General features: G+C 62.2%; 46 protein-coding genes (1 of these 46 running past the window's edge). 26 read left to right on the plus strand and 20 right to left on the minus strand.

The window, feature by feature from the left end; genetic code table 11:
• Positions 1-113 precede the first annotated feature (113 nt).
• The 5 genes from I6F20_RS32575 to I6F20_RS32595 all read left to right on the plus strand — a co-directional run bounded on the left by I6F20_RS32575 (position 114) and on the right by I6F20_RS32595 (position 7,224).
• Complete coding sequence (locus tag I6F20_RS32575; protein WP_036014718.1) at positions 114-1,370, plus strand: aspartate kinase; 1,257 nt, start codon at positions 114-116, stop codon at positions 1,368-1,370.
• A 336-nt stretch (positions 1,371-1,706) separates the two neighbouring features.
• Positions 1,707-3,974: a phosphoenolpyruvate--protein phosphotransferase gene (ptsP, locus tag I6F20_RS32580; RefSeq protein WP_036014720.1), complete on the plus strand. Its 2,268-nt coding sequence runs from the start codon at positions 1,707-1,709 to the stop codon at positions 3,972-3,974.
• Between the two features lie 59 nt (positions 3,975-4,033).
• The gene (gene prfA / locus I6F20_RS32585) at positions 4,034-5,119 is read left to right on the plus strand and encodes a peptide chain release factor 1 (RefSeq protein WP_036026209.1); all 1,086 of its coding nucleotides are present in this window, start codon (positions 4,034-4,036) and stop codon (positions 5,117-5,119) included.
• A gap of 3 nt (positions 5,120-5,122) precedes the next feature.
• Positions 5,123-6,004 carry a peptide chain release factor N(5)-glutamine methyltransferase gene (gene prmC, locus I6F20_RS32590; RefSeq protein WP_036026207.1) on the plus strand — a complete coding sequence of 294 codons (882 nt, stop codon included), beginning with the start codon at positions 5,123-5,125 and terminating at the stop codon, positions 6,002-6,004.
• Positions 6,005-6,465: 461 nt separating this feature from the next.
• Positions 6,466-7,224 (plus strand): DUF4167 domain-containing protein, encoded by a 759-nt coding sequence (locus tag I6F20_RS32595; RefSeq protein ID WP_036042629.1) that lies wholly within the window; start codon positions 6,466-6,468, stop codon positions 7,222-7,224.
• Positions 7,225-7,334: 110 nt separating this feature from the next.
• Here the strand turns inward: I6F20_RS32595 and I6F20_RS32600 are convergent, their stop codons facing one another.
• Complete coding sequence (locus tag I6F20_RS32600; protein WP_036014737.1) at positions 7,335-8,081, minus strand: methyltransferase domain-containing protein; 747 nt, start codon at positions 8,079-8,081, stop codon at positions 7,335-7,337.
• A 108-nt stretch (positions 8,082-8,189) separates the two neighbouring features.
• Here I6F20_RS32600 and gloB point away from each other — a divergent pair, with 108 nt between their 5' ends.
• Together gloB and I6F20_RS32610 are read left to right on the plus strand one after the other, a co-directional pair.
• Positions 8,190-8,957: a hydroxyacylglutathione hydrolase gene (gloB, locus tag I6F20_RS32605; RefSeq protein WP_225129835.1), complete on the plus strand. Its 768-nt coding sequence runs from the start codon at positions 8,190-8,192 to the stop codon at positions 8,955-8,957.
• 36 nt (positions 8,958-8,993) lie between these two features.
• A complete protein-coding gene (locus I6F20_RS32610; RefSeq protein ID WP_225129837.1) occupies positions 8,994-9,416 on the plus strand; it encodes a cupin domain-containing protein in 423 nt (140 codons plus the stop codon).
• Between the two features lie 11 nt (positions 9,417-9,427).
• Here I6F20_RS32610 and yddG read toward each other — a convergent pair whose 3' ends face one another.
• The 3 genes from yddG to I6F20_RS32625 form a co-directional block, all read right to left on the minus strand.
• Positions 9,428-10,297 carry an aromatic amino acid exporter YddG gene (yddG, locus tag I6F20_RS32615; protein ID WP_157287489.1) on the minus strand — a complete coding sequence of 290 codons (870 nt, stop codon included), beginning with the start codon at positions 10,295-10,297 and terminating at the stop codon, positions 9,428-9,430.
• Positions 10,298-10,439: 142 nt separating this feature from the next.
• Entirely contained in the window at positions 10,440-11,165 is a 726-nt protein-coding gene (gene phbB, locus I6F20_RS32620; protein ID WP_036014745.1) for an acetoacetyl-CoA reductase, read from the minus strand.
• Positions 11,166-11,408: 243 nt separating this feature from the next.
• On the minus strand, positions 11,409-12,587 hold the full coding sequence (locus I6F20_RS32625; RefSeq protein ID WP_036026194.1) for an acetyl-CoA C-acetyltransferase: 1,179 nt from the start codon (positions 12,585-12,587) through the stop codon (positions 11,409-11,411).
• Between the two features lie 312 nt (positions 12,588-12,899).
• Here I6F20_RS32625 and phaR point away from each other — a divergent pair, with 312 nt between their 5' ends.
• Both phaR and I6F20_RS32635 read left to right on the plus strand, forming a co-directional pair.
• A complete protein-coding gene (gene phaR / locus I6F20_RS32630; protein ID WP_027577426.1) occupies positions 12,900-13,490 on the plus strand; it encodes a polyhydroxyalkanoate synthesis repressor PhaR in 591 nt (196 codons plus the stop codon).
• A 136-nt stretch (positions 13,491-13,626) separates the two neighbouring features.
• On the plus strand, positions 13,627-14,148 hold the full coding sequence (locus I6F20_RS32635; protein ID WP_225129838.1) for a class I SAM-dependent methyltransferase: 522 nt from the start codon (positions 13,627-13,629) through the stop codon (positions 14,146-14,148).
• Between the two features lie 104 nt (positions 14,149-14,252).
• Here the strand turns inward: I6F20_RS32635 and I6F20_RS32640 are convergent, their stop codons facing one another.
• Complete coding sequence (locus I6F20_RS32640) at positions 14,253-15,140, minus strand: branched-chain amino acid aminotransferase (protein ID WP_225113763.1); 888 nt, start codon at positions 15,138-15,140, stop codon at positions 14,253-14,255.
• A gap of 220 nt (positions 15,141-15,360) precedes the next feature.
• Between I6F20_RS32640 and I6F20_RS32645 the strand changes: the two genes are divergently transcribed.
• Positions 15,361-16,296 carry an alpha/beta hydrolase gene (locus I6F20_RS32645; RefSeq protein WP_225129840.1) on the plus strand — a complete coding sequence of 312 codons (936 nt, stop codon included), beginning with the start codon at positions 15,361-15,363 and terminating at the stop codon, positions 16,294-16,296.
• A 9-nt stretch (positions 16,297-16,305) separates the two neighbouring features.
• Here the strand turns inward: I6F20_RS32645 and I6F20_RS32650 are convergent, their stop codons facing one another.
• Positions 16,306-16,554 (minus strand): hypothetical protein, encoded by a 249-nt coding sequence (locus I6F20_RS32650; protein WP_036026186.1) that lies wholly within the window; start codon positions 16,552-16,554, stop codon positions 16,306-16,308.
• Between the two features lie 210 nt (positions 16,555-16,764).
• Between I6F20_RS32650 and I6F20_RS32655 the strand changes: the two genes are divergently transcribed.
• The gene (locus tag I6F20_RS32655; protein WP_036026185.1) at positions 16,765-17,628 is read left to right on the plus strand and encodes a hypothetical protein; all 864 of its coding nucleotides are present in this window, start codon (positions 16,765-16,767) and stop codon (positions 17,626-17,628) included.
• Here the strand turns inward: I6F20_RS32655 and I6F20_RS32660 are convergent.
• The 3 genes from I6F20_RS32660 to I6F20_RS32670 form a co-directional block, all read right to left on the minus strand.
• A complete protein-coding gene (locus tag I6F20_RS32660; RefSeq protein WP_036014759.1) occupies positions 17,625-18,185 on the minus strand; it encodes a carboxymuconolactone decarboxylase family protein in 561 nt (186 codons plus the stop codon). The two genes, I6F20_RS32655 and I6F20_RS32660, sit on opposite strands and share 4 nt — an antisense overlap.
• Positions 18,186-18,294: 109 nt before the next feature.
• Positions 18,295-19,458, minus strand: a complete 1,164-nt coding sequence (locus tag I6F20_RS32665) for a PLP-dependent cysteine synthase family protein (RefSeq protein WP_225129842.1) — start codon at positions 19,456-19,458, stop codon at positions 18,295-18,297.
• A 44-nt stretch (positions 19,459-19,502) separates the two neighbouring features.
• On the minus strand, positions 19,503-19,967 hold the full coding sequence (locus tag I6F20_RS32670; RefSeq protein WP_225129844.1) for an Lrp/AsnC family transcriptional regulator: 465 nt from the start codon (positions 19,965-19,967) through the stop codon (positions 19,503-19,505).
• A gap of 157 nt (positions 19,968-20,124) precedes the next feature.
• Between I6F20_RS32670 and I6F20_RS32675 the strand changes: the two genes are divergently transcribed.
• Entirely contained in the window at positions 20,125-21,138 is a 1,014-nt protein-coding gene (locus I6F20_RS32675; protein ID WP_225129846.1) for a 1-aminocyclopropane-1-carboxylate deaminase, read from the plus strand.
• A 128-nt stretch (positions 21,139-21,266) separates the two neighbouring features.
• Here I6F20_RS32675 and recQ read toward each other — a convergent pair whose 3' ends face one another.
• From recQ to I6F20_RS32710, 7 genes are all read right to left on the minus strand, one after another.
• Positions 21,267-23,132, minus strand: a complete 1,866-nt coding sequence (recQ, locus tag I6F20_RS32680) for a DNA helicase RecQ (protein ID WP_225129848.1) — start codon at positions 23,130-23,132, stop codon at positions 21,267-21,269.
• 246 nt (positions 23,133-23,378) lie between these two features.
• Positions 23,379-24,122 carry a polysaccharide deacetylase family protein gene (locus tag I6F20_RS32685; protein ID WP_036016102.1) on the minus strand — a complete coding sequence of 248 codons (744 nt, stop codon included), beginning with the start codon at positions 24,120-24,122 and terminating at the stop codon, positions 23,379-23,381.
• A 106-nt stretch (positions 24,123-24,228) separates the two neighbouring features.
• On the minus strand, positions 24,229-25,227 hold the full coding sequence (metA, locus tag I6F20_RS32690) for a homoserine O-succinyltransferase MetA (protein WP_225129853.1): 999 nt from the start codon (positions 25,225-25,227) through the stop codon (positions 24,229-24,231).
• 12 nt (positions 25,228-25,239) lie between these two features.
• Positions 25,240-26,541, minus strand: coding sequence for an O-acetylhomoserine aminocarboxypropyltransferase/cysteine synthase family protein (locus I6F20_RS32695; protein WP_225129854.1), 1,302 nt, complete (start codon positions 26,539-26,541; stop codon positions 25,240-25,242).
• A gap of 353 nt (positions 26,542-26,894) precedes the next feature.
• Entirely contained in the window at positions 26,895-28,454 is a 1,560-nt protein-coding gene (locus I6F20_RS32700) for an amidase family protein (protein ID WP_225129856.1), read from the minus strand.
• A gap of 123 nt (positions 28,455-28,577) precedes the next feature.
• Complete coding sequence (locus I6F20_RS32705; protein WP_225129858.1) at positions 28,578-29,612, minus strand: aldo/keto reductase; 1,035 nt, start codon at positions 29,610-29,612, stop codon at positions 28,578-28,580.
• A 10-nt stretch (positions 29,613-29,622) separates the two neighbouring features.
• A complete protein-coding gene (locus I6F20_RS32710) occupies positions 29,623-30,804 on the minus strand; it encodes an MFS transporter (protein ID WP_225129859.1) in 1,182 nt (393 codons plus the stop codon).
• Positions 30,805-30,902: 98 nt separating this feature from the next.
• On the opposite strand from I6F20_RS32710, the gene I6F20_RS32715 reads away from it, so the two are divergent.
• Both I6F20_RS32715 and I6F20_RS32720 read left to right on the plus strand, forming a co-directional pair.
• Positions 30,903-31,856: a LysR family transcriptional regulator gene (locus tag I6F20_RS32715; RefSeq protein ID WP_225129861.1), complete on the plus strand. Its 954-nt coding sequence runs from the start codon at positions 30,903-30,905 to the stop codon at positions 31,854-31,856.
• 277 nt (positions 31,857-32,133) lie between these two features.
• Entirely contained in the window at positions 32,134-33,093 is a 960-nt protein-coding gene (locus I6F20_RS32720; protein ID WP_225129863.1) for a fatty acid desaturase, read from the plus strand.
• 8 nt (positions 33,094-33,101) lie between these two features.
• Here the strand turns inward: I6F20_RS32720 and I6F20_RS32725 are convergent, their stop codons facing one another.
• Positions 33,102-33,257 carry a hypothetical protein gene (locus I6F20_RS32725; RefSeq protein WP_225129865.1) on the minus strand — a complete coding sequence of 52 codons (156 nt, stop codon included), beginning with the start codon at positions 33,255-33,257 and terminating at the stop codon, positions 33,102-33,104.
• Between the two features lie 72 nt (positions 33,258-33,329).
• Between I6F20_RS32725 and I6F20_RS32730 the strand changes: the two genes are divergently transcribed.
• The 4 genes from I6F20_RS32730 (at position 33,330) to I6F20_RS32745 (ending at position 36,755) form a co-directional block, all read left to right on the plus strand.
• Positions 33,330-34,328, plus strand: coding sequence for an ABC transporter substrate-binding protein (locus I6F20_RS32730; protein WP_225129866.1), 999 nt, complete (start codon positions 33,330-33,332; stop codon positions 34,326-34,328).
• A gap of 107 nt (positions 34,329-34,435) precedes the next feature.
• Positions 34,436-35,098 carry an ABC transporter permease gene (locus I6F20_RS32735; protein ID WP_225129868.1) on the plus strand — a complete coding sequence of 221 codons (663 nt, stop codon included), beginning with the start codon at positions 34,436-34,438 and terminating at the stop codon, positions 35,096-35,098.
• Positions 35,086-35,961, plus strand: coding sequence for an ABC transporter ATP-binding protein (locus I6F20_RS32740; RefSeq protein WP_225129869.1), 876 nt, complete (start codon positions 35,086-35,088; stop codon positions 35,959-35,961). The genes I6F20_RS32735 and I6F20_RS32740 overlap by 13 nt, the downstream gene beginning before the upstream one ends.
• 104 nt (positions 35,962-36,065) lie before the next feature.
• Complete coding sequence (locus tag I6F20_RS32745; RefSeq protein WP_225129871.1) at positions 36,066-36,755, plus strand: Crp/Fnr family transcriptional regulator; 690 nt, start codon at positions 36,066-36,068, stop codon at positions 36,753-36,755.
• Here the strand turns inward: I6F20_RS32745 and atzF are convergent.
• Entirely contained in the window at positions 36,752-38,134 is a 1,383-nt protein-coding gene (gene atzF, locus I6F20_RS32750; RefSeq protein WP_225129872.1) for an allophanate hydrolase, read from the minus strand. The genes I6F20_RS32745 and atzF overlap by 4 nt on opposite strands.
• Positions 38,135-38,379: 245 nt before the next feature.
• On the opposite strand from atzF, the gene I6F20_RS32755 reads away from it, so the two are divergent.
• Positions 38,380-39,426: an SMI1/KNR4 family protein gene (locus I6F20_RS32755; RefSeq protein ID WP_225129874.1), complete on the plus strand. Its 1,047-nt coding sequence runs from the start codon at positions 38,380-38,382 to the stop codon at positions 39,424-39,426.
• A 1,745-nt stretch (positions 39,427-41,171) separates the two neighbouring features.
• Here the strand turns inward: I6F20_RS32755 and I6F20_RS32760 are convergent.
• Positions 41,172-41,999, minus strand: coding sequence for an outer membrane protein (locus tag I6F20_RS32760; protein WP_225129877.1), 828 nt, complete (start codon positions 41,997-41,999; stop codon positions 41,172-41,174).
• Positions 42,000-42,521: 522 nt separating this feature from the next.
• Between I6F20_RS32760 and I6F20_RS32765 the strand changes: the two genes are divergently transcribed.
• From I6F20_RS32765 to I6F20_RS32795, 7 genes are all read left to right on the plus strand, one after another.
• Positions 42,522-43,151, plus strand: coding sequence for a recombinase family protein (locus tag I6F20_RS32765; protein ID WP_225129879.1), 630 nt, complete (start codon positions 42,522-42,524; stop codon positions 43,149-43,151).
• 1,088 nt (positions 43,152-44,239) lie between these two features.
• Positions 44,240-45,829 carry a recombinase family protein gene (locus I6F20_RS32770; protein WP_225129881.1) on the plus strand — a complete coding sequence of 530 codons (1,590 nt, stop codon included), beginning with the start codon at positions 44,240-44,242 and terminating at the stop codon, positions 45,827-45,829.
• Positions 45,807-46,685: a ParB/RepB/Spo0J family partition protein gene (locus tag I6F20_RS32775; protein ID WP_225129883.1), complete on the plus strand. Its 879-nt coding sequence runs from the start codon at positions 45,807-45,809 to the stop codon at positions 46,683-46,685. The genes I6F20_RS32770 and I6F20_RS32775 overlap by 23 nt, the downstream gene beginning before the upstream one ends.
• A gap of 3 nt (positions 46,686-46,688) precedes the next feature.
• Positions 46,689-47,585 carry a plasmid partitioning protein RepB C-terminal domain-containing protein gene (locus I6F20_RS32780; RefSeq protein ID WP_225129885.1) on the plus strand — a complete coding sequence of 299 codons (897 nt, stop codon included), beginning with the start codon at positions 46,689-46,691 and terminating at the stop codon, positions 47,583-47,585.
• Positions 47,586-47,939: 354 nt separating this feature from the next.
• Complete coding sequence (locus tag I6F20_RS32785) at positions 47,940-51,968, plus strand: AAA family ATPase (protein ID WP_225129887.1); 4,029 nt, start codon at positions 47,940-47,942, stop codon at positions 51,966-51,968.
• A 27-nt stretch (positions 51,969-51,995) separates the two neighbouring features.
• Positions 51,996-54,197 (plus strand): NAD(P)-binding protein, encoded by a 2,202-nt coding sequence (locus I6F20_RS32790; RefSeq protein WP_225129889.1) that lies wholly within the window; start codon positions 51,996-51,998, stop codon positions 54,195-54,197.
• 11 nt (positions 54,198-54,208) lie between these two features.
• Positions 54,209-57,148, plus strand: a complete 2,940-nt coding sequence (locus tag I6F20_RS32795) for an NAD(P)/FAD-dependent oxidoreductase (protein ID WP_225129891.1) — start codon at positions 54,209-54,211, stop codon at positions 57,146-57,148.
• 174 nt (positions 57,149-57,322) lie between these two features.
• Here the strand turns inward: I6F20_RS32795 and I6F20_RS32800 are convergent, their stop codons facing one another.
• A protein-coding gene (locus I6F20_RS32800) for a TM0106 family RecB-like putative nuclease (protein WP_225129892.1) crosses the window boundary here: on the minus strand, positions 57,323-57,671 show its final stretch. Its footprint extends 3,050 nt past the window's final position; only the last 349 of its 3,399 coding nucleotides appear in the window; its start codon lies off the right edge, out of view; it ends in the stop codon at positions 57,323-57,325.

The raw sequence follows: 57,671 nt of genomic DNA on the forward strand, positions 1-57,671 counted from the left end.
GAACCCGCTTGCCCCCGGCCCCGCCGCTCTGTATACGCGCGGTCGGTGTCCCCGAGGCACCCGTCCAGTGCGGGCCACCATACTGATCCTTATGAAGGAATGCACGCGTCGTCATGAGCCGCCTCGTGATGAAATTCGGCGGCACGTCCGTCGCCAACATCGAACGTATCCGCAACGTCGCACGCCATGTGAAGCGTGAGGTCGATGCCGGCCACGAAGTGGCCGTGGTCGTCTCGGCGATGGCCGGCAAGACCAACGAGTTGGTCGCCTGGTGCACCGAGGCCTCGCCGATGCACGACGCGCGCGAATATGACGCCGTGGTCGCCTCGGGCGAACAGGTGACGTCCGGCCTTCTTGCCATCGTGCTCCAGGGCATGGGCATCCAAGCCCGCTCGTGGCAGGGCTGGCAGATCCCGATCAAGACCAGCGACGCCCATGCCTCGGCCCGGATCGAGGACATCGACGGCAGCGAGATCATCAAGCGCTTCAAGGACCGAAAGGAGGTCGCGGTCATCGCCGGCTTCCAGGGCATCAACCCCGAGACGGGTCGCATCACCACGCTCGGCCGTGGCGGCTCCGACACCTCGGCCGTGGCGATCGCCGCCGCCGTCAAGGCCGACCGCTGCGACATCTACACCGACGTCGACGGCGTCTACACCACCGACCCGCGAATCGTGCCGAAGGCCAAGAGGCTCGACAAGATCGCATTCGAAGACATGCTGGAACTGGCCTCGCAGGGCGCCAAGGTGCTCCAGGTCCGCTCGGTGGAACTCGGCATGGTCCACAACATGCCGATCTTCGTCCGCTCGAGCTTCGATAAGCCCGAGGATATCGACCCGCATGCCAACCAGCCGCCCGGCACGCTGATCTGCAGCGAGGAGGAGATCATGGAAAGCCACGTCGTCACCGGTATCGCCTTCTCCAAGGACGAGGCTCAGATCTCGGTGCGCCAGATCGAGGACAAGCCCGGCGTTGCGGCCTCGATCTTCGGCCCGCTGGCTGATGCCAATATCAACGTCGACATGATCGTGCAGAATGTGTCCGAGGACGGCAAGACCACCGACCTCACCTTCACCGTGCCGGCCGCCGACTTCACCCGCGCCAAGGATACGATTACCGCAGCCAAGGCCAAGATCGGCTATGCGCGGCTCGATACCGCCACCGATGTCGCCAAGATCTCGGTGATCGGCAGCGGCATGCGCAGCCATGCCGGCGTCGCCGCCCAGGCGTTCTCGGCGCTCGCCGGGCGGAACATCAACATTCGGGCCATTACAACCTCCGAGATCAAATTTTCGGTCTTGATCGATACCGCCTATACCGAGCTTGCGGTGCGCACCTTGCATACGCTCTACGGTCTCGATCAGACCTGACGGTCTTTCCGGAAAACCGCTTCGCACTTTTCCGGACAGTGCCAAAAGGCTAATTTTCTCTTAGCGGTCGCAGCAAACGCGAAGGTGTACACACCTTCGCGTTTGGCAGGCGTTTTGCTTGGCAAAACAAGCCTCAATTCGCTATACGGCGGACAGGGTGGGCTGCCGCAGACTGTGTCCCAGTTCAGGCGGCGCTGATTCGGTACGAGCACTCAATCTCCCGTGGATTTGGGCTTGTGCCTGCGCCGGACAAACAATTTGATTGTTTTTCTGGAATTTTGGTCCAGCCGCCGGCCGATATCGCCGGGCCCGGCCGATGGAGGAGATTGACGGTTCATGCGGAGCGCGTCGGGAGGTCCCCGCGTCTTGTTGAGACGGCTCCGCGAGACCATGGCGGAGCAGGTCTCGGCCCAGGAGCGGCTGGACAAGATCGTGGTGCTGATCGCCGCCAACATGGTGGCCGAGGTGTGCTCGGTCTATGTGCTGCGCATCGACAATACGCTCGAGCTCTACGCCACCGAAGGTCTCAACCGCGAGGCGGTGCACCACACCGTGCTCAGCGCCCATGAGGGCCTGGTCGGCCTCGTCGCCAGCGAGGCGACGCCGCTCAATTTGAGCGACGCGCAGAGCCACCCGGCGTTCTCGTTCCGGCCCGAGACCGGCGAAGAAATCTACCATTCCTTCCTCGGCGTGCCGATCCTGCGCGCCGGCAACACGCTCGGCGTGCTGGTGGTGCAGAATCGCGCCAAGCGCAATTATGTCGAGGAGGAGCTCGAGGCGCTCCAGACCACCGCGATGGTGCTGGCCGAGCTGATCGCCTCCGGCGAACTCTCCGCGCTGGCGCAGCCGGGCCAGGAGCCGGCGGCGCGCCATTCGGCGCAGAAAGTCGGTGCCATCCTGTCGGAGGGCATCGCGCTCGGCCATGTCGTGCTGCACGAGCCGCGCGTCGTCATCAAGGACTACATCGCCGAAGACCTGCCGAAGGAGATCAAGCGGCTCGATACTGCGCTCGCCAAGCTGCGTGCCGATCTCGACCGCATGCTGGAGCGCGGCGACGTCGCCGAAGGCGGCGAGCACCGTGAGGTGCTTGAAGCCTATCGCATGTTCGCCAACGACCAGGGCTGGTCGCACAAGCTGCACGAGGCGGTCGCGACCGGCCTCACCGCGGAAGCCGCGGTCGAGCGCGTCCAGTCGGACACCCGCGCGCGCATGCTGCGCTCGACCGACCCCTATTTGCGCGACCGGCTGCACGATCTGGAAGACCTCGGCTACCGCCTGATGCGGCAGCTGGTCGGCCAGGATCATGCGCCCTCGCGCGAGCAGCTGCCCGACAACGCCATCGTCATCGCCCGCGCGATGGGCCCGGCGGCGCTGCTCGACTACGACCGCAAGCGCCTGCGCGGCATCGTGCTGGAGGAAGGCACCGCGAACTCGCACGTCTCGATCGTGGCGCGGGCGCTGGGCATCCCTGCGGTCGGCGAGGTGCCGAACGCGCCTGGAATCGCCGATCCCGGCGACGCCATCATCGTCGACGGCACCTCGGGCTCGATCTATGTGCGCCCGTCGCAGGAGATCGAGGCGGCCTTCGCCGAGCGCGTGCGCTTCCGCGCCCGCCGCCAGGCGCAGTACCTGGCGCTGCGCGACCGGCCCTGCGTCACCAGGGACGGCCAGAAGGTCGAGCTGATGATCAACGCAGGTCTTGCGATCGACCTGCCGCATATCGAGGACACCGGCAGTGCCGGCATCGGCCTGTTCCGCACCGAGCTGCAATTCATGGTCGGTCAGAGCCTGCCGCGCACCAGCGACCAGCTCGCGCTCTATCGCACCGTGCTCGATGCCGCCGGACCTAAGCCCGTCACCTTCCGCACGCTCGATATCGGCGGCGACAAGGCGCTGCCCTATATGGAAGCGGTGATCGAGGAAAACCCCGCGCTCGGCTGGCGCGCGATCCGGCTCGGGCTCGATCGTCCCGGCCTGTTGCGCGGCCAAATCCGCGCGCTGCTGCGCGCCGGCGGCGGCCGCGCGCTGCGCATCATGTTCCCGATGATCTCGGAGGTCGCCGAATTCGACTCGGCCAAGGCGCTGGTCGAGCGCGAGCTCACATACCTCCGCCAGCACGGCCACACGCTGCCTGAACGAATCGACATCGGCACCATGGTCGAGGTGCCCGCCCTGCTCTACCAGCTCGACGAGCTATTGAAGAAGGTCGATTTCATCTCGGTCGGCTCCAACGATCTGTTCCAGTTCCTGTTCGCGGTCGACCGCGGCAACGCCAAGGTCTCCGAGCGCTTCGACACCATGTCGGCGCCGATCATGCGCGCCTTGCGTGACATCGCGCGCAAGGCGCACGCGGCGCAGAAGTCGCTCTCGCTGTGCGGCGAGATGGCCTCCAAGCCGATCGGCGCACTGGCGCTGATTGCGCTGGGCTACCGCTCGCTCTCGCTCTCGGCGACCGCGCTCGGCCCGGTCAAGGCGATGGTGCTCGACCTCGACGCCAAGAAGGCCGAAGCGATGCTGGGCCCTCTGCTGGATGCGCCTGCGGGCAGCGTCTCGATCCGGCAGAAGCTGACGGAATTTGCCGAGGCCGAGGGCCTTGCGTTGTAGCGGGCCTGTCGCCAGCTTCCCGCCGCCCTCGCCTCCTTCCGCACTTTGAGACAGAACCGATGTCGTCACTTCCCGAAGCCAAACTGGACGTCCTGCTCGCGCATCACGCTTCGCTCGAGGCCGAATCGCTCGGACAGCTCGCCTCCGAGCGTTACGTGCAGATCACGCGCGAGCTCGCCGAGCTCACGCCCCTGATCGAGGCGGTGAAGTCCTATCGCGCCGCCGTCAAGGAGCTCGCCGACACCGACGCGTTGATCGCCGATGCCGCCACCGATGCCGAGATGCGCGGCATGGCGGAAGCCGAACGCGACGAGCTCGCGCCGAAAATCGAGGAACTGGTCCAGAAGATCCGCGTCGCGCTCCTGCCCAAGGACGCCATGGACGACCGCAACGTCGTGCTGGAAATCCGCGCCGGCACCGGCGGCGACGAGGCTTCGCTGTTCGCCGGCGACCTGTTCCGGATGTACGAGCGCTTCGCCAGCTTGCAGGGCTGGAAGGTCGAGGTGATCTCCGCCAGTGAAGGCACCGTCGGCGGCTACAAGGAAATCATCGCCGAGATCCAGGGCCGCGGCGCATTCTCCAAGCTGAAATTCGAATCCGGCGTGCACCGCGTGCAGCGCGTGCCCGACACCGAGACGCAGGGGCGCATCCACACCTCCGCCGCGACGGTCGCCGTGCTGCCCGAGGTCGAGGACGTCGACGTGGACATCAAGAACGACGACCTGCGCATCGAAACCATGCGCGCAGGGGGCGCCGGTGGCCAGCACGTCAACAAGACGGAATCGGCGATCCGCATCACCCACATCCCGACCGGCATCGTGGTGATGATGCAGGACAGCCGCTCGCAGCACAAGAATCGCGCCTCCGCCATGAACATCCTGCGCTCGCGCATCTATGACGCCGAGCGGCAACGCGTCGAGGCGGCGCGCTCGGCCGAGCGCAAGGAGAAGGTCGGCTCCGGCGACCGCTCCGAGCGCATCCGCACCTACAATTTTCCGCAAGGACGCGTCACCGATCATCGCATCAACCTCACGCTCTACAAGCTGCCGCAGGTGATCGCGGGTGAAGCGCTCGGCGAACTGATCGACGCACTGACGACGGAGCACCAGGCCGCACAGCTCGCTGCGCAAGGCGCGGCGGCCTGAGGCGTGAGCAACCCCTTCACCGGACAATCCATCGAGAGCGCGCGGCGGGCGCTGGCTGCGCAACTGAGATCGGCACGGCTCGACGAAGCCGAGCTCGACGCGCGCATCCTGATCAGTGCGGCACTCGGCCTCGACCTCACCGGCCTGGTCACGCAGGCGGCCCGTCTCCTGACCGCGGCCGAAGCATCGCGGCTCACGCAACATGCACAGCGCCGCATCGCCGGCGAGCCGGTGTCGCGCATTCTCGGGACGCGCGAATTCTGGGGCTTGCCGTTCCGCCTGTCGGAAGCAACCCTGGTGCCGCGCCCCGATACCGAGACCGTGGTTGAGCTTGCGCTCGAGATTCTCCGCGAGCGGGAGGCATCTCACCCGCCGCGGATCGCCGACATCGGCACCGGCTCGGGCGCGATCCTGCTCGCGCTGTTGCACGAAATCCCCGATGCGTTCGGCGTCGGTACCGATCTCAGCCAGAACGCGCTCATGACCGCCAGGGACAATGCCGCGGCGCTGGGACTCGCCGACCGCGCCGCCTTCGTCGCCTGTTCCTACGCCGCGGCGCTCGGTGGCCCGTTCGACCTCATCGTGTCGAATCCGCCCTATATTCCCTCGGCTGAAATTCCGAAATTGAGCGTCGAGGTGCGCGAGCACGACCCGCATCTGGCGCTCGACGGCGGCAATGACGGATACGACGCCTATCGCGCCCTGATCCCGCAGGCGAGCGAGCGGCTCGCCCCCGGCGGCGCCCTGGTCGTCGAGGCTGGACAGGGCCAGGCCCAAAATATTGAAACCTTGATGAGGGCCGCCGCGTTATCGCTGGACAGGTCACCCAAGGCCGACTTGGCGGGCATTCCGCGGGCCGTTTCGGCCCGAAAAATGCCCCCATAAAAGCCGGATTGGCCTGCAAAAACCACTTGGAATATCCCGTGGGAACGACTACGTTCCGGTCAACACATCGGTGCCGGCCCCGTAGACCTACGGGCGAAAGCCGGGCTCTCGGGCGAGAGCTTTACTGATTGAAGGTTCCAAGCCGCAGGTCCTGTTGAGCGCGATGGCCAGTGGAGCTGCGCTGCTCTCTCCGACCGCAAGTGAACGAAAGCCTGATATTGCGCTTGAACACTTACGCAAGAAAGCTGGGCTTGTTTCGGCAGGCGAAATGAATGGGTTCGCTGGCAATGGATGCTGGCGGGTGGGGAACGCGTCTTTGTTGAACGCGACGGTCGACGAACATCGGCAGGGTTGGATCCGCTTTTGCGCGGTGCGCGCAAGACATGTGAGCCACTGTCACCAGGTCACTCCTAGCAATCAGTAATGCGTGCAACCTTTAGGGCTGGAATTAAAGGCAGGACATGAGAAACGGTCAGAACAAGCAGCGGATGCGCAACCGCAACAACAATAACAACAACAACCGGCGCGGCCAGAACCCGATGACCCGGGTCTACGAATCCAACGGACCCGACATCAAGATTCGCGGCACTGCTTCGCACATCGCCGAAAAGTATCTCCAGCTTGCACGTGACGCGCGCTCCTCCGGCGATCCCGTTGCAGCCGAGAACTACTACCAGCACGCCGAGCATTATTTCCGCCTGATCGCGGCGGCTCAGGAGCAGTTCCGTCAGAACCAGCAGCCGCGCGGCGATGAGCCCATCGCCAGCAGCGACGAGGGCGAGGACGACGGTGAGAATTTCTCGGCCTTCGGCCAGGAGCCCGGCTTCGTCCCGCAGCCCCAGCCGCAGCCCTTCATGCGCGACCGCGACGGCCAACGCGATCATCACCAGCGTGATCACCAGCCGCGCGACAACCAGCCGCCCTATCAGCGCGACAATCAGCAGCCGCGCGAGCACCGCGAACGCGATCACCGTCCGCAGCCGCAATATCAGCCGCAACCCGCCAACCAGCCGCAGCCTGTCATCGCCGATGGCGGCGTCGACCGCCTACCCTCCTTCATCACCGGCGCGCAGCCGCAGGTGAACGGCAATCAGGGCGGCTTCGAGGGCGGCGGTGGCGGCGAGCGCTATCCGCGTCGGCGGCGCCGGCCGCATGGCCCGCGCCCGGAGCGTGAAGCCGCTCCGGTTGCTTCCAGCGACGAAGTCGCCCCCGGCGAGTAAGCTCTTCTGACTTTCCGACTCGAATCGTCCCGGCCTCGCCGGGACGATTTGCTTTTGACGCTGTGCGTTGGCCGGACACAGACCCACCTCTCCGGAAGGGAGAGGTGAAGCTAACTGCGCGTCACCGTCGTCGAGGATGGCACCAGCACGGGCTTGGCGAGCGAGGGAATCAGCCGCGCCCGCTCGCGCTTGGCGGGGATCGCGCGGTAGACCTGCTTGGTCGCCTCCACGATGTGGACGCCGGCAAAAGGCAGTGACAGCGCCGCACCGGCACGTTCCCACATCTGGGCCGATTTCAACACCCAGCCGCCGGCATAGGGCGGCATGAACAGCGCCTCGCCCCAAGCGGTCGGCGTGAACCAGGTCTGGCGCAACAGCTCGGTGATCTGCGAGCGCGAATAGGGCCGGCCATGGCCGAACGGCGTGCTGTCGGTGCGGGTCCACACCCCACGCCGGTTCGGGATCACGGCGATGACGCGCCCAGAGGGCGACAGCACGCGCCACACCTCGCGCAGCAATGCGGCCGGATCGTCCGACATCTCCAGCGCGTGCACCAGGAGAATGCGGTCGACCGCGGCGTCGGGAAGCGGCAGCGAGAACTCATCCACCAGCGAGGCCAGCGCGGGCCGTCCCGTCGGCCATTTCAGGACACCCTGCGCCGCCGGCATGAAGGCGAGGCAGCGCTCGGCGTCCTCGCGGAACAACCCCAGATAGGGTGTGGGATAGCCGACGCCGAGCACGCGCTGGCCCTCGGCGCTGGGCCAACGCTCCCTGATGCCGCGATTGATCATTTGCCGCGCCACGATGCCGAGGCGGCGGGAATAGAACTCGCGGAGGTCGACGACGTCGATGGTCATGACCGCAATGTAACATGCGCCAGGGCGCCGCTGCGCGCGGAATATTGCATTGCCTGCGCAACGTTAACGCCATATTTGTCTGGCGGGGCTGAGCGCGATGGAGATGACATGGCCGCCGAAATTCGTACTTTCAACTGTTTAAACGACAATTTCGGTTATCTGATCCACGATGTGGCAACCAAAGCGACGGCCTCGATCGACGCGCCGGAGGCCGGCCCGATCCTCAAGGCCCTGGAGCGCGAGGGCTGGCAGCTCACCGACATTCTGATCACCCATCATCATGGCGATCATGTCGGCGGGGTCGCCGAGCTCAAGCAGAAATACAATTGCCGCGTCGTCGCGCCGCACGACAAGACCACGAAGATCGCCAACGTCGACCAACGCGTCGCCAATGCCGACGTGGTCAAGATCGGCAATCTGCTGGCGCGTGTCGTGGAGACGCCCGGCCACACGCTCGACCACATCTCCTACGTGTTCGACAATGAGAAGACGGTGTTCGCCGCCGACACGCTGTTCTCGATCGGCTGCGGCCGCGTGTTCGAGGGCACCTATCCGATGATGTGGGATTCGCTGCTGAAGCTGCGCGCCCTGCCCGACGACTTCAAGCTCTATTGCGGCCACGAATACACGGCGTTCAACGTCAAGTTCGCGCTCACCATCGAGCCGGACAACGCGGCGCTGCAGGCGCGCGCCGCGGAGGTGACAAAGCTGCGCGCCGAGAACAAGCCGACCATTCCCTCGCTGCTCGGCGAGGAGAAGCGCGCCAACGTGTTCCTGCGCGCCGATGAGCCGGCGGTCGCGGCCAAGCTGCATATGAAGGGCGCGGATCCCGCTGCGGTGTTCGGCGAACTGCGCGAGCGCAAGAATAAATCCTGACGCACAAGTCCTGAAGCACACTCCCGACGAGGATCGATGCCGACCGCAGCCGAGATCATCGCACGCCTCGAGCTCCGCCCGCATCCGGAAGGCGGACATTATCGCGAGACGTTTCGCGACCAGAGCACGGACGCCAACGGGCGTTCGCGCTCGACGCTGATCTACTTCCTGCTCGCGCGCGGCGAGCGTTCGCACTGGCATCGCGTCGATGCGGTGGAGACGTGGCACTATTACGCCGGCAGCCCCTTGACGCTGCGCATCGCCCATGACGGCTGCTCGCAGCACGAGGTGCGGCTCGGCGCCGACCTCGGCGGCGGTGAGCGGCCGCAGGCGATCGTGCCTGCGCGGGCCTGGCAGATGGCGGAAACCACCGGCGAGTGGACGCTGGTCGGCTGCACCGTGGCACCCGCATTCGAGTTCGCAGGCTTCGAGCTCGCGCCGTCCGGCTGGGAGCCGTAGCTCCGCTCCAATCATCGCTTCCGCAGCACCATGTCCTTGGCCGCGATCAGGCCGCCCCCGGCAATGAGGATCGCAGCAAGGGCGATGTTGGCGCTGGCCTTGGCGAAACCGGCAGCGATGAGGAATCCCGTCGAGAGCAATGGCGTCGCGTAGGAGGCGGCGCCGAGCACACGGATGTCGCCGCGCTTCATGCCGATGTCCCAGGCGTAGAACGCGGCACCGACCGGGCCGATGCCGAGTGCGATGACCGAGAGCCATTGCACCGTGGTCTCCGGCCAGACCGTGGTTTCAAGCAGACCATGCATCAGCGCGGCCAATATTGCCGTGGCAAGACAGAAGCCCGCGACCGCATCGGTCGGCACCGCTTTCAACCGGCGCGACAGCACCGAATAGGTCGCCCAGACGAACGCCGCGATGAAGGCCGCGATGAGACCCGGCACAGCTCCAGGCGCAAAACCGCTGGTGTTGCCGGCGAACAGCAGCACCGTGCCGACGAGGCCGAGCACGGCGCCGATGATGTGGTGCGCCGCCAGCCGCTCGCCCGGCAGGAAGGACGAGAACAGCACGATCAAGAGCGGCCACAGGTAATTCAGAAGGCCGGCTTCGGCCGGCGGGGCGAAGCGCAGCGCGAGGAAATACAGCGCGTGATAGCCAAACAGGCCGCCGACGCCGACGATCCAGACGGCGAGCGGTTGCCGCAAGCTTCTCGCCGCCTCGCTCCGCCCGATCCAGGTGAGCAGGCCGACGACACCGCCGATCGCGAAGGTCATCGCAGCGAGCTGAAACGCCGGGATCTTTCCGGTCGCCACCGTCATCACCGACAGCAGCGACCACATCAGGATCGCGGTCAGACCGATCAGCGTGGCAGTGCGGGGAGTCATTGGCCCAATGTTTCCGTCATGGCGGGGCTTGTCCCGGCCATCCACGTTCTTCCGTGGCGACGGCTGTTGTAAGGCCGTGGATGCCCGGGACAAGCCCGGGCATGACGATGTGGACAATATCAGCCTGCGTGATGCGATCGCATCACACCATGTACTGGCCGCCGTTGACCGACAGCGTCGAGCCGGTGATGGCGCCGGCCTCATCCGCGGCGAGGAACACGACGGCACGCGCGATCTCTTCGGGCTCGCCGAGACGGCCGATCGGAATCAGCGGCAGGATCGCCTTCTCCAGCACGTCCTTCGGCACTGCCTGCACCATCTCGGTATTGATGTAGCCGGGACAGATCGCATTCACGGTGATGCCGCCCTTGGCGTTCTCCAGCGCCAGGGCCTTGGTGAAACCGATCTCGCCGGCTTTCGCTGCGGAGTAGTTGACCTGTCCGAACTGCCCCTTCTGGCCGTTGATCGAGGAAATGTTGATGATGCGACCGAACTTGCGCCCGCGCATGCCTTCGATCACCTGGCGCGACATGTTGAATAGCGAGCCGAGATTGGTGTTGATGACGGCGTTCCACTGCTCAAGCGTCATCTTGTGGAAGGCACCGTCCTTGGTGATGCCGGCATTGTTGACCAGCACGTCGACCGGGCCGACCTCGGCCTCGACCTTCTTCACGCCCTCGGCGCAGGCCTCGAAACTGCTGACGTCCCACTTGTAAACCGCAATGCCGGTCTCGGCCTTGAATTTCTCCGCGGCAGCGTCGTTGCCGGCATAGCTCGCCGCAACCTTGTAGCCGGCGGCCTTCAGCGCCTTGCTGATCGCAGCACCGATGCCCCGCGTACCACCCGTCACCAATGCAACACGTGCCATGTCGTATTCCTTCCCTCTTCCTTGGACGCTTCGGACTTTTCTGACGTGATCGCTTTTTAGCTACGGATTATGCGGTTGGTTTGACGGACATCAAGAACAAAACGCCCGGCATCGAGCCGGGCGTTTTTCTTTAGTCGAGGCTTGTCGGGTTGCGAAGAATATTTGATTTGCAACCGCTGCCTTTTTAGTCGCGTGCAACGCACGCGCTGACGTGTGCGGCGCACCCGTCAGCTGCGCGTAAGATCAGTCGCGCGCCACACACATGGCGATGCCCATGCCGCCGCCGATGCACAGCGTGGCCAAGCCCTTCTTCGAATCGCGCTTCTGCATTTCGTGCAGCAGCGTCACCAGCACGCGTGCGCCGGACGCGCCGACCGGATGGCCGATCGCGATCGCACCGCCGTTGACGTTGACCTTGGAGGTATCCCAGCCGAGGTCCTTGTTGACCGCGCAGGCCTGTGCCGCGAAGGCTTCGTTGGCCTCGATCAAATCGAGATCGCCGACGCTCCAGCCGGCCTTCTTCAGCGCGGCGCGCGAGGCCGGGATCGGGCCCGAGCCCATGATCTTCGGATCGACGCCCGCCTGCGCCCAGGACACGATGCGCGCGAGCGGCTTCTTGCCTTCCTTGGCGGCCTGCTTGGCGGTCATCAGCACCACGGCGGCAGCGCCGTCGTTGATGCCCGAGGCCGAGCCCGCGGTCACCGTGCCATCCTTCTCGAAGGCGGGCTTGAGCTTGGCCATCGCGTCGAGCGTGGCGCCATGGCGCGGATATTCGTCGGCGCTGACGACGACGTCGCCCTTGCGGGTCTTGATGGTGACGGGGACGATCTCGTCGTTGAACTTGCCGGCCTTCTGCGCCGCCTCGGCCTTCTGCTGCGAGGCCACGGCGAACTCGTCCTGCTGGGCACGGGTGATCTGCCATTGCCGCGCGACGTTCTCGGCGGTGTTGCCCATGTGGTAGCCGTTGAAGGCATCCCACAGGCCGTCCTTGATCATGGTGTCGACCAGCTCCAGGCCGCCCATCTTCACGCCGCCACGCAGATGCTGAGCGTGCGGGGCCATGCTCATCGATTCCTGCCCGCCGGCGACCACGATCTCGGAATCGCCGTTGAGCAGCGCCTGGTAACCGAGCGCAACCGTGCGCAGGCCCGATCCACACAGCTGATTGACGCCCCAAGCCGGGCTCTCCACCGGAATGCCGGCGCCGATCGACGCCTGGCGGGCCGGGTTCTGGCCTTGGGCGGCGGTCAGGATCTGACCCATGATCACTTCGGAGACCCGGCCGGGCTCGATGCCGGCGCGCTCCAGCGCGGCCTTGATGGCAACGGCGCCGAGGTCATGGGCGGGAAGGGTCGCGAACGCTCCGTTGAAGCTTCCGACCGGGGTGCGGGCGGCGCTGACGATGACGACATCGTCTGACATGGGCATCTCCTGGGGCTTGAGGTTCTTGTGAAGGGGGCAGGCGGGCTGGAAAGCGATCGCCAGTCTCGTCAGCCATCCTGTTAACGTCGTTGAGGCATGTCAATCGGCCGGGGCCCGAATTCATACCGCAGCGCATTCAAAATAGCGTTCTTGGCGTTTTCGCAAGCAGGATTTTGCTCTGCAATTAACCGTGCCGCACAAAACGGTAGCGTGAGCCCTTTGAAAATGCTTATTTTGTTGCGTTGCGTACTCTTCCCGCCCTGCGGCATTGCCCGACAGGTTCCCGTTCTCCGCGTTTGCAAGTGAGAGCCCATGGCGAAATCAGACCAACCCACCACAATCAAGAAATACGCGAACCGCCGGCTCTATAACACCGGAACGAGCACCTATGTGACGCTCGAAGACCTCGCCGCGATGGTCAAGGACGGCGAAGACTTCCTGGTCTATGACGCCAAGACCGGCGACGACATCACCCGCTCCGTGCTCGCCCAGATCATCTTCGAGCAGGAGAACAAGGCCGGCCAGAACCTGTTGCCGACCACCTTCCTTCGCCAGCTGATCCGCTTCTATGGCGACAGCATGCAGATGGTGGTGCCGAAATATCTGGAGCAGTCGATCGCGACCCTGACCCAGGAGCAGGAGAAGTTCCGCAAGCAGATCGCCAATACGCTGTCCGGCACTCCTTTTGCTCCGTTGGAAGAGCAAGTCCGCCGCAACATGGAGCTGTTCCAGCAGACCTTCTCGATGTTCAAGCCGTTCGCAGCGCCTCGTCCGGCGGCCACGCCCGAGCCGGAGCCCGATGCGAATGCCGAGGCGCCAAAGGACAGCAACATCGACGAGCTGCGCCAGCAGATGAAGGAAATGCAGGAGCGCCTCGAGCGGATGTCGAAGAAGGACGAATAGTCTTTCATTCGCGCCGGCCCCTGTACGCGGAGGGCGAGCCACGTCTGACCGAAGCAACCATTGGGACCATGTCTACGCCGCCAAGGGCGAGGCCGAGGTCAGCTGGTATCAAGATAGCCCCGCGATCTCGCTCGCGATGATTCGCGCAGCCGGCTCCGATCGCGACACGACCATCATCGATGTCGGCGGCGGCGCATCGCGCCTGGTCGATGCGCTGTTGCAGGACGGCTATCGCGACATCGCCGTGCTGGATCTTTCTGCCAATGCGCTCGCGGCGGCGAAGAAGCGCATCGGTCCGGCCGCTTCGACGGTCGACTGGATCGTTGCCGATGCCACGATGTGGCGTCCGACCAGGACCTACGATGTCTGGCACGATCGCGCAGCGTTTCACTTCCTGACTGACCCGCGCGACAGGGTCGCTTACGTGGAGCGCCTGCGGTCGGCGGTCAGACCTGGCGGCCACGTCATCATTGCGACGTTTGCACCCGATGGTCCCGAGAAATGCAGCGGCCTGCCGGTGCAGCGCCACGACAGCGCGAGCCTTGCGGCGGAGCTCGGGCCGGAATATAAACTGGTCGAGACGCGCAGCGAGACGCACCACACGCCGTGGCATTCGACGCAGGCGTTTCAGTTCAGCCGGTTTCGGCGGCAGAAATAGTTCTCGTCATGGCCGGGCTTGACCCGGCCATCCACGTCTTGACGCTCGACGCGAAGAACGTGGATGCCCGGGTCAAGCCCCGGCATGACGACAGAGACTCCGGATCAAGCCGCCATCTTCATCGCATGCGCAAAGTCCCAGTAGAGCTTGCGCGCCTTGGCGTAGAACGGGCCCGGCTTCAGCTCGCGCTCGTCGATGCGGATCACGGGCGCGACCTTGGCGAAATTGCCGGTCGAAAAGATCTCGTCGGCGGTCAGGAAATCGGCGTAGCGCAGCGTCTTCTCGACCACGGTGACGCCGTCGGCGCGAAGCAGGCTGATGACGCGCTGGCGCGTGATGCCGTTGAGGAAGGTGCCGTTCGGCACCGGCGTGAACACCACGCCATCCCTGGCCATGAACACGTTGGAATTGCCGAACTCGGCGACGTTGCCGAGCATGTCGAGCATCAGCGCGTTCTGGAAGCCGCGCGACGCAGCTTCGGCGAGTGCGCGCGAATTGTTCGGGTAGAGGCAGGCGGCCTTGGCTTCGACCGGCGCGCATTCGGCCGTCGGCCTACGAAACGGCGACAAGGTGATCGCGTTGCCGACGGGCTTTGGCATCGGCGCTTCGTAGATGCACAGGCACCAATTGGTGGTCTCGGGGTCGAACAGCACGCCGCCGCCGCTTCCGTTCTGCGCCCAGTACATCGGACGGATATAGAGCTCGGCATTTCCGGCAAAGCGCGCGATGCCTTCGTTCGCGAGCGTCAGCCAGGTGTCGGTATCGACCACCGGCTTCAGGCCGAAACTGATCGCGGATTGATTGGCGCGGGCCACGTGACGATCGAGATCCGGTGCGACGCCCTCGAAAGCGCGAGCGCCGTCGAACACGATCGAGCCGAGCCAGGCCGCATGCGTGCGCGGCCCCATGATCGGCACGTTGCCCTCGTGCCATTTGCCCTCGAAGAAGGTCCAGCTCGGCGAGTAGTCGATGGGCTTCTTGATCTCGGCCATGACCGGCCTCCTTTTCGAACGATCCGGCACTATTGTCCCAATTTCTAAACGATTTGCTGCGAGGAAATGGTGAGTTACCCTCTCCCCTTGTGGGAGAGGGTGGCTCGCCGCGTAGCGGCGAGACGGGTGAGGGGTATCCATCCGCGAACTCACCTGCGGAGAAAACCCCTCATCCGGCGCTGCGCGCCACCTTCTCCCACAAGGGGAGAAGGAAGAATCCATGCCGCTCGATCCGCTCGCAAAGCGTTTGTTGACCATGATGGCTGCGGCTGCGCCGCGGGCGCGGAGCCGCCCGAGTGTGGAGGTGCGGCGGCAATCGCTGGCAAAGCTGATGCAGTTCGCCCGGGCCGAGGCGCCGGATGTGACGACCTCCGACGGCAGGCTGCCCGGTCCCGGCGGCGAGCTGCCCTATCGCCTCTACACGCCGGCAGGCACTGAAGCGCCCGCACCGGGCTTCGTGTTCTTTCATGGCGGCGGGCTCGTCGCCGGCAGCATTGCCACGCACGAGCGCATCGCCGCGGCGCTGGCGCATGCCACCGGCTGCCGCCTCGTGTCGGTCGATTACCGGCTCGCGCCGGAGCACAGATTCCCTGCCGCGGTCGACGACGCGATCGCGGCCACCGAATGGGTGGCGCGCGAGGCGGCATCGCTCGGCATCGACGCTGACCGCCTGGTGATCGGCGGCGATTCCGCCGGCGCCACACTCGCGGCGATCGTGTGCCAGAATGCGGCGCAGACCGCCGGCCTCTCCATCGCCGCGCAGTGCCTGATCTGCCCGGTGCTGGATTTCGAGGAAACCTCGCCTTCGCGCGAGGCCTTTGCCGAGGGCCATCTGATCGATCGCGCCACGATCGAAGCCGATCTTTCCGATTATCTGCCCGATGGCATCGATCCTGCCGATCCCCGCGTCTCTCCGTTGCGCGCGACGCGCCTCACGGGCCTGCCGACCGCGATCATCCACACCGCCGAGTACGACCCGATGCGTGACGAGGGCAATGCCTATGCCCGCAAGCTGCTCGCCGCGGGGGTCGCGGTCGAGCATGTCTGCCACGATGGCATGGTTCACAATTTCCACGCCATGGGCGCAATCCTGCCGCAGGCACAGCTCGTGCTGTCGCAAATCGGCGAACAGGTGCGGCGCGCGGTGAAGACCTGACAGCGTCAATCATACGCGCGCGCCGATCACCGCGCGCGCCGCCGCGACATATTCCGGCCAGTGCGCTTCCGCATAATGCTCCGCCTGCCATGCGCAGGTGCTGTCGGGCGCATGCGCCGCCGCAATCGTGCGCGCGAAACGTTCCTCCGCAACCGTCGCCTTGCCGGGCTCGGCTGTGGGTGCAGCAGCCACCGCAGCACCGGGAGTAACGGCAAGCCCCGCCAGACCGGTGAGCAGGATGCGGCGTGACGTGTTCATGGCTGTCTCCTCCATTCTTCGGCCTGCACTGTGGCGGGCGAGTGTGTCAGTGCGATCACGCCAGGGTAACCGCGCACATCCGCGCCGTCCATCGCTTGCGGATAGCGCTTGACCAAGCGAGCGATCACGTTCCATCTAACAACGGTTCCACCTTCAGATCGCCACGCGTCGGATCGTCACGTGCCTTTTCGCAGCCAATCCCGTCGTGCGTTGCGCGCTGCCGCAGCGGGACTCCTGTGTCTGGCGGTCCCCGCCGGCGGCGCCTTCGCCGCCGACGATGAGGAGGAAAAGCCGGCGGTCCCGAACATCTATCTCGATCTCCGCACCATCTATGCGACGATCCCCGCTGGCACGCTCGCGCTCGGCTTCGGCAACACCTCTCTGTCAGCCGCATTCCAAGCCCTGGCGGCGCAACGAGGCACGTCGCTGCCGAATGGACTGCCGGCCGCGAAATCGATTGCGATCGACCTGCCGCTGACCGTCGACGTCAGCGACCGCGTTTCGCTCTACGGCGGCGTATCCGGCACGACGACGGATATCGGCGGCGGCTGGTCGTCCTTCGACATCACGAGCTGGAACATCGGCGTGCAGGCCGATCTCTACCAGCAGAATGGCGGGAAGATCCCGACCATCACGCTGCAATCGACCCTGACGCAGTCGGTGCCCAACGAGCAGGGCATGACGAATTCCTTCAACAACATCGTGGAATTCGACTACGCGGTCGACGAGGACGAGACACGGGGCTGGCTCGCCGGCCTGCAATACACCACCGTCACCATCGCCAGCCCGTTCGCCACGATCCGGCCGAACACGATCCTCTATGCCGGCGGCTACTATCAATGGCCGAGCAACTGGAAGTTCACCGGGCGCCTCGGCATGCAGTCGTTCGGCGGCGCGCTGCTCGCGGGCCGGACGCTCGCGGAATCCTTCACCCAGCCGGTCCTGCGGCTCGACCTCGATCGCATGGACGACAACGACAACCGACTTTTCGGCATTACCGCGCAGATCGCCTGGATGCCGAAGCCGTCCTATCAGGTCACGTTGCGCACACCGCTCTACGCCGTGCGCAACTAGTCAGGCACCGGCACGTCGAAGGTGTTGAGCGTGACCGAGACCATGCAGTAGACGCCGACGAGATAGGACAGCTCGGCCGCGCCGTGCTCGCCGAATTCCTTCACCGCCGCACGCCAAGTCAGCTCCGGCAGCACGCCGCCGCTGACCAGTGCCGAAGCCATGTCGTAGGCGACGGCTTCCTGCTTGGTGAGGTCCACCGGCCGCTGGCCGGCAACGATGGTCGCGAGCTTCTCGTCGGAGAGGCCACGCTGCTCGGCCACCAGCACATGAGCGTAGAGCTCGTAACCGGAGCGGAAATGCGAGCCGGTGACGAGGATCGCGACCTCGCGTACGGCCGCGGGCAGCAGCGGGTTCGACGCAATCGCCTTGACCAGCTCCCACACCGGCTTGCCGAAGCGCGGCTCGCGGATCCAGGGATTCCAAGGCCCGAGCAGCGCGCCGTCCTCGCGCATGTTCACAAAACCCTTGAAGTGGTCCTTCATGCCGGCCCGCATGTCGTCATAGAGCGGCTTCTGTTCGTCGGTCAGCTCTTTCGGATCGAGAATGGGAAGGCGCACGGTAGGGTCTCCTCGTTGAGAAGACGCAACCGTCACCTGCATGCCTGCCCAAGGCAAGTGAAGTTGCCGTGACGACCGTGCGATTTCGCAAATGCCAGGCAGATCTCGGCTATGACGCCGTGGGGTTTTGCAGGCTTTGAGGATTGACCACGTCGTCGACGTCCAGCGTCAGTGGCTCACCTGTGGCGAGGAACGACGACAGCGCCGCCTCGAACGGCGTCGGATCTATGCCGCGCGCTTTCAGCCAGCCCGGCTCGTAATAGGTCTGCCGGTAGCGCTCGCCGGAATCGCAGATCAGCGTCACCAGCGATCCCGTGACGCTCGCCTGGCGCATCTCCGAGGCGAGCCGGCACAGCGCCAGGAAGTTGGTGCCGGTGGAGCCGCCGACCGCACGGCGCAGCCGTCGCGACAGCACGTTCATCGCCGCGACCGTTGCCGCATCCGGGATCTTCATCATCCGATCGACCACGCCGGGCACGAAGGACGGCTCGCAGCGGGGACGACCGACGCCCTCGATCAGCGACGGGCGGTCGCAAACACGGGAGCGGTCCTGCGTGCGGAAGCAATCGAAGAACGCGGAATGCTCGACATCGGCGACGCACAGCCGGGTCGGATATTGCCGATACCGCAGATAACGTCCGATGGTGGCCGACGTGCCACCGGTGCCGGCGCCCATCACGATCCAGTCCGGAATCGGCCGCGGCTCGCCTCCCAATTGCGTGAAGATCGATTCGGCAATGTTGTTGTTGCCGCGCCAGTCGGTGGCGCGCTCGGCGAAGGTGAACTGGTCTATGTAATGGCCGTTGAGGCGGCCGGCGAGCGCGGCGGCTTCCGCATAGAGCGCGCGGCCGTCGTCGATCAAATGGCAATGGCCGCCATAATGCTCGATCGCGGCGATCTTCTCCGCCGAGGTCGTGCGCGGCATCACGGCGTAGAAGGGCACGCCGATCATCTCTGCGAAATAAGCCTCCGACACCGCGGTCGATCCCGACGAGGCCTCGACCACGGGCGTGCCTTCGCGGATGTGGCCGTTGCAGAGCGCATAGAGGAACAGCGAGCGCGCGAGGCGATGCTTCAGGCTGCCGGTCGGATGCGTGGACTCATCCTTCAGATAGATGTCGATGCCCGATAGCGCCGGCACGATCAGCCGGATCAGATGCGTGTCGGCGGTGCGGCACTGGTCGGCCTCGATCGCGGCCACGGCCTCGTCGACCCAGCCGCGCCGATAGGCCGGCCCGGCCGGATTGTGCTGGCGGAAGGGGAATGTCTGCATCGGGCGAATCTCTCATGATGCGGATAGCGCATCAATAGCTGCGCCTAAAATTCCAGCGGCGCGTTATCGACGACTTCCTTCATCACGAAGAAGGTCCGGGTCTGGCGCACGCCGGGGAGCGCGATCAGCTGCTCGCCGTGGATGCGGTTGAAATCCTCCATGTCGCCGACGCGGATCTTGAGGAAGTAATCGAAATCGCCGGCGACGAGATGGCAGTCGAGCACGAATTTCAGCTTTGCAACGGCTTGCTCGAAGATGGCAAAGCTTTCCGGCGTCGAGCGGTCGAGCACGACCCCGACCATCACCAGCGTGCCCTTGCCCACCTTCTTCGGCGCGACCATGGCGCGGACATTGGCGATGAAGCCGTCCTCGACCAAGCGCTGGGTGCGGCGATGGCAGGTGGCGGGGCTGATCGCGACCGTTTCGGCCAGCTCGGCATTGCTGAGCCGGCCGTTATTCTGAAGCAATCTCAATATCTTGAGGTCGGTGCGGTCGAGCCGGGCAGCCACGAAAGAAGCTTCCACAAATCTGTCTTTTCTGGAAGAAGTATTGCTTATCTACGCCATATCCGCAAGAAATTGCGCAACATCGGCGCAATATTCGAGAGCACATTTTCCCGAGGCAATGCTAGGGAGCCGCCAACACCAACGCCAATCGGGATGACCCATGAAGCTGGACAAATTTCCGCGCTATCCTTTGACCTTCGGCCCGACGCCCATCGAGAAGCTGGAGCGCTTGTCGAAGCATCTCGGCGGCCAAGTCGAGGTCTATGCCAAGCGCGAGGACTGCAATTCCGGCCTCGCCTATGGCGGCAACAAGCTGCGCAAGCTCGAATACATCATCCCCGATGCGATCGCCTCCAACGCCGATACGCTGGTCTCGATCGGCGGCGTGCAATCCAACCACACCCGCATGATCGCGGCCGTCGCGGCCAAGCTCGGCATGAAATGCCGCCTGGTGCAGGAAGCCTGGGTGCCGCACGAGGACGCCGTCTATGACCGCGTCGGCAACATCATGCTCTCGCGCATCATGGGCGCCGACGTGCGCCTGGTCGACGACGGCTTCGATATCGGCATCCGCAAGAGCTGGGAGCAGGCGATCGAGGAAGTGAAGGCCGCAGGCGGCAAGCCTTACGCGATTCCCGCCGGTGCCTCCGTGCACAAGTTTGGCGGCCTCGGCTATGTCGGCTTTGCCGAGGAGGTGCGCAAGCAGGAAGCCGAGCTCGGCAAGTTCGACTATATCGTCGTCTGCACCGTCACCGGCTCCACCCATGCCGGCATGCTGGTCGGCTTCGCCGCCGACGGCCGCGCCCGCAAGGTGATCGGCATCGATGCCTCCTTCACCCCGGCGCAGACCAAGGCCCAGGTGCTCGAGATCGCGCAGAACACGGCGAACCTCGTCGAGCTCGGCAAGGACCTCGTCGCTGACGACGTCGTGCTGATCGAGGACTACGCCTATCCCGCCTATGGCGTGCCGTCGGAGGAGACCAAGGAGGCGATCCGCCTAACCGCCCGGCTCGAAGGCATGATCACCGACCCCGTCTACGAGGGCAAGTCGATGCAGGGCCTGATCGATCTCGCCAAGAAGGGCTATTTCGAGAAGGGCGCGAAGATCCTCTACGCCCATCTCGGCGGCGCGCCCGCGCTGAACGGGTACGCGTATGCGTTTAGGAATGGGTGAGTCATAAGGGAGGCGAGACGACTCTCGCCTCTCTTCGTAGCGAAGCGTAATCCGGGATTCCCACCATACGAAGTGACTGTCCCGGATTGCGCTTCGCTCCATCCGGGCTACAGCAGCTGCGATCGTGGCTACCGCGTCCTCACGATCTGCAGCAGCTCGTCGCCGTAGTGCTCGAGCTTCTTGTCGCCGATCCCCGGCACGTTGCGCAGCTCGTCCAGCGTGGTCGGCCAGGCCCGGACGATGCCGTCGATGGTGGCATCGTGCAGCACCACATAGGCCGGCACGCCGCGTTCGCGCGCGACCTCTGACCGCCAGGCGCGCAGGCGCGCGCGCAATTCGGGATCGACGTCGCCTTGCGGCGCGCTCGCCGCGGGCGCGAGGTCACCGCGGCGTGACGTGGCCCGGCTGGCGCGAACCCGCGTGCCGGGCGCCTCCTCGCGCAGCCAGACCTCGGTCTCGCCGCGCAGCACGCCGCGCGAAGACTCCGTCAGCTTGAGCGCGCCGTAGGCTTCGCTGTCGCTGCGCAAATGGCCCATCGCCACCACTTGCCGCAGCACCGTGCGCCACTGCTTCTCGTTGAGCTCGCGGCCAATGCCGAACACCGACAGCTTGTCGTGACCGAACTGTGTGACCTTCTCGGTCAGGCGTCCGACCAGCACGTCGATCAAATGCATGGCGCCGAAACGCTGCCCGGTGCGATAGACGCAGGACAGCAGCTTCTGCGCCAGCACCTTGCCGTCGCGCATCTTCGGCGGCGTCAGGCAATTGTCGCAATTGCCGCAGCTCTCGCCCATCACGATCTCGCCGAAATAGGCGAGCAGGCGCCGGCGTCGGCAATGCGGCGTCTCGGCGAGGCCGACCAGCGCGTCGAGCTTGCCGATCGAGACCCGCTTGAAATCCTCCGATCCGGCCGATTCGTCGATCATGCGGCGCTGCTGCACGATGTCGGAGAGGCCGTAGGTCATCCACGCCGCCGACGGCTTGCCGTCACGACCGGCGCGTCCGGTCTCCTGGTAATAGGCCTCGATGCTCTTGGGCAGGTCGAGATGGGCGACGAAGCGCACGTCGGGCTTGTCGATGCCCATGCCGAAGGCGATGGTCGCGACGATGACGATGCCGTCCTCGTTGAGGAAGCGATCCTGGTTGCGCGAGCGCACCGCCCCGTCGAGCCCGGCGTGGTAGGGCAGCGCCGCAATGCCGGCCTCGGCAAGCGCTGCGGCGACCTCCTCGACGCGGTTGCGCGACAGGCAATAGACCACGCCGGCATCGCCCATGTGGCGCTCGCGGATGAATTCCTTCAGCTGCGACACCGCATTGCGCTTGTCGACGATCTCATAGCGGATGTTGGGCCGGTCGAAGCTGGAGACGAACTGCGGCGCGCCCGTCAGCTGCAGCCGCTCGACGATCTCCTTGCGCGTCAGCTCGTCGGCGGTCGCGGTCAGCGCGATGCGCGGCACGTCGGGAAAGCGCTCGGCGATGACGGAAAGGCCGACATATTCGGGCCGGAAATCGTGACCCCATTGCGAGACGCAATGCGCCTCGTCGATCGCGAACAGCGCCACCTTCGCCTGCGCCAGCAGCGACAGGCAGCGCGGCGTGACCAGCCGTTCCGGCGCGACATAGAGCAGGTCGAGATCGCCGGCGAGCAGGCGGCGTTCGATGTCGGAGGCCTCCTGCGGCGTCAGCGACGAGTTCAGCGCGGCGGCATTGACGCCGGCCTCGATCAGGCCGGCGACCTGGTCGCGCATCAGGGCGATCAACGGCGAGACCACGATGCCGCAGCCTTCGCGCAGCAAGGATGGAAGCTGATAGCACAGCGACTTGCCGCCGCCGGTCGGCATCAAGACCAGGCAATTGCCGCCGTCGGTGACATGGCGGACGATCTCGCCCTGCGCGCCGCGGAATCCCGGCAGGCCGAACACCGAATGCAGCACCGACAGCGCGTCGCGGCCGTTGGCTGGCGCAGGCAGTGGGGCGTTGGAGGGAGCGGACATGGGCGGAGCGGAGCAGATCAGGCCGTGGGATTCGTCACAAGGCCAGTCGCATGCTGGTGTGGCTGTGGCAAGACTGTTTGGAGGCGAGGCACGACTCTTCCCTCTCCCCTTGTGGGAGAGGGTGCCTCGCGAAGCGAGGTGGGTGAGGGGTTCTACCCGCGAACGCAGATATGAGCTTGTGGAGACATACCCCTCATCCGGCGCTTCGCGCCACCTTCTCCCACAAGGGGAGAAGGGAAGAAGAGGCTACGCCCCGATCCGTCGCAGCGCTTCTGCGACGGTCACGATCGGCATGTTGCGCTTGGCGGCGGCTTGGAGCGCATGACGCATCAAATGCGGCGTGCAGCCATAGGGGCTCGGCCTGTCGCTGACGTCGTGGCCGTAGAAGATCAGCCAGCCGCCACTCGCGACCGCCTCGTCGAAATAGCGATCGACCCCGGCCTCGTCGATCTCGCAATCGACCAAGGGCGAGGCGCGCAGGAATTGAAGGTCGATGACGCCGCTATTGACGCCGGGAAGAATGCCGCGCGCGGAACGGAAGGCTTTTGCCAGCTGCGGCTTGCGCCACACCGAGGCGATGCCATAGGGATAGGCGAAATTCTCCAGCGTGATCGAGGCATCAATGCCACGGAGATGGCTGCGGTTTCGTTCGATCTCGCGCGCCATCGCGGCTTCATCGAGCGTGGCCGAGCTCTGGTGCGAGAAGGTGTGGCAGGCGATTTCGTGCCCGGCGCGGTGAAGCCGGACGATGGCGTCATCCGACAAGCCATGCCAATGCTCCGACGGCTGACCGATCAGGCTGCCGGCGAGGTAATAGGTGCCGCGGCCGCCATGCCGCTCCAGTAGCTCGGCGCCCTCGCCCGCGGCGCTATCGGGGGCATCGTCGAACGTGAAGCTCACCATCGCCGCATGCGCGGCCAGCCGGTGCGGCGCGGCGCGGAAATGCCGGGCCAACCGATTGCTCACGCGTCCCTGGAGTGCCGACCACACGACTGCGTTTCCTGTGATGCCTTCTTGCTCTACTGAAACATTCGTGCGCAGGTCGAGGCAAGCCTAACGCCCGGGTAATCCTAACGCCGAACCAAGAGCGCTTCGGCTAGCGCACCGACATCGACGCGTCGGCGTCCGCGCCGAGATAACGCAACCAATTGCGGAAGAGCACCGCCGCCGCGTCGCCAGCGCCGATATCGGCGCGCAGGTTCAGCGCGGGCAGCCCGTTGCTGAGCGCCGGATGGCGCTGGTGCGCCGCCTTCTTCTCGAACCGAGCCAGCTTCTCTTCAGTCGCTGCGTCAAAATAACTCACCGGCAGGCGCGGATAGGTCTCCCGCTCCCGCGCGAGATAGCGGCCGATGTCACGCAGATATTCGCGCTGCAGCGACAGCGCGTCATATTCGGGGTGACCCTGGAAGAACACGAAGCGGCTGGCATATTGGCGAACGAAGACGTCGACGCCAGCCTCCTGTGAGCGTGTCAGCACCTGATAACCGGCGTGCACGAGGTCGCTCTCGGCGATCTCGTTCAAACGTGAATGCGAGACCTTGAGCGGTGCGGGCGCAGAGCGGGTCAGCAAATCGTCCGTCACGACGCCGCAATCGAAAATGCCGTGACATTTGGCCGGCAGCCGCCGCCGTTCAATATTGTCGAGGTGCAGCACCGCGGCATGCGCGGCAAGGCACGACCAGATCGTCGAACGCGTGTTGATCTTGGCCCAGTCGATCAGGTTCGTGAGGTCACGCCAGTACGGCTCCCCGTCGAGCTCGGGCGCGATCGGCTCTGCGCCCGTCACGATCAACCCATCGAATTTGCCGTGCTCGAGATCGGAAAGGTTGGAATACTCGCTCTCGACGTGCCACTTGGCTTCCGGCGACCGCTTCACGCTGGGAAGCGAGAAGCAGTGGAAGCGGATACGGCGCGAGCCCGCCGCGGCCAGAAGCAGCTTCATGAACTGCCGCTCGGTCGCCTTCAACGCGGCATCCGGCATGTTGTTGACGAGGCCGATGGTGAGTTCGGCGCCGGCATCGCGCGCGAGATCGTGCGCGGCCGGCACCAGCGTCGGGCCCGCGATGACCTGATCCTTGTCGATCAAGATCGTCATGGCCGGCGCCGCCTACTCCGCAGCCTCGCGGCGCGCCGACGGGCAGGCCTTTTCCAGCGCCTGGTCGATGTCCTCGATGATATCAGAGACATGCTCGATGCCGACCGACAGACGGATCGTCTCTGGCAGCACGCCGGCGGCGCGCTGCTGCTCCGCCGACATCTGGCGATGGGTGGTCGATGCCGGATGGCAGGCGAGCGACTTGGCATCGCCGATATTGACGAGCCGCGTGATCAGCTTCAGCGCATCGTAAAACGTCTTGCCGGCCTCCATGCCGCCCTTGATGCCGAAGGTGAACAGCGAGGAGGCGTTGCCGTTCAGGTACTTCTGCACCAGGGGATAATAGGGGCTGTCCGGGAAGCCGGTGTAATTGACCCAGGCCACGCGCGGATCGCCGCGCAGGAATTCGGCGACCTTGCGGGCGTTCTCGACATGGCGCTCCATGCGCAGCGCCACGGTCTCGATGCCCTGAAGCAGCAGGAAGGCATTGAACGGCGACAGCACCGAGCCCATTGTGCGCTGATAGACGCTGCGCGCGCGCTCGATATAGGCGGTCTTGCCGAAGCGCTCGGCATAGACTAGGCCGTGATAGGAGGCGTCGGGCTTGTTGTAAGCCGGGAAGCGATCGGCGTGCTCGGCCCAGGGAAAGTTTCCGGAATCGACGATGGCGCCGCCGAGCGTGGTGCCGTGACCGCCCAAGAACTTGGTTAGCGAATGCACCGCGATATCGGCGCCGTAGTCGAACGGCTTGAAGAGGATCGGGGTGGCGACGGTGTTGTCGACGATCAGCGGCACGCCATGCGCGTGCGCGACCTTCGCCAGCGCCTCGATGTCGCAGACATTGCCGGCGGGATTGCCGATGGTTTCGGCGAACACGGCGCGGGTGTTCTCGTCGATCAGCTTCTCGACGGCCTCTGGCTTGTCGCTCTCGGCAAAACGGCCGATGATGCCCTGGCGCGGCAGGATGTGGGAGAGCAGCGTATGCGTGGTGCCGTAGAGCTGCGGCACGGAGACGATGTTGCCGCCGTGATCGGCGACATTGACGAAGGCGAAATGCAGCGCCGCCTGCCCGGTCGCGACCGCAAGCGCGCCGACGCCGCCTTCGAGCTGGGCGATGCGTTTCTCCAGCACTGCGCTGGTCGGATTGGCGATGCGGCTGTAACGAAAACCTTCGGTCTCCAGATTGAACAGGGCGGCGCCATGATCGGCGCTGTCGAAGGCGTAGGCCGCGGTCTGGTAGATCGGCACGGCCACTGCGTGCGTGGTGGCTTCAGGCTCGTAGCCGGCGTGAATAGCGATCGTCTCGTTGCGCATCGTGCCACCTCCGCGTGGAGCGGGCCGCACTTATTGGCCTAGAATGAGGCATGTGCGTTGTCCGCCGCTCCTCTGTTAGAGGCGGGTGGTAAAGCGGACAATAATTCGCTTAGAGATCGAGGAAGTAACCCTAATGCTTGCTCGCGGATTGGCTGAAATCCGGGTTAAAGCGGATTAACGAACGCGCTCTCGCCGTGGCGCTCCTTCTCCCCTTGTGGGAGAAGGTGGCGCGAAGCGCCGGATGTGGGGTGTCTATCCACACGCGAACTCGTGGAGGGATACCCCTCACCCGTCTCGCCGCTCTGCGGCGAGCCACCCTCTCCCACAAGGGGAGAGGGTGAAATTACCCGCCGCTACGCCATTCTTTCCCACAGCCGGTGCGTGAGCACGCCGACGCGTTTCTCGATGGCGGCTGCGGCATCGAGGGCGAGATCCTCGCGATAGCGGCCGGCAATCAATTGCACGCCGATCGGCTTGCCGTCATGCAGCGCCACCGGCACCACCGCGCCGGGCAGGCCCAGCACGTTGATGGCGGAGATGAAGCGGATCTCGCCCCAGAAGATCTCGCGCACGCGCTCGGAGCTGATGGTGTCCTCGCGCGGGCCCGGCGTCGGCTTTACCGTGGTCGGCGCCAGCACCACCGGATACTCCTCGAAGAACAATTGCCAGGCGCGGATGTGGCCGTTGCGCGCGGCGGTCGCCTGCATCCAGCCCTTGAGATCGAGCACGTTGGCCTTGGCCTTCATGCCGCCCCAGGACTTGTGAAAATCCTCGGATGTGACCTTCAGCATGGCGGCCTCCTGCATCATCACGGTCTCGTTGGTGATGATGTCGCACCAGGTCTGCCAGACCCCGTTGATGTCGGGCACCTCGACCTCGCTGACGCGATAGCCGGACCGCTCGAGATGATCGGCAGCCTGGCGCAGCGCCGCGGCGACAGAGGGATCGACGTCCATGTCCTCGGGGATCTTCGCCAGTGCAACCTTGATCGGCCGCTTCGGCCGCTCGCCGACCAGCGGCGCGGGCACCCACCAGGGATCGCGCGGATCGCGCTGGCTCATCACCTCCAAAGCCAGGCGCACGTCGGCGACATGGCGCGCGAGCGGCCCCTGCGCCGACATCAGATGCGCCAGCATCGGCCGCTCCGACGTTGCGCTTCCGTTGAAGGCGGGGATGCGGCCCTGCGTCGGCTTGATGGTGGCAACGCCGTTGCAATGCGCCGGCCAGCGCAGCGAGCCGCCGATGTCGTTGCCGTGGGCGATGGTGCCGATGCCCGCAGCAACCGCCGAGCCTGCGCCCCCGGAGGAGCCGCCGCAGGTGATGTCGGGATCCCAGGGGTTGAGCGTCAGCCCATGCAGGGGATTGTCGGTGAAGCCGCGAAAGGAGAATTCGGGCGTGTTGGTGAGACCGATGACGATCGCGCCTGATTTCTTCAGGTTGCGCACCACGGGCGCATCCGATGGTGCAATGAGGTCCTTGTTGGCGGGCACGCCGTTGAAATTCGGCCGGCCCTCGTAGTCGACATTTTCCTTGATCGTAATCGGCACACCGTGCAGGAGACCGAGCTCGCCGCCTTTGGCGCGCTGCTTGTCGGCCGCGTGCGCCGCTTTGAGTGCTTCCTCCGAGAGATCGACGACGACCGCATTCAGCTTCGGATTGACGGTGCGCATCCGTTCGAGATGCGCTTCCACCGCCTCGACCGCGGAGATGGCGCCGGAGCGGATCGCAGCCGCGGTCTCGACCGCCGACCATTGCCAGGCCGGCCCGTTCGGGCGCCGCGGCTTCGCCGATTTGCCGGCAGCGGCCTTTCCGGCCGGCTTGGCCACGGCGCTCTTGCGGCCGGAGCCCTTCTTCGAAGCCTTCGCCGTCTTCTTCAACACACTTTTCTTCTCGGTCGCCGTCTTCTTCGCCACGCCGCATCTCCTAAAATTGCGCGGCGGAGGTTAGGGACGACGCGGGACCCTGTACAGGTGCGATTCTGCATGGCGCATTGTCGCGACGCTCTGTCGCAATCGCAGCCTTCCATGAGCAAGCTCCTACACCAACGGTGGATTGAGCCGCGCAAAGCCCTCCTGGACGCGATAGGGATAGTACGGATAAGGCGGCATCACCCCGCTGACCTCATCGAGCCGCTTGATCTGGTCCGCGCTCAGCGACCAGCCGACAGCGCCGAGATTGTCGCGCAGCTGGGCTTCGTCGCGCGCCCCGATGATCACGGAGCAGACCGTAGGACGCGACAGCAGCCAGGCAATCGCGACCTGCGGCACGGTCCGACCGGTCGCCGCGGCAATCGCATCCAGCACGTCAACGACGGCGTAGAGGCGCGCATCGTCCACGGGCGGACCGAACTGTGCGGTGGCATGCAGACGGCTTCCTTGCGGCAGCGGCTGGCCGCGCCGGATCTTTCCGGTGAGCCTGCCCCAGCCCAGCGGGCTCCAGACCAGAGCGCCGACGCCCTGATCGCGCGCGAGCGGCATCAGCTCCCATTCATAGTCGCGCCCGAGCAGCGAGTAATAGACCTGGTGCGCGACATAGCGCGGCCAGCCATGCCGGTCCGCGATCGCGAGCGACTTCATCAGCTGCCAGCCGGCGAAATTCGAGACGCCGACATAGCGCAGCTTACCGGCGCGCACGAGCATATCGAGCGTGGACAGCACCTCCTCGATCGGCGTGAACGCGTCGAAGGCGTGGAGCTGAAGCAGATCGATATGGTCAGTGCCGAGCCGTCCTAGCGCCGCATCGACCGAGGCAAGCAGCCGCTGCCGCGACGAGCCGGCATCGAGCGGACCGTCGCCCATCGGCAGGCTCATCTTGGTCGAGATCAGCACCTTGTCGCGGTGCCCCTTGATCGCAGCACCGAGGATCTCCTCGGAGGCGCCGTTCGAATAGACATCGGCGCTGTCGAACAGATTGACGCCGGCATCGAGGCAGATATCGACGAGCCTGCGGGCCTCATCGATGCCGCTGCGGCCCCAGGCGGAGAACAACGGACCCTGGCCGCCGAACGTGCCGGTGCCGAAGCTGAGGGCGGGAACTTTGAGCCCGGAAGCGCCGAGATTGCGGTATTCCATGATCGCTCTCCTACTCCGCCGGGCACACCGCGACGGTGGCCGGCGCGCGATCGAGCCGGAGACTCCACAGCGCCAGAACGAGGCCAATGGCGGTGATGCCGGCCGCGACCAGCGGCAGCGCCGAAAGGCCGAGCCCGCGGTCGATGGTGAGGCCGCCTGCCCAGGCGCCGAGCGCATTGCCGAGATTGAACGCGGCGATGTTGAGGCTGGAGGCGAGCGTCCGGCCACTGGGACCTGCGGCTTCCAGCACGCGAAGCTGAAGCGGGGCGACGGTCGCGAAGGCGGCGGTGCCGAGTAGCAGGATCAGCGCGACGGACAGGATCTTGATCGACAGCACGGCCGCCAGGCCGAGCAGCACGATCGCAAGCGCGGCAAGCGTGCCGGTCAAGGCCCGTGCGAGGCCGCGGTCCGCAAGCTTGCCGCCGGCGATATTGCCGATCCCAAGGCCGACGCCGAACACCAGCAGGATCGGCGAGACGGCAGCCTCCGAAAAGCCGGTGAAGCGCGTCAGGATCGGCTGGATATAGGTGAAGACGACGAACAGTCCGGCGAAGCCGAACACGGTCATGGCAAGACCGAGCAGCACCTGCGGACGGCCGAGCACGGCCACTTCCTCGGCAAGCGAGATCGGCTTGTCGCCATCGCCGACATGGCCGGGGACGAGCCCGGCGACGACCGCAAACGCGATCACGCCGATGACAGTCACCGCCCAGAACGCCGCGCGCCAGCCGAGCATCAGGCCGAGCCAGGCACCGAAGGGCACGCCCAGGAGCGTCGCGACCGTCAGGCCGATGAACATGGTGGCGATCGCAGACGCACGCTTGTCCTCGGCGACGAGGCTGGTGGCCACCACCGAGCCGACGCCGAAGAACGTGCCGTGGGCGAGGGAGGTCAGCACCCGCGCGGCCATCAGCAATTCGTAAGTGGGTGCGAGCGCGCAAGCCGCATTGCCGAGCGTGAAGATCGCCATCAACGCCAGCAGCACGGTTTTCCGCGGCAGCCGCCGCGTCGCCAGCGTCAGCACCGGCGCGCCGACGAACACGCCGAGCGCATAGCCTGATATCAGCAGGCCCGCGACCGGGACCGAGACGTGCATGTCGGCGGCGACCTGCAGCAGCAGGCCCATGATGATGAATTCGGTGGTGCCGATGCCGAAGGCACCGGCGGTGAGCGCGAGGACGGCAGGAGGCATGCGTTGCTCCAAGGGATGAGACGAGCCACGCAGATGGCGGCGCTGCCGCCAAACCATTAGAATGTCCGCAATCCAATCATTTGTGACGTGAATTCAACATGGCCCGTTTCGATACCAACCGCTCGGCCGAGATGGAGGTCTTCGTCCGCGTCGTGGACCTCGGCGGCTTCACCCAGGCCGCGCGAAAGCTGCGTCTGACGCCATCGGGCGTCAGCAAGCTGATCTCGCGTCTGGAGGCGCGCCTCGGCGCGCGGCTCGTCAACCGCACCACGCGCAAGCTGACGCTGACAGCGGAAGGCCAGGCCTTCTACGAGCGATCGTTGCGCATCCTCGCCGAGATGGAGGAGGCCGAGCGCGAGGCGGCCTCGGGCGCGGCGCCGCGCGGCCGCCTCACGGTCAATTGCAACATCCCCTTCGGCATGCTGCATGTGATGCCGTTGATCCCGCGGTTTCTGGCGCAGCATCCCGACGTCACGCTCGATCTCGTGCTGACCGATACGGTGATCGACCTGATGCAGGAGCGCGCGGACGTCGCCATCCGCGTCGGTCCGCTGCGCGCCTCGCGTCTGATCGCGCGAAAGCTCGGCACCAGCCGCATGGTCGTGGTCGGCGCGCCGGATTATCTCGCCCGTTGCGGCACGCCCAAGATTCCGGCCGACCTCGCCGACCACCGCGGCATCGGCTGGACCTTTCCACGCAGCATCCGCGGCTGGCCGTTCAGGCGTGGCGACCACGCCGAGGAGGCCCTGCCCCCGCCGGTCGCGCGCGCCAGCGACGGCGAAGCCGCCCGCCGCCTCTGCCTCGGCAGTGTCGGTCTCGCGCGCCTCGCGCTCTTCCACATCGGTCCCGACATCGAATCTGGCCGCCTCGTGCCGGTGCTGCAAGGCTACAATCCCGGCGACCGCGAAGACATCCACGCCGTCTATGTCGGCCATACCGCCCCACTCCCGGCACGCGTGCGCGCGTTCATCGATTTCCTCGCCGAGCACGTGCGGGTGAGCGACCCCGCGTTGAAGCGGACCGGGGATGGGAAGTGGAAGCTGGTGGGGTGAAGCGGCGGCGGAGGGCGCAGGAGAAGCTTGCCCCCGGCAGGCTTGCCGAGTCCACCTTCGCCCTGCGGGCTCCGGCGCGCCAGCCTTGCGCAAACGTCGTTTGCGAAGGCTGGCGAGGAGAGTGTCAGTCCAGGGATGCCGGGCGAGCCAACGCCGGCGAAATAAATTGCTTCTGCATTGCGGCCGCGCTTCCTAGGGTCGGCCTGTGCTTGGCCAATTCCAGCGTCCTCACGAGCACGGTCAAGCGTGCGATTGCGAAAAAGAGGCGACCACGATCATGAGCAATGCCATCACTGCCACCGGAGAGAAGCCGCTGACTCCAGCCATGCTGCGCGAATTGTCGGTGCGGTCCGATTGGCAGGGTCTGATCCGCGCGGCCAGCCACTACGGCGTGATCGTCGTTGTCGGCGCGCTGATCTGGCTGGTCTCATCGCAATACGGAATCGTCTGGGCGTTGCCGCTGGTGGTCGTCCAAGGCTACTTTGTCGCATTCCTGTTCATGGTGGTCCACGAGACCGCCCACAAGACGGCATTTCGCAGCCGGGCGCTTAATCTCGCCTTCGGTCATATCTCCTCGTTCGCGGTCGGCTTGCCTTACGAATATTACTGCTTATTCCACTGGGATCATCATCGGTATACGCAGGATCCAAAGAGGGATCCGGAGCTGCTGTCGGTTCCGATCCCGACCTCGGACGCGCAACTGATGATCGTCTACAGCGGCTTGCGGCAGGTTGCCTTCCGGGTGGGGCTGATGCTTCGCCATGCGTTGACCGGCAACGCCACGTCACCCTGGATTCCCGAAGGCAAACGCCACATTGTCGTGACAGAAGCGCGTCTCCATCTGGCAGGCTACGTCGCGCTGTTGCTGGCATCGATCGCGTTGCACACCTTGATCCTGTTGTGGGTCTGGGTGGTCCCCGTGATCGTCGGTCAATTGTTTCTGCGTCCGTATCTGCTTGCCGAACACACCGGCTGCGATCGCACGCGCAGCGCCTTCCAGAACACCCGCACCACCTATACCGCCAGGTTCGTGCGCTGGTTCGCATGGAACATGCCCTATCATGTCGAACACCATGCCTATCCTTCGATTCCTTTCCATGCGCTGCCGAAACTGAACCGGATCGTCGCCGATCGGATCGTCTACCGGGGCCCGGGCTACATCGCAGTGACGCGGCAGACGTGGGCCTGGTTTCGCCGCGCACGCAACGGTACCGAACGCCCGATCGGTTCTGATTGAATCGGGGGTCAGGGCTTGGCGAAAGTCAGCAGAGTGCCGTTGCTGCAGGCCATGCTGCGCCCAAGGCGTGAGCAGCTTGATGAATTTATCGCCCCGACCGCGGTTGGAAGCTGTTTTGCCTGCGCAAAAGTGGACAGCGGGGCCTTGTCGATTAATTGCTTCATGATCTTCGATCTTCAGACGATCCTGTCGTCAAGGTCGATCACCTCCGATCGCCGGCATCACAGGGATTTGGCATGCGATCAACAACTGCTCTTCGCTTCGCCGTGTTCGTGCTATCTGCGTCCTTCCTGTTTGCGCCGTCCGAGCGCGCGACGGCCGAGGAATTGCTGAAGGCGCGGCTCGCCCAGAATCTTGGGCCGATCTCGGGACTGGCGATCGTTGCCAATGCGAAGGGCCTTTTCGCCAAGCATGGGCTCGACATCTCGGTCTCCAACTTCACCAGCGGGAAGCAGTGCCTCGATACGGTGCTTGGGGGAGGGGCGGATTTCGCGACAACAGCCGAGGCGCCGGTCACGGCGGCCGCGATGGCGCAACAGCCCATCGCCTTCGTGGCGGGGATGGAATATTCGGATCTGAAGACCATGACCGCAGCTTCTGCCGGGATCAAGACGAAGGCCGATCTACGTGGAAAGCGAATCGCCTTCACGGCCGGAACCGGCAGCGAGGTCTACACCTCGGTTCTGTTGAAAGCGGCGGGCCTGACGTCGAAGGACGTGACGCTCGTCAACCTGCGACCGCAGGAGATGCTCCCTGCCATGGCGGCCGGCAGCATCGACGCATTCGACACCTGGGAGCCGCACGTCGCGAACGCGAAGAAGGCTCTCGGCGAAGGCGCGATCCCGCTTGATACCAAAGGTCTCTACTCGGAGACCTTCAATATCGTCGTGACGCAGTCTTACCTCGCCGCCAACCCGGCGATCGTCAGCAAGTTCCTGGCGTCCCTCATCGAAGCCGAGGGCTGGCTCAAGGCGAATCCGGGTGAAGCAATCGACGTCATCGCAGCGGCGACGGGGATGAAACGCGATGAATTGGCGTCGATCTGGACGGACTACGTCTACCATGTGCGCCTCGACGACAGGATTCTCACGACTCTGAAAACCCATGCCGCCTGGCGGCTCGAGACCGGCAATCATCCCCCTGGAGCGAGCATGCCCGATTTCACGAAAGTCCTGGTGACGGCGCCGCTGAAGGCGCTCGATCCAGCTCGCGTCACGCTGGGGGCACGCCCGTGAGCGTCGGCAGACGCAGCAGCGCGACCGAACGGCTGAGCGTACTGGTCGCCGTCCTCTCCGTGCCCGCCTTCACAGGCATGTGGGAACTGGTTGCGCGCTCCGGCATCGTGAACACCGTGCTGTTTCCGCCGCCATCGACCGTCGCCGTTGCCGTTCTCGAATGGATTCGCAGCGGACAATTCTTCGCCGACCTGATGGCGAGCCTCGCGCGCGTGGTCGCGGGATTTGCCATCGGGGCCGCGGGCGGAATCGTGCTCGGCATCCTGACCGGCCGGTTTCGGCTGGTGTCCAGCCTGCTTTCGCCCTTGTTTCACATCCTTCGCCCAATTCCTCCCATAGCCTTCGTGCCGATCGTCATCCTTTGGTTTGGCCTCTCGGAAACAGGCAAGCTTTTCCTGGTCGTTTGGGGCGTGTTCTTCACGGTATGGCTCGCGACCCACATCGGGGTGCAGAAAGTCGACCGCGGACTTATCCGAGCCGCCCAGATGCTCGGCACGCCGCAACCGCAGATGCTGTGGGAGATCGTCCTTCTTGGCGCGCTGCCCTATATCACGGTCGGTCTTCGAACCGCGGTGAGCATCTCCTTCTACACGCTGGTCGCCGCCGAGTTGGCGGGAGCGTTCGCCGGTATCGTTTATCGTATCGAAATTGCGCAACAGAACATGCAAACGGGTCAGGTCATGGGCGGGCTGGCGGCTCTCGGGCTGCTTTCCTTCATCGCCGACCGTTCCTTCGCAATTCTTGCCGAACGTGCTGTGTGGTGGCGATGACCCCGAGCCTGCTTCGTCCAGACCAGCCGCTCAGGCTCGTGGATACGTACCCGCCGTCCGCCGCGGCGCGTCAGGCGATCATCCGGGTCGAGGATTTGAGCATCGTCTTCGATGCGCCGAGCGGGCAGGTCATCGCAGTCGACCGCGTATCCCTGGCAGTAGCCCAGGGGGAATTCGTCTCGATCGTCGGTCCATCCGGCTGCGGCAAGTCCACGCTGCTGAATGCAATGGCCGGCCTCGAGCGGCCGTTCGGAGGCCAGGTGCTCATGGCCGGCGAAGCAATGCGCAAGCCACGACCCGAGATCGGAATGGTCTTCCAGCAGCCACATCTGTTTCCGTGGAAATCGGTGCGCCGGAATATCGCGCACGGGCCCCGCGCTCTCGGCAAGCCGAAAGCGGAGGCGCTGCGGATTGCCGACGGCCTCATCGAGATGATCGGCCTGACCAGATTTGCGTCGGCATATCCGCACACGCTATCCGGGGGCATGCAGCAGCGGGTTGCGATTGCCCGTGCCCTCGCCAATCAACCGCGTGTCCTGTTGATGGACGAGCCGTTCGGAGCGCTGGATGCGCAGACCCGGGCGGTCATGCAGGACAATCTGCTCGAGCTCCGCGAGCGGATCAATGCAACAATCGTCTTCGTCACACACGACATCGATGAAGCGATCCTTCTCTCTGACCGTGTGCTGATCATGAGCGCCGGACCTGGCCGCATCCTCAGGGATCTTCAGGTGAGCCTGCCGCGGCCGCGCTCCAGCGCCATTGTCGCGGAGGCCGCCTATCTCGCCCTCAAGCGGGATTGCCTTGACCTGATCCGCTCGGAAGGCCGCAGGGCCTTCGAGCAGATGGAAATCAAGACGTAGGCGCCTGACGATATGTTCTGGCATGGCTCTTGAATAGCTTTCCCCTGCGGCGGCAGGGGAGCGAGCAGATGTCAGCGGCAAGTCTCAGGAATGCGACCGGCATCATGCTGGCGGGATCGGATGCTCTGGTCGGGTCCCTGCCGAGCTTGTTGGATCCGTTGTGTGAGGCTGACCGGCGCCGTGTCCTCGCCATCGGCCGCGAGGAGGTCCTGCCGGCAGGCAAGCATGTCTGGCGTCAGGGCGATCTGCAGAACGGCATTTATCTGATCGAAGAGGGGCGTATTCGCAGCTACTACGCGGCGCCTTCCGGACGCGAGGTGACGCTGGCCTACTGGTTCGCCGGCAATTTCGTCGGCGGCCCCGATCTGTTCGGTACTGGTGCCCACGTATGGTCTTCGGTTGCAGTGGAACGAAGCCGAGTGACGTTCTTGCCCGGCCCAGCCCTGCGCGCGCTGGCGCTTCAATCGGCAAGTATCGCAGTCGCGCTGCTGGATGCGCTCGCCTTCAAGGCACGGTGCTACTCGGCCATGGCGCAAATGCTGGGGACCCGCTCGGTGACCGAGCGGCTGCATCGTCTGTTGGTCTTCCTCTCGAAGATCTACGGTTCGCAGCAGGGCCGCGAGATCGTGATCGGGATCCCGTTCACGCATGGTGATCTCGCCAATCTGATCGGCTCAACCCGCCAATGGGTGACGGTGCAGCTTTCCCGCATGCAGGCAAGAGGCGTCATCCGTTATCACCGGGGCCTGATTGTGATCCTCAATCTGCGCGCCCTCGATCTCGAAGTGGTCTAGGAGGCGGCCTTCGGATATTCCTTTAGATCGAACAGTCTGGCCTTCGCATCGGGCAGCCATCGTTCGGCAAGGTCGAGAACAACATGGTCGCGCCACGCAGGTGCCAGCAAAGTGATACCCATCGGCATGCCGTTGCCGAGCGTTGCATTGGGAACCGACACCGCGCACAAGTCCACGAGATTGGCAAAATAGGAGTAGTAACCGAGGCGGTTGTTGAGCGTGATGGGATCTTCCATCATCTCCGCAATCGTGAAGGGGCGTGGCGCGGTCGGTACCACCAGAACATCGATCTCCTCGAAAAGCGTTTGGATCTGGCGTCGCAGCTTCCAAAGTCGATGTTGCGCGGCGAATGCATCTGTTGCGGAAAACCGGGCAGCTCCGCTCAGCACGTTGCGGATGACGTCAAGCAGGTCTCCATGATCGATGTTCATGAGCTTGCTGATCGCCGCATGACGTTCGGCAATCCAAGGCCCTGAAAAGAGCATTTCACCGGCTTCGGCGAAAGGCGCGAAGTCAATGTTCCTGGCTTGACCTCCCAGCCCCGAAAGCTTCGTGCAGGCCTGCCTGTAAAGGTCATCGCATTCCGGCATGCCGAATGAATTGAGATGACCGACAGGGACCTGGCCGAACCGGAATTTGCGAGGAGGTGGGAAGGACGAGGCAATCCGTTGGCGGCTAAAGGGATCACTGTCGTCGAATCCTTCGATCAACCCGAGCAGAATTCGACCTTCGGCAATGGAATTGCAGAAGATCGAGGGACAATCGAGCGTCGGACAGTTCGGCACAAGTCCCCGGGACGAGACGAGGCCGACGGTTGGCTTGATCCCGATGATTCCGTTGAAACCTGCGGGAATCCGGCCTGAGCCGCCGGTATCTGTGCCGAGAGCGAAGGCAACATGGCCGGATGCTACGGCAGCAGCCGAGCCGGAGCTCGAACCGCCGGCGACATACAGATCGTCCGCCGCACTAGAACAGGCGCCGTAGGGGGAGCGGGCGCCGGACAGTCCGGTTGCGAACTGATCCAGGTTGGTTTTGCCAAGACAGATCGCACCCGCGGCCGCCAATTTCTCGACGCATCTGGCCGATTGCGCAGCCCGATATTCGAATGACGGACAGGCTGCTGTCGTTGGCATGGCCTCAACGTCAATATTGTCCTTGACGCCGAATGGCACGCCAAGGAGCGGCAGGACTTCACCCTCTTCCGCTCGTTGCACAAGGGCATCAACCTCAGCCAGCGCTTCTTCCATGGGCCGCACATAGATCCAGCAATTGCGGTGCCGGTCCCGCTCGATGCGCTCATAGGCGCTTATGATGATGGAGGCTAACTCGGCACGGGAACGGAGGGGTCGGCTCTGCGCGGATAGGATCGCTTGCGGCACGGAATAAGCTCCTGAGGGCATGACCCCACGAATATGAAGCCGCTACCCAGCAATGAAAGCAACTAAGCGCCTCAACCGCACCGGCAGGACTCGAGCCTGCGACCAAACCGTTATGAGCGGCAGCAAATGGCGGAGAGAGTGTCAGTCAATCCTGATTGACGTATAAGCTGTTTTCATTCCGAAGGGTGGCAATCAACGGTCCTGGCTACTGGGCGCTTAGACACGCCTCGTAACACGACGAGGTAATGAAGATGGCGACGAAACGGCTCTTTGACGACTTCGACTTCGAAGGCTTCTGGGACGACTGTCCGTATTCCCTGGAGAACTATGTCGAGCCTCCGCCGACCGACGAGCTGATCGCCTCCATTGAGCATGAAATCGGAGGGTATCGGCTGCCGGCGGCCTATGTCGACCTCGCACGGCGCCACAATGGCGGAATGGTCAAGCGCAACTGCCATCCAATGAAGGAGCGTACAGGCTGGGCGGAGGACCACGTGGCTATCGAGGGGCTCTTCGCTCTTGGCCGTACGTCCACCTATTCACTCGCCGGGAAGTTTGGCGCCAAGTTCATGATCGAGGAATGGGGCTACCCGCCGATTGGCGTCGGAATCGCCGACACGCCGGCCGGCGGCCACGAACTGATCATGCTGGACTACCGGAGCTGCGGAAAGCGGGGCGAGCCGCAGGTCGTGTACGTCGACCAGGAGGATGACTGCCGTATCGTCGTCGTCGCGCCGGACTTCGAGACCTTCATTCGCGGCTTGGTGGAGGAGTCCGAGTACGACACTGCTGAGGAGGATCGGGCCGCTGCGATCGCGACCGTCGAGCGGGGAACGTTATCGCCAATCGTGGTGCGAGCCTTGGCCGCCGTCGGCGACCGTCTGCCGCACGGCGAGCGAATGTTGCGCACCTTGGCCCGGCAGATCGTGGACGAGAAGGGCTTCTTTGCCCTGCACGACGACGAGCGCTCACATCTGATGTATGGACTGATGTTCTGGCTTTATTCGAGCCTTCGTACGGCCAGATCCTTCGAAGCTTTCTTGGGCCGGTCCGAGACCGGCACCTCCTACGACTCGCCTTGTTACGAGCTGATGATCGCTTTCGACCTTGTCACCGAACCTTACGGCTTCAACACGCGCGGGTACGCCGAGGGCTTTGTGAGGGACTGGTGGGACGCGTGCGTCGCCCGCGGCGACATGGCCGAGATGGCGGAAGGCTACCGTCTGACTTCCAGGGCCGAGGCGGCCCTGCTCGGACGCTTGGCGACGATTGCTGGCCCCGAAGGCAAATAAGCCGGCGCCATTGATTTGAGCGGGTGGCGGAGGGAGAGAATCTCGAAAAAAACTTGCTGGAACAGATGCTTACCAAATGCTCTCGCCGCGAGAGCGTCAGCATCGAAGTTTCTCCGCTCTAGGTGCAAAATCAACGAGAGGAGCGCCCTGCCCTACTCGGACCTAGCCGAATCGCGTCCAATAGCTGAAAGAGCTTTCGATTGCTGGACACTTCGTCCCCGCCGCAACCGCCTCTTCAGCCATGGCTTAAACGGGGCTAGGTATCCGTTTTGCGCAAGAGAAACGCAGAGTAGCGGTTAGCGATCGATCGAGTAAGGAGCAGTTAGGGACTGGGCCGGTCGGGAGCCGCTTTAGGTACATCACCCCTATCGGCACTATGTTGCCAAGTAAGGAGTTGATGGGTGGGCTGGATCGCAAATTTGTTTCGGCGACCGGATGTCGGGTTGCGGCCGCGCGACGGCGCACACGTTGACTTGCACCCGCTATCCGAGCGCGGCGGCCGGTGGCTGAGGCATAACCTCTTCCGCTTCCCGGGCGCGGTATGGTCCCAAAAGCGTGCCTGCGTGGAGCTCTCAGAGGGTGATGTTATCGCGCTGCATCTCGTCGTCGAGCGGCTCACCGAGGCCGGGGTGAGGGTGCGGTTTTATGGTCGACTTCGTGGTTGGGACGGCGTGTCGCCGGTATGGACCAGACTAGCGCGCGGGAAGCGCTAGTCCGGGGCTTAGGGTCACCGCGGTCGAGAGGTCACCTCGCACCGACCCGTTATCCTATCCGCCGCCAGACTCCTAAGTCCGGCGGGTCTTTTCTTGGTCAGCTTGCGAGCACTTCAGGTACTGACAGGGCACCGCGAAGAGTTTAGCTTTGGCCGCCGGATAGAGCTTAGTGATGAAATGTTGAAATAGTTGCCGTCGCTGCGTGTGTGTTCCTGCCAACAAGCCCCGTAGACGCACGGGCAACAATCATCGGCGCTGGTTCGCAGTCTTGCTCCGCCTGGACGAACAGGACCAAAATGCGGTGGTGAAGGGCGCTTTCGAGTCGTGGGTCGTAGGCTTCATCAGTGGGCTGAACGTCAGTGGCGAGAGAGAAATTGTCGGAGGCGGAAACTTCACGTTAATCATCGCTTGGATGATCAGCGCTGTAGGCCTAATCCAACCGACCAGGTTGGAGTCGCTGCTCTTGATCTCGCGATGCAACTAGCCGGAAGCGCGCCTTCCCATTCGGACCGTCTGGCGCCGGCTTCTTCGCGCGTCGTGCCAAGTCCGCGCAGAACCGTATGGCGGATACAGGGAGCGATATGTTTCTTCTCCTCTATGGCCGTTCCTTTTCCGACGCTCTGGCAATGGCTCTCCAGGCCGAGCGGTTTACTGGCATTGCGCTTGGAGAAATCAGGAATCGGTCTGATGGCATCCGCCGACCTTAGCAAAGGTACTCTGGGGGAGGTCTGCTCCGCGTCAAACTGCGAAGAACTCAGGTTGAGCAAGTCTGGTCCGCTCTGGTGCGATGAGCGGACCTCCGACAGACGCGAGGTAACGTCGCAAATGGACCACAAGCGGACCTACCGGCACCTAAGGAATTTTCGTCGTCTAGTTCGCGCCCGGGTCACTTCCTCCGCGCCATTTAAGGGCGCAAGTTCGGCGAGTAACTTGGCCCGGAGGTCGTCGGGTAACCAAGCGTGATCAAAGCTCCCTCGACATCGCCCCGAAGACTCGAAGCCTCCCTTCCCTTACTTCGCCAAAACCTGCTGATCAAAAGCGATAGTTCATGCCGACCCGGGCGATGTCGAAGCTCGGCTTGATATCGACATGGCTGGCGATGACACCGGTCAATCCCGCCGGCGATTGAAGCGAGCCAGTTAAGTTGTAGCCGTTCGTGCCGAAGCCCATGTGCAGATACTCGCCCTTGAAGGACCAGCCTGCTCCCAAGGCATATTCGATACCGCCGCCAACGGCGTAGCCTACCAGCACGGCGCTATTAGAAGCGTTCATAGAACCGAGCGGTCCATAGGTCAGCGGGAATAGGCTGGTGGGGATACTGCCCGTAGCATTCGCGCTCAACTTGGTCTCAGCCAACGCAATGCCGCCAGTCGCGTAAAGTAATGCCGGCCCGAACGCATAACCCACTCGGCCACGGAAGGTCGCATACCAATCGGTGCTGACGGAAGCGCCGCCAGTGAAGTTGCCGCCGACGGCGGCAAGAACCGGAATAGCCGAGTTGCCGGTACTGACCTTTGAATTGATATACTGCCAATCAGCCTCGACGCCGAGCACCACCTGCTCGATCTGCCAATTGTAGCCGGTTTGAATGCCGGCGGTGACCCCGTTGCCGTTGCCGGATACAGCGTTGAAGCCGAAGGGGGCCGAACCGCCATTCGTGTTCACCAATGTCCCGGTGCTGTTCGAGACTCCGTAGCTGCCCCGGCCATAGCCAACGTTGCCGCCAATATAGAAGCCCGTCCAGTTACCGACCTGTTGGGCCGGTACTTTCGTCGGCATACGGACTGGGGTCAGATCGGCAGCCTGAGCCGTGATTGGGCCGAAGGCGAGAAGTGAAGTTGCGAAAACCAGTCTTTTCATATCGATCTCCTGCGATTAATGCGCGACCGGCGCGAGAATATCCATGGTTTATCTAACCAAGCCTCGCAGAAGCTTGATATGTCATCTGGGCAACGGCCAAACATTTTCACAGATTTCAGTTTGCTCCGACGTGGTCTGCCCCGCGCGCCGCGCAAATGATGGCGCGTGGTTGGTTTGATTTCAGCCTTCGCCGCGGGTCCTCTGGGCGACGAAGGGCCTAGGAGATACGGGGACCCCATCACGCGCCAATAGGGCGGCTTCGTTGTCCGCTTCGGGTCAAAGGCTACCCTCGGCGGCGCCAGCGATGGCTTCCGCTCAGCCCTCGGAAGCGGACCGTGCGAGCCTAAGAGGGGAAGTCAGCCACGGGCCACGATCGGACGTGTGGGCTTGCGTCTTAGATGCATCGAGACGAACGATACGACAGAGTCGCTGACGTCATCGATTTTCGATCTTCTACTGATCACACCTTGGCGGATATTATCGCTTCAGGGCGGGACGGACGTCGATATCGCGAGGAGCGCCATGTCAAAAGCTCTCGTCGTCCATAAGGATCGATTGCCCCAGTCGCAAAAGATGTCCCGCGCGGCACAATACGTCCGTATGTCTACGGACTATCAGCAATACTCGATCGAGAATCAGGCGGCGGTGATCGCGACGTATGCCCAGCTTCACAAGCTAACCATTGTCCGCACATACCGCGATGAGGGCCGAAGCGGGCTGAAGATCGGTAACAGGCAGGGCCTCACCGAGCTCATTGACGACGTTCGGTCCGGCCATGTGGACTTCGGCCATCTGCTCGTATTTGACGTCAGCCGTTGGGGGCGGTTTCAAGACGTCGACGAGAGCGCGCATTATGAGTTTATCTGTCGGGAGGCAGGGGTGAAAGTCGCGTACTGCGCGGAGCAATTTGACAATGACAACACTTTGCTCTCCAGCATCATAAAAAACATCAAAAGAGTTATGGCAGCCGAGTTCAGCCGTGAGCTTTCTGGGAAGGTTCACGCCGGAGCCATGCGTCTCGCGAGATTAGGCTTTAAAATGGGAGGGCCGGCGCCGTTTGGGCTAGAGCGGCAAGTCATCGACGATAAGTGCAGACGGAAAGGGAGCTTAAGAGCGCCAGCATTGACGCGTCCAACGAGTGCTTGCGCATAGAAGATGCTGTGAGTATCTGCTTCCGAATAGCTAAGTGGCGAAAGCATGCCGGAAGACCGATTCGGTGGACGATAGCTCGCCGCGTGCGACAGCCCAAGGGTTAGGTTGTCGCTGTTAGGTTGGGCGAGAAGAACTCAGCAGTTCTCGACTATGTCCTGATGCCGTCAACTTCGCTGTCGTTCAAGGGGCCGGTGTTCTGGTTTTCCGAGCACTCGCGTGCATCTCAAAAAATCGAACGCTTTGACACTTTTGACGAGCTATCTCGAGTTCTTCTCGGCCGGATCAACAAAGAACTGCGTTCGTCCGCAATTGGACGTTCTTCGAAGTCCGTAAATCACGAGGGATACGGCTCGAACCGACGTGCCGGAGCCACCAAATCGAATAGGCGTTCCAGATAGACGATGAAAGAAAGCGCTCGTAGTCACTGCGGCCTGTCCCTCAGCTGCTCGGTCTCGCTCCCGCCTCGAATATAGTCTGCTCGGGTCAGAAGCGCCGATTTGGCCAGCGGTCGAGTGCTTCCGGTTTCCTCCCGATCCGGACCACTCGCCGCAAGCCTAACGGAAGCCATGGCCCAATTCCGACATCATCGCAACCGTGCCCGGAGGCGAGAAAGCAGCTGCCCAGTCCGTTTCAGCAGGCTGATCCTATTTCGATGCGCCGTGTCCGTCTTGGACCTCAATAACCTGCGAGAGTAGATCAGCTGTCATTTGTAGGCTGTTCCGGACTTCCGCGAGTCTCTGATTAGATAGCAATGCGGGTCGATGAGATAGCCTCAAGACGAACTCGAAGACCCGATCCGAATTGCGCATGAGCTGCAACAAATGCTCTCCGCTCGGGCCGTTCGTGCCCGAGAGCCAGTTTTTCGCAGTTCTTTCATTCGCTCCAGTCCATCGCATCAAGGTCTTCTGAGCCTGATGGCTGTTGCCTAGCTCAGCCTTGAGAATTTCGGCGATCAAACTGGCGTAAGTAGGCGGCGTCCCTCCGCCGCTTGGAAACCTTTTGCCCGTTTTCGGAAACATGTTTCCTCCCGAGCTGCGTTATGATTTTCAACTATTCGACCATGGATTCTTGACGCTTGTGGGGCGACGATGTTGCAAGGCACTTCGAACTTAGGCCCTGAAGTCGAGAGCTCAAGGGCCAAGCCGGCTGCCGAATACGTTCGTATGTCGACCGACCATCAGCAATATTCGACGGCGAACCAGTCACAAGCCATTCGCGAGTACGCTGCACGTCACGGCTTTCGGATTGAAAAAACCTACGAGGATAGTGGCAAGAGCGGCCTCAATCTCGACGATCGCCAGGCCCTCAAACAGCTCATCGAGGATGTCCAAAATGGCACGGCCGAGTTCGCGACCATCCTCGTCTATGACGTCAGCCGCTGGGGACGTTTCCAAGATGCCGATGAAAGCGCCTATTACGAGTATATTTGCAAGCGGGCCGGTATCTCGGTTCGGTACTGCGCCGAGCAATTTGAGAATGACGGGAGCCCGGTCTCAACCATCGTCAAAGGCGTCAAGCGCGCGATGGCGGGTGAGTACAGCCGGGAACTCTCTGTAAAGGTCTTTGCCGGGCAGCGGCGGCTGATCGAGCTTGGCTATCGCCAAGGCGGCCCGGCCGGATTTGGGCTGAGGCGGCAATTGATCGATCAGAACGGTATCGCCAAAGCGGAGCTGGTTCGCGGCGAGCACAAGAGCATCCAAACTGATCGGATCGTGCTCGTCCCCGGCCCAGAGCAGGAGATCGAGACCATACGGTTCATTTACGAGGCGTTTGTTGGCCAAAGCAAAAGCGAGCGGGAAATCGCGGATTGCCTCAACACCAAAGGCATCACCACCGATCTTGGTCGGTCCTGGACGAGAGCCACCGTCCACCAAATTCTGATCAACGAAAAGTACATCGGCAACAATGTCTGGAACAAATGCTCCTGCAAGCTCAAGGGTCGGCGGGTCTATAATCCGCCCGAGCGCTGGATCCGCCACGACCAGGCCTTTGAACCCATCGTTGATGAGGAGACATTCAGATCCGCGCAAGCCATCATTTCCGACCGCTGCAAGCGCTACTCTGACGAGGAACTTCTCGACGTGCTGCGCGGCCTATTGGAGCAGCACGGCTATCTCTCCGGGATCATCATCGATGAACTTGAGGTTGGGCCGTCCAGCAGCGCCTACCGCAGTCGCTTCGGCAGTCTAATCCGGGCTTACGAACTTATCGGTTTCAGTCCGGATCGGGACTATCGCTATATCGAGATCAATCGCGCCCTACGCCGGATGTATCCCGACTTCATCACATCAACGATCCGCGGCATCGAAGAGATTGGGGGATCGGTCCGCCAGAACCCCGAAACCGACCTCCTCACAGTCAATGACGAGTTCACCGCTTCTCTTTGCCTGGTCCGATCCCAGGAGACCATGGCCGGGTCCTACCGGTGGAAAATCCGCTTTGATGCGGGCCTGCGGCCCGACATCACGGTGGCGATCCGGATGAACCAGATGAACAGCGCTGTACTCGACTATTACCTCTTGCCGCGGTTCGAAATGGAAGCAGAACAAGTGGCTCTCGCTGAACATAATGGCTTGGCACTCGATGCCTATCGTTTCGACACGCTGGACATGCTGTTTGAACTTGCTGCGCGGTCGCAATTGATGGAGGTCAGCTATGGGATCGGCCCAATGCATTGAGATCATTCCAGTCGGAGCCATCGACGTGGTCAATCCGCGGGCCCGCAATCGCCGGATTTTTAAGGAGATTGTGACCAGCGTCGCCGAACTCGGCCTGAAGCGGCCGATCACGGTCAAACGGAAGGCGTGCGAAGGTGAACCCCGTTACGATCTGGTTTGCGGCCAGGGGCGGCTGGAGGCCTATCAAGCGCTTGGACAGCGAGAAATCCCCGCAATTGTCGTCGATGCCACGAATGAAGACAGCGCCATCATGAGCCTGGTCGAAAACTGCGCTCGGCGGCAGCACCGTGCCATTGACCTGCTGCATGATATCGAGGGACTGCGTGGCCGCGGCTATGAGTTTGATGACATCGCCCGCAAGACTGGCCTCAGCATCGAGTATGTCAAAGGCGTCAGCAGTCTGTTGGAAAGCGGCGAGCACCGGCTGCTCCGCGCCGTTGAGGCCGGACAGATGCCGGTCAGCATTGCCGTCATGATCTCGCAAGCACAGGATAGCGAGATCCAATCCGTCTTGCAGCAGGCTTACGAGGAACGCCTGCTGCGGGGCCAAAAGCTGCTTGCGGCCAAAAAGCTGATCGAGCAACGCCGCCGACGTGGAAAAGGCTACAAGACCGGACCACGACGAACCGACGGTGCGCCCTTGAGCTCGAACGCGCTGCTGCGCGCCTATCGGCAAGACGTCGACCGCAAGCGCGTGCTGATCCGCAAATCCAACAGCACCAAGGCGCGCCTGATCTTCATCCTAGAGGCCCTGCGCAAGCTCTTGGTTGAGCCGGAATTTCTCTCGATTCTCGAAGACGAAAAGCTCGACACATTGCCCAAGAACCTAGCGCTGCGGCTGCATGGGCAGGCTTAAGTCATGGCACGCCGTCCCCATATATCGGTGCGGATGGGCTTTGAGGAACGGACGGCCACGGTCAGGCTGGCCGATATCCAGCCGCTCAAGCGCGTGTCCGAGGAGGTGAAGCGTTCGCCGAAGTACCGGCAGATCGCAGCCTCCGTCGGTGAGATCGGGCTGGTCGAGCCGCCTGTGGTGGCGCGCAGCCGCGACCATTCTGGCAAATTCCTGCTCCTGGACGGCCATTTGCGCCTAGAAGTCTTGCGAGACCGCGGGCTGCTCGAGGTCGAATGCCTGGTCTCGACCGAAGATGAGGCCTTCACCTACAACAAGCGCGTCAACCGCATCGCGATTATCCAAGAGCACCGCATGATCTTAAAGGCGATCGAGAACGGGGTGTCGGAGGGGCGGATTGCCAAAGCGCTGAACGTCGATGTCGCCAGTATTCGCCGGCGCCGCAAGCTGCTCGACGGCATCTGTACCGAGGCGGTCGATCTGCTGAAAGAGAAGCATCTGACCCTCAACTCCTTCTCTGAGCTGCGCAAGCTCGCGCCGCTCCGGCAGATCGAAGCCGCCGAGCTGATGATCGCGATGAACAACTTCTCTAACAGCTATGTGCGCTCGCTGGTGGCGGCGACCCCGCGCAATCAGCTGGCGGCCGGCTACACCCCGCGCACGCCGAAAGGCCTGTCCGATGAGCAATTGTCCTTGATGGAGCGGGAATCGGCCTCGCTCGCCCGCGAATTCAAAGTCGCCGAACAGACCTACGGCACCGATCACCTCGATCTGGTGCTCGCGGTCGGCTACGTCTCAAAGCTGCTGCGCAACGGCCGGGTGGTCGGCTATCTCGCCAAGCATTTTCAGGAATTGCTGTTTGAATTCCAGCGCATCACCGAATCCGAGGCCAATGCAGCCTAAAGGGCCTCAGGCGCAACTTAAATCGATTTGGCGGCATACGCGTATGCGTTGTTATGGAAGAGTTTAGCCGCAAGCTCCCGCTCCCGTTGCAGGCCGATTAGCTGCGCGGATTAGATCGGATCGCGGGCAGCATAAGCGACCGCCGCTTCAACCGCGGGAGCGCAATGGTCAAGGGCTCCAAGTCATGGAACCGTCGCCTTTTTGCGGCTTGCTGCGCCGGGACGGCGATATCGCTCCGGTTGCTCGCGGCTCGGATCGGCCGTTCTGCGCGCATAGTTCTTGCTTTTGGTCGCGTTTGGGGTTCCAATATTGGGGCGCCCCGCAGCGCCGCTCGCGAATCTTGGACCGGGTTTAATGCCGATGGGCACCCCTGCAAGTGAATTCGCCGCCTACTTTCCAAAATGGGTGAGCGCTTTTCTGCGCAGCGGTAACCATCGGACTAATGAGCCATGGGTTGAAGAGCGAAATGCTGCAGTCCTGCTGTTTGATCTCGCAGGATTTACCACTAAGGCCGAGCAAGTGGGTAAACGCGGCGCTGAGGAACTCAGTGATCTCCTCAACGACTACTTTTCAGCACTGACGGATGTCGTTGATTATCATGGGGGCGACATCGCAGCCTTCGCCGGGGACGCGATTCTGGCGCTTTGGGACGACCATAATCTGAAGGAAGCTGCATTGCGAGCCGCGAGTTGCGCGCTCGCTTTACGCCAAACAATGGAAACCTTGGTCGCACGCCATGGCCAGATCAGCCAACGCACAGCAATTGATATTGGTAGCGTCCACTTCTGCAAAGTGGGTGGGCTAAACGATAAGTGGCACTATTTTGTAGTCGGAGATCCCATCTATCGAGTTGGAACGGCTTATCGCAAAGCCAACATCGGAGACATATTGCTTTGTGATAACGCCGCCAAGATATTGGACGGCCAGTATGATGGCGAAATCAGCGCACATGGCATCCGCCTTTCCAAGATGAGGGTGCCAACCTCGGCCCTGCACACCGAGAAACCGGAAGTTCCTCGCGTTTTGGTTGACGAATTAATGCCCGAATTCGTACGCGATCAACTAGACGCCGGAAATAGTGACTGGATTGGCGAGTTTCGGACACTCACGATTGTCCGGGTCTCACTGCTCGATATCCGATTCGACGCCGAACTGCTGTCGCGTGTCCAGCAGATCCTGTTAGACGTTCAGTCGGTATCAGAGCGATTGGAAGGCACCCTTCACCAGGTAATTATGGACGACAAGGGTGTGAGCCTCACACTCATATTTGGACTTCCGTCCTTTGCACACGAGGAAGACCCGTTGCGAGCGGTCGAAGCGGCTCTTGCAATCCGACGGCTGCTATCTGCGCGCGGCGTTTCTACGTCCATCGGAATCGCTACCGGCCGGCTGTTCTGTGGCACATATGGAGGAAGGACCCGCCGGGAATACGGCGTCAACGGTCAGGCGATGAATCTCGCTGCTCTTCTGGCCGACATAGGTCGAGGAGAGCTTATATGCGACGCCGCCACGGCGGAAGCGGTAGGTCAGCGAATCGCGTTCGCAGTGCTTCCTCGCTTGCACATCAAAGGCATCGCGAAACCCATCCTCGGCTTTAGACCTATCGCCCCAACAACTCCAATTCGACGCAGCCCGGTCGGCCGAGTCTTCGGCAGAGATCCCGAACGGGCGCGTCTAATGCGATGCATCGATGAGTTGGCGGTCGGGCATGGGAACCTCGTAATGGTCCTAGGCGACCCAGGGATCGGAAAATCAAATCTGATCGCAGATTTCATTCTCTCTTGCGAGGTGCAAGGCCATCAAGTCCTCGAGGGATTTGCAACGGCAATAGACAAGTCCACTCCTTTCTTCGCGTGGCGAAGCATCGTGCGGCAAGTTCTCAAATTTGAGCCAAACACAGACGCTGAAGCAGCTCGTGCCCTGGCTTCAAAAATGCTCGCAAACGATCCTGCCCTTTTGAGTTGGCTGCCTCTGCTCGACGAAGTTATACCGCTTGGGTTCTCCGAAACTGAGCTTACCCAGCAAATCACTGGTGCGGCGCGGGCAGCTGCGATCGAAGAAATTGTACTCGCGCTGATCACAAGATCTTCGTCACGCATCTTGATCCTCGAGGACCTCCACTGGTTCGACAGCTCATCGCTCGAACTGATGAACGTCGCCGCACGGCGATTGTCTGATTGCCTACTAGTCGTCTCCAGACGCAAGAACACTCCGCAGGCAGCGCTAACCTCCGATTTGTCAAAGCTTACCCCTTCTCTCGAAATTGAATTAAAGCCTCTCGAAGGCGACGCGCTTGTCGAGGTTATCCGCCAGCGCCTCCACGCAATTGAGATCCCTCAGTCTCTTGTCGATTTTGTTGAGCGCTATGCCGCCGGGAACCCGTTCTATTGCGAGGAGCTTGTCCTGTCCCTTCGAGACACCGGCAAATTGGCCGTTGTTCATGGCACCTGCCAATTTTTCGAACCTCGCGAGGCAAGCATCGCACTCTCAACCACTCTTGAACGCGCCATTGTAAGCCGCGTCGATGTGCTATCGAGCACCGACCAACTCGTTCTCAAAGTCGCAAGCGTCATCGGCGATGAGTTTAGCCTCGACATGCTGAAGATGGTCGTCCCGCAGCAGCCCCACCCGCAGGCGATTCCTGAATCGATAGGGCATCTAATCGAAAATGACTTTCTTGTTGGTCGACCGCGGAGTGGCTCCGGAACAACCTACGCGTTCCGGCACTCACTAACCCAAGACGCAATATATAATCTGCTGTCATTTGCGCAGCGAAAGGCTCTGCACCGACAAATTGCGAGTTTAATCGAGGAAACCCAGTCGGGCGGATTGCAACCGTACTACGCTCAGCTTGCGCGCCACTGGGAACAGGCCGAGGAGCCACTGGACGCCGTTCGCTATCTTGAATTCGCTGCAGAGCAGGCACTTCACAACTACGGCAATCGGGATTCCATTAGATACCTGGAGCGGATTCTTGAACTCACCGAGGAAGCGGGCTTAACCATAAGCGAGGCCCGTCGAATCGACTGGGAAATCATGCTCGGCGATGCTCACCATGAGCTATCCGAGTATGAGAGATCGTCTGAGCACTACGGCCGAGCAATGAGCTTTCTTCGAATGCCCGTTCCAGCGACGAGAGCGCAGAAGGTCCGCGCTGCGATGTATAATGGCTCAGTTCAACTTTGGACCCGACTATGGCGACCAACCGGGTACCGGTGGAATGATGATGAGAAAACCCGCTTACAGCAGGCGTCACATATTTATGAGCATCTTTCCGAGGAATACTTTTTTCAGAATGACTCGCTGGCCGTACTCAACGGCACGTTGGCATCACTCAACCTTGCTGAGCAATCCAACTCCGCTCCTGAAACAATAAGAGGCTACAGCGCCTTATCGCTCGGTCTTGCGATGTCAGGCGCCGTCGGCGCGGCGCGCCTGTATAGTCGCCGAGCGTTGCAGCTGGCGGAAGATCGAGGGGGATTGCCTGAGAAGGCTCGTGTCGAGCTTGTAGTCGGCGTTCTGTCATATGGGCTCGGCGAATGGAGCAGTGCCGAGCTGCACGCAAACACAGCGGCTGCGCTTTACTCTAGACTTGGAGACCGCACCCGCGCGCTCAACAGTGAGGTCATGGCAATCTTTGTATCGATTCTTCAGGGCGACATCGCGAGTGCCGACCACCGACTTCGGAGTATGAGCTCGCACATCTCGGAAAAATCATCTGCTCAGGTACGCGCCTGGAGCCTTTCTGCGCGCGTCCTTATTGATACATTTGCGGGGAGAACAAATTCCGACGACTTACGGCTACTGCGAGAGATTGCCGAAGCCAGGCAGATTCGCACAGATCGCCTGCTCTGCCTCGGCATTGCCGCCGCCGCACATTTGCAGCGGAACGAATTAGATAAAGCAATCGAAACGGCGACACGTGGCTTCGACGTTCTTGGTGAATGTGGCGTGGTGTGGGGCGGCTACGCTTACGGCGCCGCAGGCGTTGCTGACGTCCTGCTGGCTTCGTTGGGCCAAGTTAACGGATCAGAGCCAGAGGGTGCGCGAGCGCTTCAGCGGGCCAGTAGTGCATGCCGGCATCTTTCACGGCTAGCTCGAACCTCTCCAATATGCCGTCCGTTTGCACTTTTGGTGGGAGGGCGCCTTGATTCTAAGCTCCAGCGCTCGCGCTCCGCGCGACGGCAATGGGAGCGGGCGGCCGCAGCAGCGGAACGCCTTGGAATGATGCACGAACGCGCAACGGCTCTCTATGAAATCGGAAACTCGATGGCAAGTTCCGATCCGGCGAGACTCTCATACTTAAACCGAGCTAGATCCATTTTCGAACAGATTGGCGCAAGGGCGGACGCATCTCACGTCAGCTGCGCTCTATCGCAGTAGAGACTTACTGCCGATTTGGGGGCTATTTTGGCCAAACAGCGTATCTCCATCGTCGGTGGTGGACTGGCAGGGCTTAGCGCCGCGTTCGAACTGACGCGCACTGCTGAACTTCGAGAAAGGTACGAGGTAACGCTCTATCAAATGGGGTGGCGGCTGGGGGGAAAGTGCGCGAGTGGCAGAGACGAATTCGGCCGCAACGTCGAGCACGGCCTCCATATATGGTTCGGATATTACGAGAATGCATTTAAATTGTTGCGGGATGTCTATCAGGAATGGGACCGGCCGGAAGGCCAAAAAATAAAGTCAGCGGAGGAGGCAGTTCGGCCGCAGACTTTCACGCCAATCGGGGCTCTTGAAGATGGCGAACCCTACTTTCACCGGGTCTCGTTTCCAACAAACGACGAATTACCTGGCTTCGGAACTGCCAACCTCAGTGTTTGGAACAGTCTTGTTCGAATAATACAGCTCTTTACGAGCTCCTATGAGAGGGCGCTTCAATCGGACGAACACCTCGCAAGCAGAGAACCTCAGATCCGCGCCACGATCGGACAGCATTCTTTGCTGGCAGCACTGAACAAAGACCCGGCGCAAACTGCATCGTCAGAATCGGCTCTGCGCGTTGGCCAATACCTTCGGGCAGTGACCGAGTGGAGTAAACACATCGATGGCGATCGTGTTTGGTCGCATTTTGAAGAGGTCCAAGGCATTGCTGATGCCCTTCGAGAGTCGGCCTCGGCACTTGTAGGGACGTCCTTTGCGCAGACCGGCACAGGAAATGTCCTAGCGCAGACGCTCGATGTAGCTTCAGCTCTCGCCAATGGGCTCATAACCGACCTTCTCTTAGGAGAGCGTTCGATCGCGGATTTAGATCGGCTGGACTTCCGGCAGTGGTTACTAATGCACGGCGCCAAGGAAGCTTCAGTCCATGATTCGCCGGCTCTTTTCGCTCTGTATGACACAATGTTTCAGTATCCCGATGGAGAGCGAGGGCGCGCCAGCTATGGCGCAGGCACTGCGGTGCAAGTGGTGTTGCGTATGCTTGGCACTTATCAAGGTGCCCTGGCGTGGGAGCTGCAGGCGGGCATGGGCGACGTGCTGGTGGCACCGCTATTCCAGGTCTTGAAGAGTAGAGCGGTCCGGTTTCGTTTTTTTCACAAGTTAAGAAACATCGATATTGATAGCGACATGACTTCCATCGTCCGCCTGCATTTCGATCGACAGGTTAACCTCAGGATTGATCAGGATGACTACGAACCAGTGCGGCTATGTGAAGGCGTGTTGAGCTGGAGCGCCGCCCCGGATTGGTCTGTGATCGAAGATGGAGAGATGCTCAAGGATGCCGGAGTAGATCTGGAATCGCACTGGTGCGACCAGAGCGCCTCTTCAATTGCGATCCAACAGGGCTGTGATTTCGACGAGGCCGTGCTTGCTATTCCACTAGGCGCATTCAAGAACCTGAATCCTTTGGCAGGTCCATGTTGTCAGCTTCTCAAGGCCAACGAGCGCTTCCGAACCATGACGGAGCGATTGCCTCTCGTTCCGAGCATTTCAGTTCAGGTTTGGAGCGAGCGGGCCCTTGCGGAACTCGGTTGGACCGCGCCGAAGCCTGCAATGGTGTGCGCTCCACAACCACTTGCTGTATGGGGGGACATGTCTCAGGTACTTGCCTATGAGCCGCCGACACAAGCCAAGTCCCTGCATTACTTTTGTGACGTTTTGGCTACCCAGCTCTATCGCAGGCCGCCAACCGATGCCAGCGTCCCAGAGCAGGGTAAGCGGCTGGCAACATCTCTCGCTACCCGGTGGTTCGAAAAGGCAATGTCAGTCTGGCCTCATGCGGTACTTGAGCGAGGTGAGTTTGACTGGGGTGTACTGTTCTCGCCTTCCAACGAGAAAGGGCAAGAGCGACTGGGCAGCCAAGTCGTGCGAGCAAACGTCAATCCATCAGATTGCTGTGTTGCTTCCGCCGCTGGCACGACCGCTTTCCGCTTAAGGGCGAACGAATCGGGTTTTTCGCATCTGTTTCTCTGCGGTTCTTGGATCAACAGTGGACTAAACACGGAATGCATTGAGGCGGCAATTATGTCGGGGATGCAGGCTGCGAGAGCGATCTCTCAAGAGGCTGTCCCTGTGCCAGGCGAGAGCTTTTTGCACCTGGAACAGGAGAGTATAAGCCCCTGCGATTTCATACGCACTGCTTTAGGCATGCTCTCCCTAAGAGCGCTTTAGGAGCGCTCTCCATGGCGAAACAGAAAGTTGCTGTTCTTGGGGGAGGCATAGCTGCGCTGAGCGCAGCATTTGAATTGATTGAACTTGACCCTGGCGGAGAGCGCTTCGACATCACAGTCTACACGTTGGGCTGGCGGCTTGGCGGAAAAGGCGCCGTCGGAAGGCGAGGACCCGACTGCGGCTATCGTGGTGAGGAACACGGATTGCACGTATGGACCGGGTTCTACGACAACTCCTTCTATCTTGTGGACCGCTGCTATGACGGGCTGCGGCGTCTTGGCTATGCCATTCCTTTTGGTTCGCGAGATGCCGCATTTTGTGCGCTCGACCGTTGCACGTTGATGGAAGAGTCTGCGGGACCTTGGCACTTCGATTTGCCGCGACACAGCGGAACGCCAGGTAAGTTTGAAGACGGAAAGTTCGTCACGTTAGTTGACTACCTTCAGTCGCTGATCCGGAGGTCAGCTGACTATGTCATGGGAGCAGACTTTCCTGCTGAGTTTCGCATCTCACCTCTCGGTCCGACCGTCCAGGTGACGACGAAGCGCCTCGTCGCATCCTTTGAAGCCGCGCGGGTCGAAGCTGACAAATTGCCCGATGATCCCAGGGACATTTCGTTCTCGCAAAGTGAGATACTGCAGCAGAACCTTAGGTGCGCCCTGGGCGCGCTCCGCGAGTATCAAGCCGCAAGTGCTGTCACCCGAGACGACCTGAGACGCGCATTCATCCTCATTGAACTGGCGTTCACTATTGCGCTCGGAATGCTGGCCGACGGAGTGATATGGCATGGCTTTGATCACATCGACGACCTGGAATGGTCCGAGTGGATGCGATCCCATCTTTGCTCCGAATCCGCCCTCAGCTCCGCCGTCGTACGCGGCTGCTATGACTATGTGTTCGGATACTTGCGCGGAAATCGAAACGTCGGCGCCGGTACTGGAACGCGCGTGCTGCTCAAGCTCGTGTTTGGATATCGGGGATCGTTCTTCTATATTATGAAAGCGACGATGGGAGAACTCGTCTTCGCCCCACTTTATCAGCTGTTGCGGGCGCGAGGTGTAAAATTCGAGTTCTTCCATCGAGTCGATCGCCTCACCCTCTCTGCTGACGCAAGTATTATTGAAGAGATTGATATCGGCGTCCAAGCGACGACTGTCGGAAATTTCCCGTATTGTCCCTTAGTTTCGATGCCGGACGGCGCAGGTGGCACCCTGCCAACGTGGCCGGCCCATCCGAAATACGAATTACTGAACAATGGGCACGCTATGGAGGGCCACGACCTTGAGTCAGCGTGGACAGATTGGAGGGATGCAGATCGTAAGACCCTCAAATTAGGCAGAGACTTCGATGTCGTCGTACTTGGAATTCCGGTCGGCGAACTTGAACGAATATGCGCAGAACTCGTCCATCATCTCCCCGCCTGGAGAAAAATGATAGAGGCAATCAGGACGACGCCTACCATGGCGCTCCAGCTATGGACAACAGCTTCCACCCCACAATTAGGATGGAAGGGTGGCGACCAAACCATCCTGTCCGCATTCGCTAAGCCTTTGGACAGTTGGGGTGATCTATCGTTGATGCTCTCGATGGAAAGCTGGCACGAGGAGAGACCTCGTGGTTTGGCATACTTCGTCGGCAGCTTCCCGGAACCTAAATCACCACCGCCTGCAAGCCCAAATCCTGACTTCCCGAAGCGGGAGCTCGAACGCGCACGAGAATATGCGCTGGAATGGATACACCGAAATCTTCCGGAGATGTGGCCTAGTGGAGCTGCAAGCAAGGGCTCATTCCAATGGAATTTGCTTTTTGATCCAGAGAACCGGCAAGGCATCGCCCGTTTTGCGGCTCAATATCTGAGGGTCAACATAAATCCTTCGGATCGCTACGTCCTTTCGGTTGCAGGCAGCTTGACCAAGCGCATGACTGCCGACGATTCTGGCGTAGAGAACCTCTATCTTGCCGGTGATTGGGTTCGAACAGGAATCAATGCTGGGTGTGTAGAAGCTTCCGTCATGGCTGGCCGCTCGGCCGCTGGCGCAGTTAGGGGAGTGAGAATTGCTATGCCAAACGCCACTGATTTCGATGATTTCAATTTCCCGATCGCTCTTGTGCCAGGCCTCCAGTTGTTGCGCGAAGTCGCGGGACGGACGGCGGGTGGAGTGGGCGATATCGATGCGTTCTGCGCGATATTGGACGCTCCAATCGAAACTGTTCGTGCGATGCTGCCTACAGGTATGAAACTTCACACAACGGGCTCAGCGGCCAGCCACCAAGTTGTGCTAGTGTTCGCGCGTCAAAGGAACGTGCGCCCTGGCTTTCTGCCATTCGGTGGCACTAGTTATTGTGAGATCTTTAATATCATTCCAGATATCGAACTTGAGAATATACCCTACTTGCGACGGGTCAGATTCAGCTTCATGCCTATTCTTCTGCTCGACCAGCTGGCGCCTGTGCTTGTTGGGCAAACGTTGTATGGCTTCAACAAACAGCACGCTCAGATTCACGTCAACAGCGACTCATTCGATGTTCGAGGTCGTATCGCCAGGATCAGCGCGCACTTTGATCGTGAGGGCGTCCCCGGAGATATCTCACGTTTTCCGGATATCGTGGCTGTAAGGAAGAAGATAGAGCAGCCCCTGGTCGGACTTGCGACTGACGGCTCCTACATCTGCTCGATCGTGGACATGCATCTTGATGCCGCAACTTTTCAGCATGCAACAGGAAAGCTGCAAATTGGTCGCCCGTTTGTCAATCCGCCCATCTCTGTCGAAATGCACGCCACTCCCGGAGATGGCACATGGGGGTTTCATTTTAGAAGTCGCTGGAGCCTGAGTCTGCCGCTCCAGCTCTCTCCGCAAAAAGGCAACGCGTCAGCCCTCGATGCAAGAAGTTTAGTGGCAGGGTATTCCCAAGCCATGTTCGGAAGATTTCCATTTGGCCGGTCTCGGTGACAAAGAGAACCACGCCATCTGACAGTGCCTGCAGATGGTAGGACGGTATTGAGAGCGTGACGGTAACACACGGCCGGCTCCAAAATCTCTTCGCGTATCCATTGTTATGGAAGAAGTCGGCCGTTGGCCGATCCGTACCGCTGACTTAGCCTGTTCCCGGGGGATGGCTTGGACCTAAAGCGGGCGAGCCAACTCGAGATAGCGGCAGAACGCGTTTGCCAACTGCATCTGGCGGGGCGTTCGGCACTCGACTTCGAACAGGCGCGGACAGGCGACCAAAATACAGATGCACTTCGCCCGCGAAGTGGCCACGTTCAGCCGGTTCGCGCTGTAGAGAAACTCCATTCCCCGTGGGGCATCGGCATGAGACGAGGTGGTCATCGAATAGATCACGATCGGCGCCTCCTGTCCTTGAAACTTGTCCACGGTACCGATGCGCGCACCCGGCAATCGCTCCTGAAGTTCGAAGACCTGGGCGTTATAGGGAGCGATGATCAGGATGTCCTCCAGCCGGATTGGAGCC

The sequence above is a fragment of the Bradyrhizobium sp. IC3123 genome (genome assembly GCF_020193625.1).
Lineage (GTDB): Bacteria > Pseudomonadota > Alphaproteobacteria > Rhizobiales > Xanthobacteraceae > Bradyrhizobium > Bradyrhizobium yuanmingense.

Bases quoted from the DNA above. Each gene is read 5' to 3' on its own strand.
- I6F20_RS32755 (WP_225129874.1), top strand. From the start codon at position 38,380: ATGAAGATGGCGACGAAACGGCTCTTTGACGACTTCGACTTCGAAGGC.
- I6F20_RS32775 (WP_225129883.1), top strand. From the start codon at position 45,807: ATGGGATCGGCCCAATGCATTGAGATCATTCCAGTCGGAGCCATCGAC.
- I6F20_RS32780 (WP_225129885.1), top strand. From the start codon at position 46,689: ATGGCACGCCGTCCCCATATATCGGTGCGGATGGGCTTTGAGGAACGG.
- I6F20_RS32765 (WP_225129879.1), top strand. From the start codon at position 42,522: ATGTCAAAAGCTCTCGTCGTCCATAAGGATCGATTGCCCCAGTCGCAA.
- ptsP (WP_036014720.1), top strand. From the start codon at position 1,707: ATGCGGAGCGCGTCGGGAGGTCCCCGCGTCTTGTTGAGACGGCTCCGC.
- I6F20_RS32730 (WP_225129866.1), top strand. From the start codon at position 33,330: ATGCGATCAACAACTGCTCTTCGCTTCGCCGTGTTCGTGCTATCTGCG.
- I6F20_RS32595 (WP_036042629.1), top strand. From the start codon at position 6,466: ATGAGAAACGGTCAGAACAAGCAGCGGATGCGCAACCGCAACAACAAT.
- I6F20_RS32795 (WP_225129891.1), top strand. From the start codon at position 54,209: ATGGCGAAACAGAAAGTTGCTGTTCTTGGGGGAGGCATAGCTGCGCTG.
- I6F20_RS32645 (WP_225129840.1), top strand. From the start codon at position 15,361: ATGCCGCTCGATCCGCTCGCAAAGCGTTTGTTGACCATGATGGCTGCG.
- I6F20_RS32575 (WP_036014718.1), top strand. From the start codon at position 114: ATGAGCCGCCTCGTGATGAAATTCGGCGGCACGTCCGTCGCCAACATC.
- I6F20_RS32745 (WP_225129871.1), top strand. From the start codon at position 36,066: ATGCTGGCGGGATCGGATGCTCTGGTCGGGTCCCTGCCGAGCTTGTTG.
- I6F20_RS32710 (WP_225129859.1), bottom strand. From the start codon at position 30,804: ATGCCTCCTGCCGTCCTCGCGCTCACCGCCGGTGCCTTCGGCATCGGC.
- phbB (WP_036014745.1), bottom strand. From the start codon at position 11,165: ATGGCACGTGTTGCATTGGTGACGGGTGGTACGCGGGGCATCGGTGCT.
- phaR (WP_027577426.1), top strand. From the start codon at position 12,900: ATGGCGAAATCAGACCAACCCACCACAATCAAGAAATACGCGAACCGC.
- I6F20_RS32650 (WP_036026186.1), bottom strand. From the start codon at position 16,554: ATGAACACGTCACGCCGCATCCTGCTCACCGGTCTGGCGGGGCTTGCC.
- I6F20_RS32610 (WP_225129837.1), top strand. From the start codon at position 8,994: ATGCCGACCGCAGCCGAGATCATCGCACGCCTCGAGCTCCGCCCGCAT.
- I6F20_RS32715 (WP_225129861.1), top strand. From the start codon at position 30,903: ATGGCCCGTTTCGATACCAACCGCTCGGCCGAGATGGAGGTCTTCGTC.
- I6F20_RS32705 (WP_225129858.1), bottom strand. From the start codon at position 29,612: ATGGAATACCGCAATCTCGGCGCTTCCGGGCTCAAAGTTCCCGCCCTC.
- I6F20_RS32725 (WP_225129865.1), bottom strand. From the start codon at position 33,257: ATGAAGCAATTAATCGACAAGGCCCCGCTGTCCACTTTTGCGCAGGCA.
- yddG (WP_157287489.1), bottom strand. From the start codon at position 10,297: ATGACTCCCCGCACTGCCACGCTGATCGGTCTGACCGCGATCCTGATG.
- metA (WP_225129853.1), bottom strand. From the start codon at position 25,227: ATGACGATCTTGATCGACAAGGATCAGGTCATCGCGGGCCCGACGCTG.
- I6F20_RS32695 (WP_225129854.1), bottom strand. From the start codon at position 26,541: ATGCGCAACGAGACGATCGCTATTCACGCCGGCTACGAGCCTGAAGCC.
- I6F20_RS32600 (WP_036014737.1), bottom strand. From the start codon at position 8,081: ATGACCATCGACGTCGTCGACCTCCGCGAGTTCTATTCCCGCCGCCTC.
- I6F20_RS32665 (WP_225129842.1), bottom strand. From the start codon at position 19,458: ATGCAGACATTCCCCTTCCGCCAGCACAATCCGGCCGGGCCGGCCTAT.
- I6F20_RS32640 (WP_225113763.1), bottom strand. From the start codon at position 15,140: ATGGCCGAGATCAAGAAGCCCATCGACTACTCGCCGAGCTGGACCTTC.
- recQ (WP_225129848.1), bottom strand. From the start codon at position 23,132: ATGTCCGCTCCCTCCAACGCCCCACTGCCTGCGCCAGCCAACGGCCGC.
- I6F20_RS32720 (WP_225129863.1), top strand. From the start codon at position 32,134: ATGAGCAATGCCATCACTGCCACCGGAGAGAAGCCGCTGACTCCAGCC.
- I6F20_RS32635 (WP_225129838.1), top strand. From the start codon at position 13,627: ATGATTCGCGCAGCCGGCTCCGATCGCGACACGACCATCATCGATGTC.
- I6F20_RS32770 (WP_225129881.1), top strand. From the start codon at position 44,240: ATGTTGCAAGGCACTTCGAACTTAGGCCCTGAAGTCGAGAGCTCAAGG.
- I6F20_RS32785 (WP_225129887.1), top strand. From the start codon at position 47,940: ATGCCGATGGGCACCCCTGCAAGTGAATTCGCCGCCTACTTTCCAAAA.
- prfA (WP_036026209.1), top strand. From the start codon at position 4,034: ATGTCGTCACTTCCCGAAGCCAAACTGGACGTCCTGCTCGCGCATCAC.
- gloB (WP_225129835.1), top strand. From the start codon at position 8,190: ATGGCCGCCGAAATTCGTACTTTCAACTGTTTAAACGACAATTTCGGT.
- I6F20_RS32675 (WP_225129846.1), top strand. From the start codon at position 20,125: ATGAAGCTGGACAAATTTCCGCGCTATCCTTTGACCTTCGGCCCGACG.
- I6F20_RS32625 (WP_036026194.1), bottom strand. From the start codon at position 12,587: ATGTCAGACGATGTCGTCATCGTCAGCGCCGCCCGCACCCCGGTCGGA.
- I6F20_RS32760 (WP_225129877.1), bottom strand. From the start codon at position 41,999: ATGAAAAGACTGGTTTTCGCAACTTCACTTCTCGCCTTCGGCCCAATC.